General features: G+C 58.4%; 34 protein-coding genes and 2 pseudogenes. 11 read left to right on the forward strand and 25 right to left on the reverse strand.

The window, feature by feature from the left end:
- From ACRCYW_RS15580 to trhA, 3 genes are all read right to left on the reverse strand, one after another.
- Positions 1–1,904: retention module-containing protein (locus ACRCYW_RS15580; protein ID WP_438550964.1), on the reverse strand; the 1,904-nt coding region annotated here is incomplete at its 3' end.
- Positions 1,905–2,125: 221 nt separating this feature from the next.
- Positions 2,126–3,787 (reverse strand): putative transporter, encoded by a 1,662-nt coding sequence (locus tag ACRCYW_RS15585; protein WP_438550965.1) that lies wholly within the window; start codon positions 3,785–3,787, stop codon positions 2,126–2,128.
- A gap of 114 nt (positions 3,788–3,901) precedes the next feature.
- Positions 3,902–4,537, reverse strand: a complete 636-nt coding sequence (gene trhA, locus ACRCYW_RS15590; RefSeq protein ID WP_438550966.1) for a PAQR family membrane homeostasis protein TrhA — start codon at positions 4,535–4,537, stop codon at positions 3,902–3,904.
- A 208-nt stretch (positions 4,538–4,745) separates the two neighbouring features.
- On the opposite strand from trhA, the gene ACRCYW_RS15595 reads away from it, so the two are divergent.
- The 3 genes from ACRCYW_RS15595 to ACRCYW_RS15605 all read left to right on the forward strand — a co-directional run bounded on the left by ACRCYW_RS15595 (position 4,746) and on the right by ACRCYW_RS15605 (position 7,280).
- Positions 4,746–6,269: an aminotransferase class V-fold PLP-dependent enzyme gene (locus ACRCYW_RS15595; RefSeq protein WP_438550967.1), complete on the forward strand. Its 1,524-nt coding sequence runs from the start codon at positions 4,746–4,748 to the stop codon at positions 6,267–6,269.
- 138 nt (positions 6,270–6,407) lie between these two features.
- Positions 6,408–6,959 (forward strand): septation protein A, encoded by a 552-nt coding sequence (locus ACRCYW_RS15600; RefSeq protein WP_438550968.1) that lies wholly within the window; start codon positions 6,408–6,410, stop codon positions 6,957–6,959.
- A gap of 24 nt (positions 6,960–6,983) precedes the next feature.
- On the forward strand, positions 6,984–7,280 hold the full coding sequence (locus tag ACRCYW_RS15605) for a YciI family protein (RefSeq protein WP_438550969.1): 297 nt from the start codon (positions 6,984–6,986) through the stop codon (positions 7,278–7,280).
- Between the two features lie 138 nt (positions 7,281–7,418).
- Here the strand turns inward: ACRCYW_RS15605 and cysQ are convergent, their stop codons facing one another.
- Positions 7,419–8,189 (reverse strand): 3'(2'),5'-bisphosphate nucleotidase CysQ, encoded by a 771-nt coding sequence (gene cysQ, locus ACRCYW_RS15610; RefSeq protein ID WP_438550970.1) that lies wholly within the window; start codon positions 8,187–8,189, stop codon positions 7,419–7,421.
- Between the two features lie 166 nt (positions 8,190–8,355).
- Between cysQ and ACRCYW_RS15615 the strand changes: the two genes are divergently transcribed.
- The 3 genes from ACRCYW_RS15615 to ACRCYW_RS15625 all read left to right on the forward strand — a co-directional run bounded on the left by ACRCYW_RS15615 (position 8,356) and on the right by ACRCYW_RS15625 (position 11,294).
- Positions 8,356–8,676 carry a ComEA family DNA-binding protein gene (locus tag ACRCYW_RS15615; protein WP_438550971.1) on the forward strand — a complete coding sequence of 107 codons (321 nt, stop codon included), beginning with the start codon at positions 8,356–8,358 and terminating at the stop codon, positions 8,674–8,676.
- Between the two features lie 95 nt (positions 8,677–8,771).
- Positions 8,772–9,683 (forward strand): UTP--glucose-1-phosphate uridylyltransferase GalU, encoded by a 912-nt coding sequence (galU, locus tag ACRCYW_RS15620; RefSeq protein WP_438550972.1) that lies wholly within the window; start codon positions 8,772–8,774, stop codon positions 9,681–9,683.
- 213 nt (positions 9,684–9,896) lie between these two features.
- Complete coding sequence (locus ACRCYW_RS15625; RefSeq protein ID WP_438550973.1) at positions 9,897–11,294, forward strand: peptide MFS transporter; 1,398 nt, start codon at positions 9,897–9,899, stop codon at positions 11,292–11,294.
- A gap of 71 nt (positions 11,295–11,365) precedes the next feature.
- Here the strand turns inward: ACRCYW_RS15625 and ACRCYW_RS15630 are convergent, their stop codons facing one another.
- The gene (locus tag ACRCYW_RS15630; RefSeq protein WP_438550974.1) at positions 11,366–12,337 is read right to left on the reverse strand and encodes a response regulator; all 972 of its coding nucleotides are present in this window, start codon (positions 12,335–12,337) and stop codon (positions 11,366–11,368) included.
- Positions 12,338–12,589: 252 nt separating this feature from the next.
- Here ACRCYW_RS15630 and ACRCYW_RS15635 point away from each other — a divergent pair, with 252 nt between their 5' ends.
- The 3 genes from ACRCYW_RS15635 to ACRCYW_RS15645 all read left to right on the forward strand — a co-directional run bounded on the left by ACRCYW_RS15635 (position 12,590) and on the right by ACRCYW_RS15645 (position 14,969).
- Positions 12,590–13,258 (forward strand): DnaT-like ssDNA-binding domain-containing protein, encoded by a 669-nt coding sequence (locus tag ACRCYW_RS15635; RefSeq protein WP_438550994.1) that lies wholly within the window; start codon positions 12,590–12,592, stop codon positions 13,256–13,258.
- Between the two features lie 90 nt (positions 13,259–13,348).
- Positions 13,349–14,203, forward strand: a complete 855-nt coding sequence (locus ACRCYW_RS15640) for a DnaA ATPase domain-containing protein (RefSeq protein WP_438550975.1) — start codon at positions 13,349–13,351, stop codon at positions 14,201–14,203.
- Between the two features lie 130 nt (positions 14,204–14,333).
- Positions 14,334–14,969 carry an SDR family oxidoreductase gene (locus ACRCYW_RS15645; RefSeq protein ID WP_438550976.1) on the forward strand — a complete coding sequence of 212 codons (636 nt, stop codon included), beginning with the start codon at positions 14,334–14,336 and terminating at the stop codon, positions 14,967–14,969.
- A 28-nt stretch (positions 14,970–14,997) separates the two neighbouring features.
- On the opposite strand, the gene ACRCYW_RS15650 is transcribed toward ACRCYW_RS15645, so the two are convergent.
- From ACRCYW_RS15650 to ACRCYW_RS15665, 4 genes are all read right to left on the reverse strand, one after another.
- The gene (locus ACRCYW_RS15650; protein WP_438550977.1) at positions 14,998–16,182 is read right to left on the reverse strand and encodes an ABC transporter permease; all 1,185 of its coding nucleotides are present in this window, start codon (positions 16,180–16,182) and stop codon (positions 14,998–15,000) included.
- 103 nt (positions 16,183–16,285) lie between these two features.
- On the reverse strand, positions 16,286–17,422 hold the full coding sequence (locus ACRCYW_RS15655; RefSeq protein ID WP_438550978.1) for an ABC transporter permease: 1,137 nt from the start codon (positions 17,420–17,422) through the stop codon (positions 16,286–16,288).
- Complete coding sequence (locus ACRCYW_RS15660) at positions 17,422–18,426, reverse strand: HlyD family secretion protein (RefSeq protein WP_438550979.1); 1,005 nt, start codon at positions 18,424–18,426, stop codon at positions 17,422–17,424. The genes ACRCYW_RS15655 and ACRCYW_RS15660 overlap by 1 nt, the downstream gene beginning before the upstream one ends.
- A 73-nt stretch (positions 18,427–18,499) precedes the next feature.
- A complete protein-coding gene (locus ACRCYW_RS15665) occupies positions 18,500–19,906 on the reverse strand; it encodes a TolC family protein (protein ID WP_438550980.1) in 1,407 nt (468 codons plus the stop codon).
- A 292-nt stretch (positions 19,907–20,198) separates the two neighbouring features.
- On the opposite strand from ACRCYW_RS15665, the gene dusB reads away from it, so the two are divergent.
- Together dusB and fis are read left to right on the forward strand one after the other, a co-directional pair.
- On the forward strand, positions 20,199–21,164 hold the full coding sequence (gene dusB / locus ACRCYW_RS15670; protein WP_438550981.1) for a tRNA dihydrouridine synthase DusB: 966 nt from the start codon (positions 20,199–20,201) through the stop codon (positions 21,162–21,164).
- Between the two features lie 25 nt (positions 21,165–21,189).
- On the forward strand, positions 21,190–21,486 hold the full coding sequence (fis, locus tag ACRCYW_RS15675; protein ID WP_005309538.1) for a DNA-binding transcriptional regulator Fis: 297 nt from the start codon (positions 21,190–21,192) through the stop codon (positions 21,484–21,486).
- Positions 21,487–22,016: 530 nt separating this feature from the next.
- On the opposite strand, the gene ACRCYW_RS15680 is transcribed toward fis, so the two are convergent.
- The 16 genes and pseudogenes from ACRCYW_RS15680 to ACRCYW_RS15755 form a co-directional block, all read right to left on the reverse strand.
- Positions 22,017–24,794 (reverse strand): DEAD/DEAH box helicase, encoded by a 2,778-nt coding sequence (locus ACRCYW_RS15680; protein WP_438550982.1) that lies wholly within the window; start codon positions 24,792–24,794, stop codon positions 22,017–22,019.
- 9 nt (positions 24,795–24,803) lie between these two features.
- Entirely contained in the window at positions 24,804–25,304 is a 501-nt protein-coding gene (locus tag ACRCYW_RS15685; RefSeq protein ID WP_215783456.1) for a hypothetical protein, read from the reverse strand.
- Positions 25,304–28,519, reverse strand: a complete 3,216-nt coding sequence (locus ACRCYW_RS15690; protein WP_438550983.1) for a hypothetical protein — start codon at positions 28,517–28,519, stop codon at positions 25,304–25,306. The genes ACRCYW_RS15685 and ACRCYW_RS15690 overlap by 1 nt, the downstream gene beginning before the upstream one ends.
- Positions 28,520–28,578: 59 nt before the next feature.
- Entirely contained in the window at positions 28,579–31,383 is a 2,805-nt protein-coding gene (locus ACRCYW_RS15695) for a TrlF family AAA-like ATPase (protein ID WP_438550984.1), read from the reverse strand.
- Positions 31,380–32,411 carry a hypothetical protein gene (locus tag ACRCYW_RS15700; protein WP_438550985.1) on the reverse strand — a complete coding sequence of 344 codons (1,032 nt, stop codon included), beginning with the start codon at positions 32,409–32,411 and terminating at the stop codon, positions 31,380–31,382. The genes ACRCYW_RS15695 and ACRCYW_RS15700 overlap by 4 nt, the downstream gene beginning before the upstream one ends.
- Entirely contained in the window at positions 32,411–35,170 is a 2,760-nt protein-coding gene (locus ACRCYW_RS15705; RefSeq protein WP_438550986.1) for a DUF499 domain-containing protein, read from the reverse strand. Before ACRCYW_RS15705 ends, ACRCYW_RS15700 begins: the two co-directional genes overlap by 1 nt.
- A gap of 398 nt (positions 35,171–35,568) precedes the next feature.
- Positions 35,569–36,144, reverse strand: coding sequence for a hypothetical protein (locus tag ACRCYW_RS15710; protein WP_438550995.1), 576 nt, complete (start codon positions 36,142–36,144; stop codon positions 35,569–35,571).
- A gap of 84 nt (positions 36,145–36,228) precedes the next feature.
- Entirely contained in the window at positions 36,229–36,591 is a 363-nt protein-coding gene (locus tag ACRCYW_RS15715) for a hypothetical protein (protein ID WP_438550987.1), read from the reverse strand.
- Entirely contained in the window at positions 36,588–36,803 is a 216-nt protein-coding gene (locus ACRCYW_RS15720) for a hypothetical protein (RefSeq protein WP_438550988.1), read from the reverse strand. The genes ACRCYW_RS15715 and ACRCYW_RS15720 overlap by 4 nt, the downstream gene beginning before the upstream one ends.
- The gene (locus ACRCYW_RS15725; protein ID WP_438550989.1) at positions 36,803–37,297 is read right to left on the reverse strand and encodes a hypothetical protein; all 495 of its coding nucleotides are present in this window, start codon (positions 37,295–37,297) and stop codon (positions 36,803–36,805) included. Before ACRCYW_RS15725 ends, ACRCYW_RS15720 begins: the two co-directional genes overlap by 1 nt.
- A gap of 116 nt (positions 37,298–37,413) precedes the next feature.
- Positions 37,414–37,752: a hypothetical protein gene (locus ACRCYW_RS15730; protein ID WP_438550990.1), complete on the reverse strand. Its 339-nt coding sequence runs from the start codon at positions 37,750–37,752 to the stop codon at positions 37,414–37,416.
- Positions 37,753–37,776: 24 nt separating this feature from the next.
- On the reverse strand, positions 37,777–37,968 hold the full coding sequence (locus ACRCYW_RS15735; protein ID WP_438550991.1) for a hypothetical protein: 192 nt from the start codon (positions 37,966–37,968) through the stop codon (positions 37,777–37,779).
- Positions 37,965–38,213, reverse strand: a pseudogene (locus ACRCYW_RS15740) (JAB domain-containing protein); the annotation flags it as partial. The pseudogene ACRCYW_RS15740 and the gene ACRCYW_RS15735, both read right to left, overlap by 4 nt.
- Positions 38,214–38,222: 9 nt before the next feature.
- Positions 38,223–39,343 (reverse strand): annotated as a pseudogene (locus tag ACRCYW_RS15745) (IS3 family transposase).
- Between the two features lie 13 nt (positions 39,344–39,356).
- Entirely contained in the window at positions 39,357–39,830 is a 474-nt protein-coding gene (locus ACRCYW_RS15750; protein ID WP_438550992.1) for an Arm DNA-binding domain-containing protein, read from the reverse strand.
- A gap of 239 nt (positions 39,831–40,069) precedes the next feature.
- Positions 40,070–40,702 carry a LysE family translocator gene (locus tag ACRCYW_RS15755; protein WP_438550993.1) on the reverse strand — a complete coding sequence of 211 codons (633 nt, stop codon included), beginning with the start codon at positions 40,700–40,702 and terminating at the stop codon, positions 40,070–40,072.
- Positions 40,703–41,080 lie beyond the last annotated feature (378 nt).

Raw genomic sequence — 41,080 nt, forward strand, 5'->3', positions numbered from 1 at the left:
TTGACCGCGGTCGCCGTCCCCGTGGTGCCGTTCAGGATCCCGGTCACCTTCAGGGCATTGCCATCGACATCGCTGTCGTTGGCCAGCACGCCGCTCGCCGCGTTGACGGTCAGGATGGCGTCTTCGTTGACGGCGCCCACATCGGCCTGCAGCACAGGGGCATCGTTGGTACCGGTGATGGTGATGGTGACGGTGTGCTCGGTGCCATCCAGGCTCTTGACCACGAAGGTCTCGACCTTGGTCTCACCCTGGCCCAGGTACTGCACGTCGCCGTTCGCCACGTTATAGGTCCACTCACCGCCTTCGGTGATGGTCAGGGAGCCCAGCGCACCGGCACTCGGGGTGCCGTTGCCGGCCACAAACTTGGCTTCATCCACCCCGTCCACGTCGGTCACGGTCAGGGTGCCGGTCTCGGTCAGGGTCGGGGAGCTCTCGTCTTCAGTCACGCCGCCCGTATCGGTCCCGGCGATGACAGCCGCGTCATTCACGCCGGTGACGACCCCCGTGACACCTGCGGTGGCGATATGCAAGCCATCGCTGATGCTGTATTCGAAGGCGACATTGCCATTGAAATCAGGAGCCGGCGTGAAGACAAGCTGGCCGTTGGTCAGGGTGACGGTGCCATTGTTGATGGCAACGGAACCACCTTCCGCGATGGCCTGGCCATTGATGGCCGTGATAGTCAGCCTATCCCCATCCACATCCCCGTCGTTGCCGAGCACGTTGAGCGTGACGGTGCCATCTTCCGCCATGGTGAACTGGTCATTCCCGGCCAAAGGCGGCGCGTTGACGACGCTGTTGTCTGTGCCTTTGGGGGATGTATTGCCTGCCGGATCAGTCAGGGTCGCATCGACGGTGACGGGGCCATTGGTCGGCAGATCCGTTGTCGGAATGGTGAGATTGACCTGCGCCTTGTTGATGTCATCCGCCGTCAGTACGGACGAACTATCGGGCACACCATCGCCATTCCAGTCCACATCTAGACGATCCCCGACTTTGGCATCGGCCGGCAGACGAATAATGACATCCACGCCATTCGCCCGCTCGTTGGCGGAGATGACGTTGTCTGCCCCATCCTGGATCTCGACCAGAGGCGCCGACGGCGCCGTGCTGTCCACGCTGCCGTTGTCGGTGGCGGTACCGGTATTACCGGAGGGATCAGTCACTGAGGCCGTCACGTCATAGGGGCCGTCGGCCAATGGGGTGGTGACATCCACACTGAAGCTGCCATCCGGATTGACCGTGGTGATCAGGGTCTGTTGGTTGCCGTTGGCATCGGTCACCAGCAGGGTCACTGTGCTGCCCGGCAGTGCATCTGTGGTCCCGGTCAGGGTCGGGGTATTGTCATTGGTGTTGTCAGGTGCCGAGACGGTAATGACGGGAGCCGTCAGATCGACACTCTCGTCCTCGCCATCCCGAGCCTCGACAACGGTACCTGGCTCGTCCGGGTTGGCCGTATCGAAGCCGGCGGCGGCTATGGTGGCATCCCCGGTTCTGTCGATGGAGACGAAGCCGCCGTTGCCACTGGCACCGGCGACGCCGCCCACGTTGCCGGCGGCAGGCGCACCGCCCGCGGCAGAGGCTTCAAAGGTCTTGGTCGGGTCAGCCCCTTCCAGGATGGCTTGTTGCAGGGCGGCGATATCGTCTGGCGTCTGCGGGGCATTGTTCTGCGCCAACAGGATATCTTCGGCCACCGGCTCTGGTTCCTTGGTCGGGCTCAGGGTGAAGGTGGTCTCCCCCCCCTGGAAGCTGGCACCGTCCGGAGCAAGCACAACAGCGTCCTTGGGCAAGACATCGCCTTCGGCCAGCGGGATTTGGCTTCCATCGGCTGCAACCAGATAGACTTTGCCTTTCAACTGGGTAATGACGACATCCTGATCCAAAACGATATTGTGGCTGCTCATCGGTCTCTCCTGAATATCTATGGGCATAGTTTTCCAGACTCTACTCTGCCCGTACACGGGTCCAGAAACCAGTGAGAAAATTCGAACGAAGAGACTAATTCGGGGCTGAATTGAACGACGGGGCAGAACGGTATGAATGAAGGATAATACTAACTAAATCAATAGCATTTGATATGCAAAATACAGACAGGAGGCCATGGGTGGACTCCTGTCCAGGGGACTCAGGCTCCGGCCCAGAGCAGGATGGCCAGCAGCTGGGGCGAGATGATCCGAAGGAACATCACCAGCGGGTAGACGGTCGCATAGGAGAGGGCGCTGGCCCCGCTCGTGGGGTGCATGCCGTTGGCAAACGCCAGGGCGGGGGGATCCGTCATGGAGCCCGCCAGCAGGCCGCACAGAGTGAGATAGTTGAGCTTGCCGTAGTGGCGTGCCAACACCCCGACCACCAGCAGCGGGATCAGGGTGATCGCCACGCCATACATCATCCAGGCAGGACCGTCCCCATTGATCAGGGTATCGATGAAGCCGGCGCCCGATTTGAACCCCACCACTGCCAGGAACAGCACTATGCCGAGCTCCCGCAGGGCCAGGTTCGCGCTTGGCGGCATGAACCAGTAGAGCTTGCCGATGCTGCCGATGCGCGACAGGATGAGCGCCACCACCAGAGGCCCGCCCGCCAGCCCGAGCTTGAGGGCCGCGGGGAAACCCGGCAGGTAGAAGGGGATGGAACCGAGCAGGACACCCAGACCGACCCCGATGAAGACCGGCAGCATCTGCACCTGCTGCAACTTTTGCTGGACGTTGCCCACCACGCTGGTCACCGCCTCAATGGCCTCGAGTCGTCCCACCAGGTTGAGGATGTCACCAAACTGCAGGCTGGTCTGGCTGGTCGGCACCAGCTCGATGCCCGCCCGGTTGAGGCGGGAGATGACCACGTCGTATTTCTGCTTGATGTCGAGATCGCGGATCCGCTTGCCGAGCACCTGCTCGTTGGTGACCACCACCCGCTCCACCCGCAGATCCGTGCCCCGGGTGGAGAGGGAGGTATCCACCTCCTCCCCCAGCACCAGCAGCACCTTATGCAGGGCGTGTTGTTCACCGACCAGGTGCAGCAGATCGCCGAGCTCGATGCGAGACTCCGGCCGAGGCACCATCAGCGCATCACCGCGCTTGAGGCGGGAGCAGATGACGTCCGCCTCATCCAGGCTCGGGATATCCCGCAGCATCAGGCCGTGCATGTTGGGATTGCGCACGGCGATGTTGATGGTCTGCAGGCTCTCCTTGCCCTTGCTCGTCTGTTGCTCGAACGCGGCCGCTTCGTCCTCGATCTTGATGCGAAAGAACACGCGAATGAGCCACATGGTGAGCAGGATCCCGCAGATCCCAAACGGATAGGCCACCGCGTAGCCCATCCCCATCAGCCCCGTCATGCCGGGGTCCGCCCCCAGCTCGGCCAGGATCTGCTGACCCGCCCCGAGGGAGGGGGTATTGGTCACGGCGCCGGAGAAGACCCCGAGGATCGCCGGCAGCGGGACATCGAAGATCTGATGCAGACCGACCGCTACCAGGCCGCCGAGCAGCACCAGCAGGGCGGCAAAGCCGTTGAGCTTGAGTCCGGAACTACGCAGGGAGGAGAAGAAGCCGGGGCCGACCTGGATGCCTATGGTGTAGACGAACAGGATCAGGCCGAACTCCTGAATAAAATGAAGGGTTTGCTCATTCAACTGCAAGCCGGAGAGGCCGGCGAAGTGGCCCACTATGATGCCGCCAAACAGCACCCCTCCGATCCCCAAGCCAACGCCATAGACCCGCCAGTTTCCCAGCCAGAGCCCCAGCACCGCCACCAGCGACAATATGCTGATGGAAAGCGCGATCTCACTCATTGCGTGCATCCTTTCCAAGTCAAACTGTCGTTAGCTTGTCAGCAAACGCAGTAGGCAACTGTGGGATGCCGCACGAATTCAGGCTTTCATTGGCACTTAGATACCAACTAAGGGTTAGTCAACATAGCCGTAGATGGCCGCGAAATGGCAGGCACTCCCCCCCAGCACGAACAGGTGCCAGATGGCATGGTTATAGGGGATCCGCTTCGCCACATAGAAGATCACCCCCAGGCTGTAGATGAGGCCCCCTATCCCGAGCAGCAGCAGCCCCTCCCCCGCCAGATGGAGGTAGAGCTGGTAGACTACCAGCAGCGACAACCAGCCAAGCAGCAGATAGGTGAACAGGGACAATCGCTTGAATCTGTTGATGAAGACCAGCTTGAACCCCACCCCGGCCAGCGCCAGGGCCCAGATCACCACCATCAGCCCCTGGGCCAGGGGCGTGTCGAGGGCCACCAGCAAGAAGGGGGTATAGGTCCCCGCGATCAGCAGGTAGATGGCGCAGTGATCAAACAACTTGCACCAGCGCCGCGCCGCCGCCGACTCCACGCTATGGTAGAGGGTCGAGGCGAGATAGAGCAGCACCAGGCTGGTGCCGTAGAGTCCATAGCTCGCCAGCACCTGGGGCCCTTCATACCAGCCCTTGTGCAGCAGCAGGGCCAGCCCCAGGATCCCGAGCAGCAACCCCAACCCGTGGCTGAGGCGATTGGCCCACTCCTCCCGCGGGGAATAACCGTTCATCTCGCTCATCACTGCCTCCAACCAAAACTCGACTCACTCTAGCGATCCGGATTTCAGGCTACAAGTGTTAGCTCAAAATAAAATGCCGTCACCGGCGAGGGGACGATGCGCAGGAGATGGCTGTTCCCCCCGCCCCTTTGGTGTATGCTCTGCGGCCGGCGCCCCGGGCAAGGGCCAGGCTGACGCCGTCTGCCCCCATGCAGGTCTGGAGGACCCGATGAAACTGACTGAACTCTTTACCCAACCGGATCCGGCCTTCGGCCAGGCCATGACGGCCCTGCTGGAGACCTTCCATCGTTCGGACGACAGTCAGGCCCCCTACCAGCGAGGCGAGTTCACCCACCGGCTCGACCAGTCCCGCATGCCCACCGCCGGCATGAATATCCAGGACTATCTGGCGCGGCTGGCGACCCTGGTGCCCGGCGCCTCTCACCTCACCTCTCCCCGCTACATGGGGCACATGACGGCGCCGCTGCCGACCTTCACCGCCGAGCTCTCCCGCCTACTGGTAATGCTGAACCAGAACCCGATGAAGATGGAGTCCTCCCGCCTGCTCAGCTTCCTAGAGCGGGAGGTGCTGGCCAAGCTGCATCGCCTGATTTACCGCCAGAGCGACGAGTTCTATGCCAACCAGATGCACGCCAAGGATGCGGCGCTCGGCGTCATGACCAGCGGCGGCACCATAGCCAACGTCACCGCCCTCTGGCTGGCCCGCAACCAGGCCTGCGGCGACAACCTGTTCGCCCTCTTCGAGCAGGGCTATCGCGGCGCCGTGATCCTGGGGTCGCGGCTGATGCACTACTCCTTCGATAAGGGCATGGATCTGCTGGGGCTGGGCGCAACCAGCGTGTGGCGGCTCGATACCGACGCCGACAACCGGCTCAGCATACCGGCGCTGGAGGCCGCACTGGCCCGCTGCAAGGAACAGAGACTCAAGGTGCTGGCCCTGGTCGGCGTCGCCGGCAGCACGGATTTTGGCTCCATCGACCCCCTGCCCGAGCTCGCCGCCATCGCCAGACGGGAGCGAGTTCACTTCCACGTGGATGCCGCCTGGGGGGGGCCTACCCTCTATTCCCCCCGCTATCAGGATTTGCTGGCCGGGATCGAGCTGGCCGATACAGTCACCCTGGATGGCCACAAGCAGTTGCTGGTACCGCTGGGTACCGGCATGCTGCTCTGCCGCCAGCCGGATCTGATGATGGCGGTGAAGCGGGAGGCTCCCTATGCCATTCGGGCGACCTCCTTCGATCAGGGACGTTTCACCCTGGAGGGGACCCGCCCCGCCAATGCACTCTATCTGGACGCCGCCTTCCAGCTGCTGGGCCAGCAGGGCTATGCCGAGCTGATCGAGGCGAATTACGGCAGGGCGCGGCTGATGGCCAGCCTCATCGAAGAAAATCCCGCCTTCGAGCTGATGTCGGCCCCTGTGATGAATCTGCTCTCTTATCGCTGCATTCCACCCCATCTGCAGAACAAGGCGCTAGATGAAGCGGCCAACAGACAGATCAATGATTTCAACGTGGCGCTGCAGAAGGCACAGCGGGCCGAGGGCCACAGCTTCGTCTCCCGTACCCAGCGGGCGGTGGGGCGCTATGGCGAGCAACCCCTCACCCTGCTGCGGGCCGTGCTGCTCAACCCGCTGATCGAGGAGCACCACATCCGTGATCTGCTCGCGGATCAGGAACGGCTCGGCAAGGGCATAGCCCACGAGCTTTTTGGGACGAACTCCCCGCAAGAGTGATGCCGACATGCCACCAGCCGGAACGCACAACAAGAAGCCGGCAAGGCGGAACTGGTGATGAGACGAGCGGTCTTATTCATTTGCCGTTGTCTGGCGGGCAGGTACACTGAGTGAAATTTTGAGGTTAACGGACCCAGCATGAAGCAGTTTATTGAATTCATTCCCCTGATCGTCTTCTTCGCGGTCTACAAGTTTTACGACATCTATATGGCCACCGGCGCCCTGGTGGTGGTGACCGGCCTGCAGCTCGCCTACAGCTGGATCCGCTATCGCAAGGTGGAGAAGATGCAGCTGTTCACCTTCCTGCTGGTCGGCTTCTTTGGCGGCCTCACCGTCTTCTTCCACGACGACACCTTCATCAAGTGGAAGGTGACCGTGATCAACGTGCTGTTCGCCCTCGCCCTGCTCATCAGCCGCTACGGCTTTGGCAAGAACCTCATCAAGCAGATGCTGGCCAAGGAGCTGCAGGCGCCGGATCGCATCTGGGATCACGTCAACCTCGGCTGGGTCGGCTTCTTCGCCCTCTGCGGCCTGCTGAACCTCTACGTGGCCTTCAACCTGTCCCAAGAGGTGTGGGTCAACTTCAAGGTGTTCGGCCTGCTCGGCCTGACCCTGATCTTCACTCTGCTGAGCGGCGTCTACCTCTATCGCCACCTGCCGGCGGAGCAGAAGGCCGAACAGGACAAATAACCGCAACCAGAAAGGGATTGTTCCATGTGGTATCTGATCTACTCCGAAGACGTCGCGAACAGCCTGCCCCAGCGCAAGCTGGCTCGCCCCGCCCACCTCGCCCGTCTGCAGGCGCTGCAGGATGAGGGACGGCTGCTGACCGCCGGTCCCAACCCGGCCATCGACGCCGAGGATCCCGCCGATGCGGGCTTCACCGGCAGCACCGTCATCGCCGAGTTCGGCAGCCAGGCAGAGGCCAAGGCCTGGGCCGATGCCGACCCTTATGTGGCGGCGGGCGTCTACGCTCACGTCACCATCAAACCCTTCAAGAAGGTGTTCTGAACCAGTCGTAGACAGGGAAAACTCCCAGAATGCAGAAGGCCGGACAATGTCCGGCCTTCTCGTTTATGCACCGTTTCGTACCGACGCTTTCATATCAACACTCTCATCTCGATACTGCGGGGGCGCGGTGATGCCTTGTCAGGCCCGCGCCACAAACCAGGGATTGAGGATATCCGGCTTGTTGTAGGCAAGGGGCGAGCTGTCCAGCTGGGTCACGCTGCCCCCCGCCCCTTCCAGTACGGCCTGAGCCGCCGCCGTATCCCATTCACAGGTAGGAGCCAGACGCGGATAGAGCTCGGCGCCCCCCTCGGCGATGATGCAGAACTTCAGCGAGCTGCCCATGGAGACCAGTTCGATCTCCCCCTTCTCCATGTCGCCGAAGCGGGCCAGATAGTCCAGGGTGGCCTGGGAGAGGTGATTGCGACTGCCCACCACCTTCCAAGCTTGTCCTTCTACGTGGGGACGCGTCTGGATGGGGGCCGTCCCACTCACATCGGTCCGCCAGGCTCCCAGCCCCTTGCCCCCGTACCAGAGCCTGTCCAGCACGGGAGCATAGACCAGCCCCCAGACCGGCTTGTCCTCCTCGATGAGGGCGATATTCACCGTGAACTCCCCGTTGCGGGAGACGAACTCCTTGGTACCGTCCAGGGGGTCCACCAGCCAGTAGCGGGGCCAGCCGAGCCGCTCCTCCATGACGTCCGCATCCGACTCTTCCGATAGCACGGGGATATCCGGGGTCAAGGTGGCCAGGGCCCGTATGATGACCTCGTGGGCCCCCTTGTCGGCCGCAGTGAGCGGGCTCTCGTCCTGCTTGTACTCCACCGCAAAGGCTTGGTGGTAGATGGCGAGGATGGCACGACCCGCGGCGCGGGCGATGGGCTCCAGATCGGAAATGGCGGGTAGGGACATGGAAAAGGCATCTTGCTCAAAGGGTTAGTCAGTGTAACCGAGGAGGGGCCGTCCGGCTTATAGCCGATTCACCTGAGTTATTACCCTGTCACTTTTCACAGACGAAAAGTGGCGCAGCTCGACTAGCTTTCTATAGCCGTATGGCACTATACAAGGACGTAAAACCATGAACAGAAAGACCCTGATCGCCAGCCTGCTGCTGGGCGCACTGCCGCTTTTTAGCCAACCTCTGCTCGCCGCCGACAAGTCGGCCACCAAGCCTGCGGCCGCCGTCAGCCAGGCCAGGGAGAGCGGCAAGATCAACCTCAACACCGCCAGTGCCGATGAACTCGCGGCCCTGAAGGGCATTGGCGAGAAGAAGGCCCAGGCCATCGTCGACTATCGCGAGAAGCAGGGCAAGTTCACCTCGGTGGAGCAGCTGGAAGAGGTGAGCGGCATAGGCCCAGCCACTCTGGATGCAAACCGGGACCTGATTATCGTCAAGTAAGGGTTTCATGCCATAACCATGATGAGGGCAGCCTGTGGCTGCCCTATTTTTCTTCGGGTATCATGAGCCCACTTCGTATCTTCGGACTCACTTACATGAAAAAGACACCCCTCGTTGTTCGCAAGGCCGTTCTCCCCGTCGCCGGCCTGGGTACCCGCATGCTGCCCGCCACCAAGGCCATCCCGAAGGAGATGCTGCCCGTGGTCGACAAGCCGCTGATCCAGTATGTGGTGCGCGAGGCCATCGCCGCCGGCATCAAGGAGATCATCCTGGTGACCCACTCCAGCAAGAACTCCATCGAGAACCACTTCGACAAGAGCTTCGAACTGGAAGCGACCCTGGAGAAGCGGGTCAAGCGCCAACTGCTGGAAGAGGTGCAGCACATCTGCCCGAAAGACGTGACCATCATGCACGTACGCCAGGGTGAGGCGAAGGGCCTGGGCCATGCGGTGCTCTGCGCCCGCCCTCTCATTGGGGACCAACCCTTCGCCGTGCTGCTGCCGGACGTACTGATCGACGAGGTGGCGAGCGATCTCAAACAGGACAACCTGGCGGAGATGGTACACCTGTTCGAAGACGAGCAGATCAGCCAGATCATGGTGGAAGCCGTGCCCGAGCAGGACGTGGACAAGTACGGCATCGCCGACATCAAGGGCGAGGCGCTGACCGCCGGCATGTCGCTGCCGATGCAGGCCATCGTCGAGAAGCCTTCTCGCGATGAGGCCCCCTCCAACCTCGCCGTGGTCGGCCGCTATGTGCTGTCCGCCAACATCTGGCCCCTGCTGGAGAAGACCCCGGCCGGCGCCGGGGACGAGATCCAGCTGACCGATGCCATCGCCATGCTGATGGAGAAGGAGCAGGTCAACGCCTACTTCATGAAGGGGCGCAGCCACGATTGCGGCAGCAAGTTCGGTTACATGAAGGCCAATGTGGAATATGCGAGCCGCCACAAGGAGCTCGGCAAGGAATTCACCAGCTGGCTGAAGCAATTTGCCAAAGAGCTGTAATCGCTGAATATTCGCACAATAAACAGGATAAAAAACTGGGCATCATTCGATGCCCTTTTTCATTTTTTAAACAATGAATCAACCATTGATAGATAAAGTAACGTCAAAAACGCTCGTTGTAATTCGATTCCGCATGTTTTATAAGGAAGATGGCTTGTTCCTAGCCCTTGCATAAAATTTCTAAAAAAATATAAGACACAGGTGGAAGTTCCAATGAATAACCCGTCCAAAGGGACCTTTTTAGGTCACCCTAAAGGGCTTTTTTTGCTCTTTAGTACCGAACTGTGGGAGAGATTCTCCTATTACGGCATGCGTGCCGTACTCGTCCTCTATCTGACCGACATGACCGCCAACGGCGGCATGGGCTGGACACAAGCCGATGCCCTCAAGCTGTACGGCATCTACACCGGCCTGGTCTACATCACCCCGATCATCGGTGGCTGGTTGGCAGATACCTTCCTCGGTCAGCGTCGCGCCATCCTGTTTGGTGCCGTGCTGATGGCCGCCGGCCAATTCACCCTGGCCCTGCCCCACGCCATGTTCCCGGACATGGTCAACAGCGTCTTCTACGCGGGTCTCGCCCTGCTGATCCTGGGTAACGGTCTGTTCAAGCCGAACATCTCCACCATGGTGGGGGACCTCTATCAGGAAGGGGATCACCGTCGTGACGGTGCCTTCACCATCTTCTACATGGGCATCAATCTGGGCTCCCTGCTGGCAGGCGTGATCTGTGGCGCTGCCGCCACCGCCTACGGCTGGCAGGCCGCCTTCGTCAGCGCCGGTATCGGCATGCTGCTCTCCCTGGTGGTACAGGCCACCATGGCCCAACGTTTCCTGGGTGACATCGGCCGCGTACCGGCCGCCCAGCGCGCCGCCGAGCAGCGCTCCAAGGAGCAGAAGGCCCCGCTGACCAAGCAGGAAGTGGATCGCATCAAGGTCATCCTGGTGCTGGGTCTGTTCACCATCATCTTCTGGGCCGGCTTCGAGCAGGCCGGTGGTCTGATGAACCTGTACGCGCAGGAATACACCGACCGCATGATCGGCAGCTTCGAAGTGCCGACCGCCTGGTTCCAGTCCCTGAACCCCTTCTTCATCATCACGCTGGCCCCGATCGTGGCCGCCATCTGGATCAAGCTCGGCAGCAAGGAGCCGAACTCCCCGGTGAAATTCGCCATGGGTCTGCTGTTCCTGGCCATCGGCTTCCTGTTCATGATCGGTGCCGTGCTTGAGCAAGGCGGTGATCAGGCCGTCAAGACCTCCATGTTCTGGCTGGTCGGCGCCTACCTGTTCCACACCCTGGGCGAGCTCTGCCTCTCCCCCATCGGTCTCTCCATGGTGACCAAGCTGGCTCCGCTGCGCCTGGCCTCCCTGATGATGGGTGCCTGGTTCGGCTTCGTGGCCCTGGCCAACTACGCCGCCGGCTTCATCGGCTCCTTCGTGGGCGAGTCCGGTGCCATGGCCATCTTCGGTGGCATCGCCCTGGCCGCCGTGATCAGCGCCCTGATCCTGCTGACCATGGCCAACCGACTGGTGTACTGGATGCACGGTGCCGAAGGTCCGGCAAAAGCCTCCGACGACAGCGACAAGAAGCTGCAATCCGCCGCCGTCTAACCGGCCTGGATGGTGAAAGAGAACGGGGCGCCCACTGGGCGCCCCGTTTTTATTGGCGAGCAGAAATCGCCTCAGTGGTGGCGCACCTGCATCTTCAACGCGCTGCCGCTGTCGCTGCGAAACTGCAGCTCGAACGGCTCGTGCCAGCTGCGCTTGTGCAGGCTATAACGGCTGCTGCGCATCAGGCCGAGGGGCAGGCCCCCCGAGCGCATCAACCAGCGCGGCGAGGTGAGACCCGCATTGGCAAACACCAGGCCATCCTCCTGATCAAACAGCAGGGCCGCCATGGAAAACGAGTGGCGCAGCCCCGACTCCAGCAACTGCAGGTTGAGGTAGTCGAGCAGGCGATGGGGCTGGGTCAGCAGTCGGCTCTCCTGCTGCTGGTACTGGCGGTAGGGCCCATTCATCAAAGAGCGTACCAGGGCGCTGCAGAAGGCCGCATCCATGCCGAGGACGGGCAGCTCCATTACCAGCACCAGCAGCTTGTCATCCAGCTTGAAGGTATCCGGGATGAAGAGGTTGCCCATGCCGGCGAAGGTGACCTGCCAGGGACCCCACTCCTGCAGACCCGGGGGCGTCAGCCAGGCCAGCAGACGGCTGGAGGCTCTGTCGTGGGCACGGAAGAAGTCCATGTGCTCCATCAGTTCCAGCTGCTGGCTCTGGTGCGCGGCCCCCGCCAGGCACTGATCGATGCTGCGCCTGATCTGACCATAGTCGGCGACCGGCTTGATGAAGAAGTCCCGCGCTCCGGCCCGCAGCGCTCGCTCGATCGCGGCCATCTTGTCCTGACCCGAGATGACGATGACGGGCACCTCGGGATAGCGGGCAGCAAGGCAGGCTATAACTTCGTGTCCATCCATGTTGGGCATGTTGAGATCACAGAGCACTATATCGGGGTGGTAGAGCGCGGCGGCGGAGAGCCCTTCAATACCATCTTCGGCCTGAAAGACACAGGCCCCGTCATGTTCGAGATAAGTGACCAGCGAGTGGCGAAAAACGGCTTCATCTTCCACCACCAAGATCCGTAGTCCGGCTTTTGACATCTTGACAAAGCTCTTATTAGTCAGCGTGTTAGTTGGGTATTAAGCCTAGATCATGTGGGGTCTATATCGCCACCCAAGGATGCAATACGTTCCCTCGAAAATGCCTCAACCCGGTACAACTGTTTGAAATAGGCTGACTATTTCATCAATATTTTTTGGTGCCCCTTCCCGCTTCTCAGGGCAGGGCACCACGAATTGTATGCAGCCCCACCATGAGGGATAATGGCCCCACTCCCGATTGTGAAGCAGACCATGACCCCAGCCGAATACAGCGCCCTCGCCCATCCCAGGCTATCCCATCCGGCCCGCAGCCTATACACCCTGCAGCTGCGCCGACTGGTACTGGAAAACCGGCAAACCCGGCTCAACTATCCCGAGCTCGGGCGCGCACTGGCGGTGGTCGACCCGGGTGATCCCAGCGGCTTCTGCTATCAGGTCAATGCCCGCCAGCTCACCGAGTTGCTGGACGAGCTGATGGAAGCGGAACTGCTGCAAGTCGAGGCCCATGGCGACAGCGATCACTATCATCAGTGCCCGTTTCAGCTGCCCCTGCTGAGCCAGCGGGTGCGTAGCCCGCTGCCGGAGCGGCCGTTCCAGATGCACCTGCAGTGGCGCCCGGATGAGGAGCTGCCCACCCTCGCCCGGCTGTGCGGCGTGATCGACGCCAGCTACAGCGAGGAAGACCTCGGAGAGTTCATCGCCTACTGGCTCGGCCGTCCCGAGGTGTTCGACTCCCAGCATCAGTGGATGCTCAAATTTATCCGCACCCTGAAGAGCCGCCGCTACGCTCGCCGCCAGCCGATGGAGGTCAAGGGCTACCAGCAGGTCAGCCTCGCGCCGGTGGAGTCCGGTCCGAGCAGGCGGGCCCAGGAGATGATAGAGACGGCCAAGCGTCTGGCCCAGGAGCCGGATAATGATTGATCCCGAACGCGGGCAACAGGCACTATTAGCCGCGCAGTCGGCCATGCCCTTGTCCACCCTTTACCATTTCCCTCGCAGAAGGAGCCATTCATGACAGACCCGCAAGACCCCCTGCGTCAGGAGCTGGAAGAGATCGAGGCCAGGCGCAAGAAGATAGCCAGAGCCAAACAGGATCAGCGGGTGCACGACCCCGAGCTGAGCAAGCATGTGGGCGGCCTGCTGGAGCGCATCCGCCGCCTGCAGGCCCAGACAGGTGGCAGCCAGTACGACTACGAGACCCTGCGCAAGGAGTACGACGCCAAGGCGAACGAGGAGGTGCGCGAGCTGCAGAAGGCGGCACGCCAGGAGCGGATCCAGAAGCTGATCGCCCAGGCCGACCTCAACCCTGACTGGGTGTTCGACAAGATGGATGCCACGGATCCGGCGCTGCAATACCCCATAGAAACGGCCCGCTACTTCATCAGTGGCTTCGAGCATTGGGAGAAGAGCGGCGGCGGCTGCATGCTCATCTACGGTGACTACGGCACCGGCAAGTCGACGCTGGCGGGAGCCGTGGCCCACGAGCTGATCGAGCGCCACCAGAAATCGGTGATCTTCCAGCAGTGGGCCTCCATCGTCGATCGGCTGTTCTTCAACGTCATTCAGGATCAGGAGGAGCGCAACCAGTACCGCCGCGCCCTGGAAGAGGTGGACCTGTTGATCATCGACGAGGTGGCGGCCAATCGCGCCAAGATGGCGGAGAGCCAGTCCAGCTTCCTCGGCCACCTGCTGCGCCGTCGTCGCAACCTCTCAAAGAGCGTCATCATCATCACCAACCACAGCCCCCAGAGCCTGCATCAGGCCATCGGCGACTTCAGCTTCGAGGCGATCAAGGCCTTCAACCCGGTGGACATCCACCTGAGCGGCCCGAGCCGCCGCCCCAGCATAGGCCACTACAACGGCTGACCCTTGCGGGCCGATGTCATCGACGTCGGCCCCTTGCTTTTCTGCTCTCCCTTCACAGATAAAAACAACTCTCATTTACATCGAGTCATCCAGGCCCTAGGCTAACCCTTTTCTTCAAGGGGACTCTCTCATGCCGACCACTCTCATCTTCGGAGCCAGCCGCGGGCTGGGCCGCGCCTTCACCGTTAAGGCCCTGCGCCAGGGCTACAGGGTTGTCGCCCTAGTCCGCAATGCCGACATGGCCGCCGAGCTGCAAGCACTCGGGGCCGAGGTCGTCCAGGGGGATGCCCTGGACCCGACTGCGGTAGCAGAGGCCTGCCTGCTGGCGGGCAGTGACGCCCGGGTGGTCTCCACCCTAGGCAGCTTTCGCCAGACCCAGCCGGTGGATTATCAGGGCAACCGTCTGGTGATCGACGAGATGGAGCGGGCCGGCCTCAAACGCCTGCTGCTGGTCACCTCCCTCGGCTGTGGCGACAGCTGGCAATACCTGCCCGAGCGGGCACGGGAGGCCTTCGGCCACGAGGTGCGACTGAAGAGTCTGGCGGAGAGCTGGCTGCAGACAAGTCGGCTGAGTTGGACCATATTGCGGCCGGCCGGTCTGCAGGATGGGGAGGCGACCGGCAAGGCGGTGCTGAGTCAGGGACAGGAGGTGCACGGCCTGGTGCGCCGCCAGGACGTGGCACTGCAGGGTTTGCAACTGCTCACCAGCGAGCAGGCCCTCGGCCAGATCTACGCCATCGGCGAGCCAGGACTGCAGCGCAGCTAAGCCAGCCTCGCCTTGCACAAAAAAACGGTCAGCTTTCGCTGACCGTTTCCATATCGGGCGCCCTGCCCTGTCGTTGGCGCCATGCCAGCAGGAGGATGGCGAGCAAGCCGTTGAACAGCGCCAGCCCCCACAGCTGCCACCAGTAGGGGGAGATCTGGTTGAACGCGGCCCCCATCTGGTTCAGGCGCAGGAAACCCTTGATGGCCGGGGTGCTCGGCACCCATTGAGCCAGCCAGTTGAGAGGCATAGGGATGAGCTCAAGGGGCCAGATAAAGCCGGCGAGGAACACCAGCGGCAGAGATGACACCAGCACCACCTGAGTTGGCAGGTCGCGGCGGGTAAACAGGGCCCCCAGCACCACCCCGAGCCAGGTGGTGGCCAGCAGGAACGGCAGGGTGAACAGCCAGAGTGCCCCCGGCGCCGCGGTGCGGGCAATGCCGTAGTGATCGAAGCAGAAGCCGAAGAAGTAGGTCACGGGCAGCACGAACAGCCCCCCCAGCACCAGGGTGCGCGCCAGCAGCAGCGCCAGCACGGGGGCCTGCTGCCAATAACCGCGCTCACCCCGCAGACTGCGCTGGTTCTGGGTCGCTCCCAGGATGCCGCCCCCCATCAGCAACACCTGGTGCAGGATCAGCACGAACACCGCCGGCACCACGTAGTTCACATAGCCCATGGTGGGATTGAACACCGGCAGCACGTTGAGCCCCACCGCATTCCAGCCCATGGCCGCCTGAGGCAAGGCCTCCCCGTGGCTGAGCAGGCGCGCCACCTTCACCTGAGCGGCCAGGGTGCCCCCCGCCTGGGCCAGCCCCTCGGCGATGGTGCCGTAGACCAGGAAGTAGGAGGCGTCCCCCGCATAGCTCAGGGTGACGCTCCTGCCCAGCATCAGATCCCGATAGAAGTGGCGGGGAATGTGCAAGATGCCGCTCGCCTTGCCGGCCAGCATCCACTCCCGCGCCTCGCCCAGGCTGGCGACCCGGGCGACCAGTTTCACCTGGGGCGTGGCGTCGGCCATGAACTCCAGCTGGCGGGAGAGCTGACTGCCATCGTCGTTGACCACCACCACGGGCTCTTCCCGCGGCAGCTGGTGCAGGTAGGGCTGGGGGTAGAGAAAGGAGTAGAAAAATACGCCGCCAAACAGGGTCAGCATGATGGCCCTGTCCGCCAGCAGGGTGCGCAGCTCTAGGCGCACCAGATCCCAGAAACCTAGCATGCCATTGACTCCTTCCACCGCCAGGCGGCAGCGATTTGTGGCGCCAATAAGAGGCATAAATCAATCGGCCGCCACTCGAGGCGTGGCAAACCCCAGTATCCCATCATGGCGTTGGCTCCTCGGCCTTGTGAGCCGGTTTGGTTTGTGGCTGATAACGGCGTGCCACCACGAGCAAGGGCAACAGGAACAGCAGCAGGGTGCCGAACTGGGGCAGAGCCGCCCCGAGCGGCAGGCCGTAGTTGGTCTGCCCTATCTGCAGCTCGACGTAGTGGGAGACGGGCAGCAGGCTGCGCCAGAATTGGGCGACATCCCCCATGGCGCTGACCGGGAAGGTCACCCCCATGAAGGCGAAGCCCGGCGCGGTGTAAGCCCCCGCTATGGACAGGGCCCGCGCCGGATCCCGCAGTACGGCGTAGAAGAAGGCCCCCATGCTGACGCAGGCGGCCGACGCCAGCCCCAACCCCAGGGTCAGGATCAGCCAACTCCCCTGCATGGGATAGCCGAGCGCCTTGAACAGCAGCAGGCTCCACCCCAGTCCCCAGGCCCAGCCGATGAACACATGAGGGAGCAAAATGCGCCACAGGCCCTTCCAGACCCCTTCACGGGCCCAATCCAGACCGAGCCTGTCCATCCGCGCCAGCGCGTTCAGGCCATAGAGCACCACCAGGATCTGCCACACCGCGGGCAGCAGGGCACTCAGCAGGAACTGGGCATAGCTCGAATTGAGGTTGTAGAGCGCCGTGATCTGGCTCGCGATGGGCAGGGCTTGCCCCAGGGCGCCGGGCAGCGCCTTGCCATCCGCCATGGCCTCCAATACACCGACCTGACCGTTGAGGGTACCGACCACCTGGGCCAGGGCCGAGCTCACCAGCTTGGCGATCAGGATGAACTGACCGTTGTTGAACACGGTCACCTGGGGCTGGGTCCCCTCGCGCGCATCCCGCTCCAGATGGGCGGGGATCACTACCAGGGCATAGATGTCGCCACCGCGCAGGGCGCTGGCCCCCTCGTCGATGGAATCGAACTGAGCGCTCACCCTGAGTCCGCTCGAGCCATCCAGGGAGAACGCCAGCTGGCGGGAGAGGGCGCTGCGGTCCAGATCCACCAGGCCGACCTTGAGGTCACGCGCGAGCCCTGCCGAGAAAATCCAGCACAGGATCCCTATCAACAGCAGGGGTACCCAGCTCGCCAGTGCCCGGCCGAAGGGGTCCTGCCACAGTCGCCGCCATTCGTGTCCCATCAGAGATCGACCAGCACGCTCATGCCGACCCGCAGCCCGTCAACCGGTTGCAGGGGGCGCGCCTCCACCTGGAAGCTCTTCATGTCGAAGCCCTGGCGGGTATCGGTGGCGCGCCAGGTGGCGAAATCCCCCATAGCCGCCACGTGGGTCACCTTGAAGCGCACCAGCTGATCCCCAAGACCGGGAATGCGGGCATCGAACTCGGTGCCAACCGGGAAGCGGGGCAGCAAGTCCTCACGGACGTGGAACTGGGCCCAGGCATCCTCCATGTCGAGCAGGGTCACCACGGGGAAGCCCTGGGGCGCCAGCTCGCCGCTGCGCAGCAGCACCTGGGCTACCTCGCCGGCATGGGGGGTGACAATGCGGGTATCCGCCAGATAGGCCTCCACCTCGGCTACGCCCCCTGCCGCCATCTTGGCCTGCTCCCGGGCCGCGACCTTGGTCTCCTCCCGCGCCCCTTCCAACGTCATCTGATATTGCTGCCAGGCCATGCCTTCGCTGTACTTGGCCGCCTGCCAGGCGGTCCAGGCCTCATCCCGTTTCTGCAGGGGCATGACGCCCTCACGGTGCAGGTTGGCGATGCGGGCATAGGTCTTGCCATGAAGCAGAGCCGCCGCCTTGGCCTGCTGCCACTGATCCTTCGCCGCCGCGATCTGCTGGGCCCGCGCCCCCTTCTCGGCCTCTTCGGCCAGGGCGCCAGCCGCCGCCTCCCCCGCCTTGGCCTGGCTCAACTTGGCCTCGATCTCCGGGCTCGCCAGGGTGAACGCCAGTTGCCCCTTGGTCAGCACATCGCCCTTCTTCACCAGCACCTCGTCGATGCGACCCGCCACCTTCGAGGAGACGGAATACTGCTGCGCCTCTATCTGGCCTTGCAACCGCACCGGCTCAGGTTGATAGGCGAGCCAGAAGCACCAGCCCAGCCAGATCACCAGCAACACCAACAGCAGGGTCAGCAACAGCGGCTTGCCCTGGCTCATCTTCTTCTTGATGGGGGGATGACTCATACATTCACCTCGGCAGACAGGCGACCCTTGGCGGTCGAAACAAACGGGGAAAATGGAACAGACAGGACCGCGATCATGAATTCACCTCGATGGCCCGGCCATGCTGATATTGATTGAAACTGTTCATCTGGCCGGAGAGCGCCAGCAAGCGGGCCAGGGAGACCACGTATTGATAGGCCGCCGCGGCGCGCTGGGTCTTGACCCCCGCCAGCTGGTTCTGGGCATCCACTACGTCGAGGGACGTAGAGAGTCCCTGGCCAAACGCCTTGTCCCGCAGCCGTACGTTCTCCTGTGCCAGCTCCTGGGTGGAAGAGAGAGACTGATACTCCTCCAGCCCCTGGGCCGCCTCGCGCCAGGTCTTCTCGACCAGGAGTTCCAGATCCTGGCGGGTCTTGGCCTGCAGCAGATTAACCTGCAGCTCGGCGCTCTTGGCCGCCTGCACCGTCTCGGAGCGGCCGTCACGGCTCACCAGCGGCATGCTGACCCCGACCCCGACCAGCCAGTCCGGCGTGGTCTTGGAGACGATGGAGTCATCCTCGTAGAGGTTGTAGTTGCCGAACAGGAACAGCTCGGGGGCGTACTTGCCCTTCTCCAGCTTGATCATGCCCTGGGCCTGCTCCTTCTTGGCCGCCAGCAGCTTGAGACCCGGGTGCACCGCCAGGGTCTCCTGCACGAAGGGATCCAGCTGTGGCATGCCGTCGTTGATGAACAGCCGGGTATTGGGCTCCGCCTGCTTGAGTTTCAGCATGTGACCCAGGGCCAGCTGGGCGATCTCCAGGCTGCGTCGCGCCTTCTGGGTATCGATGCGGGCCCTGTCATAGGCCGACTGGGCGGAGAGTCGCTCCACCTTGGCGATCTGACCCTGGGCCTCCAGTTTTTGGGCATGATCCAGGTGATGGGCCAGCCCCTGCTCTATCTCCTGCTTGGTCTGCACCATCTGGGCCGCCAGCACCACGCCGAAATAGGTCTGGGAGAGGCTCTCGAAGGTGGACTGTTGCTTGAGCACCAGCAGCTGCTGCGCCTCGCTCACCTGGGCCTGGCGAATGTCCTGGGCCGCATCGATGCGACCGCCGGTGAACAGCGGCCACAGCATCTTGACCGAACTGGTGACCACATTCTGTTTAGTAAGAGGGGTGACGAAGTCGCTCGGGCTCAGGTTCAGCGCCTGCATGACGGGGCCCAGCACCTTGCCAAACTCCGGGTGGTTGGCGATGGGGTTCAAGTCCAGCATGTCCAGCTCCATCGGCTGGTCGAGGTGGGTATAGCTGGCCCCCACATCCACCTTGGGCAGATACATGGCCTTGGCCGCTTCTCGCAGTTGCTCGGCCCGCTCCACACCCGCCTGCTCCGCCGCCAGGCCGTCATCCTGCTGGATGACCCGGCTCCAGGCCTCGGTGAAGCTGACGGTCTGCGCCTGGGCCGAGCCCAGCATGGCTCCCAACAGGCAGGGACCGAGCGATTTGATGAACCTTGACGTCATACATCCCCAAATTCTATTTGTAATGAAATTGTGTGGAGCCTTTGCTCGATTCAGGCTCGCTATCATAACGTAAACCCGCTGCAGAGGGAGACTCACAAATCGTCGATGCCCTCACTCATTTGGCCCCGTCCATGGTCCCAGACAATATGTCTGATTTTCAAGCACTCCTGAATTTGCAAGCCTTGGCGCGACGTTTTTTTCAGAAAAAAATGGCTGACGCTCAAATACTAACCTTTTCTCCTGACTAAAAAATGCGTAATATACGCCGCCCTAAGCCGATGGTAACCGTGGAATGCAGATAGGTCCCCACACGCTTGAAACTCCCCTGATCGTGGCCCCCATGGCCGGTGTAACAGACCGACCATTTCGTGAACTTTGTTTGCGGCTGGGTGCCGGTATGGCCGTTTCCGAGATGCTGCTGGCCAACCCGGATGTCTGGGATACCCAGAAAACCAGGATGAGAATGGACCACTCTGCTGAAGGCGGATTGCGATCGGTCCAGATTGCCGGTTCCGACCCCGAGATGATGGCGTTTGCCGCCCGCTACAACGTGGAGCAGGGCGCTCAGATCGTCGACATCAACATGGGATGTCCGGCAAAAAAAGTGAATAAGAAGTTGGCAGGTTCCGCCCTGCTGCGCCAACCCGATCTGGTCAGAACCATCTGCCGGGCCGTGGTGGATGCAGTGGAGGTGCCTGTCACCTTGAAGATCCGCACAGGATGGGATCCGGATAACCGCAATGGCGAGGAGATCGCCCGAATCGCCGAAGATTGCGGTATCGCGGCCCTTGCCGTGCATGGTCGTACCCGTACCGACCTCTATCGGGGCGAAGCGGAGTACGACACTATCAGGGCGATTAAGCAGGCCGTATCGATTCCTGTTGTCGCCAATGGCGACATAGACAGCCCGGAGAAGGCCCGGTATGTCCTCGACTATACCGGCGTCGACGCCGTGATGATCGGCCGTGCAGCGCAAGGACGACCCTGGATTTTCCGGGAAATCCGTCATTTTCTTGAGACGGGCACCAAGCTGCCACCTCCCGACAGGGAAGAGGTCCGCACCCTGATGAACGAGCATGTTACCAACCTGCACCAGTTTTACGGTGCATATCTGGGAGCGCGCATTGCCCGTAAACACGTGGGCTGGTATCTGGATGAAGAAGAGACGGGCCGAGAATTCCGTAAACATTTCAATGCCCTGGATTGTGCAGATGCACAGCTTGAGGCACTTGAAGTGTATTTCGATGGATTAGGTTAACGCATAACTAAAGAGCCGACCGAATATGTTCGAACAAACCCTGACTTCTGATGCATTGGTAACAACTACTCACAATCACGCCGCCGAGCCGACCCAGCGCCCCCTGCGTGACTCTGTGCAACAGGCCCTGCGTAACTACCTGGCCCAGTTGAACGGTCAGGAAGTGATTGATCTGTACGATATGGTTCTCTCCGAAGTCGAAGCCCCCATGCTGGACGTGATCATGCAGTACACCCGTGGTAACCAGACTCGCGCCGCCGTGATGATGGGTATCAACCGTGGCACCCTGCGCAAGAAACTCAAGCGCTACGGCATGAACTAAGCCATAACGACTAAGCTATTGAAAATAAAAGCACTCTCATTTTAATGAAAGTGCTTTTTTAGTTTTGAACCCGCATATGAACCCACATTTAATGGACTAGATTTTTCCACTGAGGGTAACTCGACAAAGAAGCTTCATCGTTAGTTTGTTATGTCGCGGGCAAAAAGCGAGAAAAAGCTAAATAGCTGTTCCGAATAGTAGATCACTGCACTCGTACCGCTTCTACAGGTGACATGGAGCACACATCGTCGCTGAGGCTTGTCACCTCAGACGTTACCGTCAGATCACACAAATTTCTTACGCCACGAGGCTTCCGACAAGATGTAGCACTATTAGGAGCAGTTAGTTAGAGGCTCTCTCTTACTTTGTATTATTTATTGGTAAACTGCTTATCTTGTTATCGTCGCAGGAGTAAGGCTTGTTGTATTACACCAGTTTGTGGACAACGAGCTATACACCATACAAGAAATAAGCTGCCATTTCTGAGAACAGCTAAGTACGTTGGCATAGCTCATCAGAAAACGAGTTAATTAGGTTTGTGAGGGGATAATTTCAACGTAGCCAACCAGTTCGGCTGAATAACTCTCCCCCCCATTTGCAGAGCCCTTATGCTTCAGTTCTCGTTGTAAAGTCGGCTCAACCACATGTGCAAACAGTTCTTGCCGCTGCTCTGGCACGAAGCACGATAACGTTACTGGGGCCTGCAGGTACTGCTCAGCCCGGCGCTCGACCGCCGGAACACGTGTACCATCGGGTTTGACGGCAATAGGTTGAACACCGATTCGACGCTCACCATTGCCTGCCGATGCCTCGACCATCCAGAGAGAAAGAACCACAAGAGCATCTACGTCTCCTGAAACGGCAATGCCAATATCCTCAGGCGGAACGCTACGCCAGCGTCCAAGCTCTTCCTGTATCAACGGATGATCCAGCCCCATCAATTCCACGTTATCGCTGCTCGTAGCCGTATCACGGCTCAAGGTAAATCGTACCCGACGTACGCCATCAACAGTCATAAGGTCGTAGGTAACTTCGTCGATCTTGGCCAAGCGCAGCTGGTGATCAACCACCGCAGCTGACAAAAACCGCACCAGTCTATCCAGACTAGATGACACATCAGAGAAGGGTTTGTAGTCATCGAGACTGAACCCTTCGAGGTCTTGGAACAGATCAAACACCACCTGCCGCGCTTCGCGTGAATTTGAGAGCGCAGCTTCCAATTCCACCTGTGTGCGTTTCAACTCAGGGTCGGACAACGCCTCCTGGTACAAGCGGTCGTAATTGAGTCGCTCGGATAGCTGTCCAAGAATCTGCGCCCGCAGATCTTCCGCAACATTGCCTTGGTCATCGACCTTGCCGACAGTCCGCGCGATCTCTGTCAGCTTCTCATCAAGCAGCAGGAAAATGCGACCCTCTATGGTGTCTGACAGCACGAGGTTGTAGACCTGCGCGGTGTGGTTCTGACCGTATCGATGGATTCGTCCGATGCGCTGCTCAACATCCATTGGATTCCAAGGCAAATCGAAATTAAAAAGGATGCGCGCGAACTGGAGGTTCAAGCCTTCGCGGCCAGCCGCTGTACACACCAGAATACGCGGCCCGTCTTTCAAGCGGAATTTCCGCTCTGCAGCCAGCTTGGCACCGTGATCACCGCCGCGCAGCACCACCACGCCTTGGCCGGGATAGGCCTGCTCAATCTCGCGAGCAATCAGATCGACTGTGCCGAGGTAGGTGGCAAAGATGACGATCTTTTCGCTGGCATTCTGTCGCCACAGATAACCCAAGCCATCCAGCAGCTTCTGTACCTTGGTTTCCCGCTGTTGCGGGAAGACCTTGAGTAAATCACCGATGCGCAGGCGCTCCTCGGGCAGGTGGAGTTCCACGACGGCCGACGCCGCCTCTTCAGCGTGCGTTGAAGAGTATTCGCTACCGTAAGGGTCGGAGGCCATTTCTAGAGCCTCCGCATCCAGCTTCTTGGCCAAGCGATACTTGAGGTCAGCCAGCACGCGATCTACTTCACTGCGCCCTATGCTGTCGTGGGGCAGGCCGAATTCTTCGTGAATTAGTGCCCGCGCTTCATCAGTTAGACGTTCACGGCCTTCGATATCAAGTTCCTTATCGCGCAGCAACGCCTCGTGCAGTGTCAGCATCAACAGACGACGCTTCAGCGTGCGACGTACAGCTGCAAAACTAGATGCAGCAATCTTCTGAAAGATGGCCATCAAGAAACCGAGCGCACGCCCCAGCCCCCCCTGGCGGCGGGCGAGGTCGAAACCATCCTCAAGATATTCACGCAGTTTCTCGTAAAACAGCCTTTCTTCCTGATTCATCAGGAAAGACTCAGTATGTACCCCACGCCGCGCAAACAGCGGTGAACCATCGGGCTGGCAGGCATCTGCCTTGGTACGGCGGAACATCACCGTATTGAGACGGTGGCGGTTCTCCAGCATCTCTTCAGGGCTTCCAAACAGTGTCGGATTCAGTAGCTGCGCCAGCATCCAAAACTGGAAGTGATTGCCTTGGTGTGGAGTGGCCGACAGCAGTATCAGGTCACGAGAATGATCCTTCAATGCCTCGGCCAGCTTGTAATTTTCTGTTTTCCTGACTTTGCCGCCGACGCGGTGAGCGGTCAGATGGTGCGCTTCGTCGAATACGACCAGATCCCAACGTGGTGCGTCAAGTAGGCGCTTGATACGTGTCGGGCGTTTGAGCGTATCGATGCTCGCAATGAGCCGATCGTGCTTGGCAAAAGCATTGGTCTTGCGGTCAGTGATGTCGCCCTCGGAACCAAAAACCTCGAAGTCGAGGTTGAACACTTCGTTCAGCTCGCGGTGCCAGTTATTCACCAGTCCTGCAGGCACCACCATCAATGCACGATTCAGCTCGCCTCTGCTGGCCAACTCACGCAAAATCAAAGCTGTTTCAATGGTTTTGCCCAACCCCACCTCATCGGCGATCAGATAACGACGAGGGGATGCTGTCGCAATCCGGTGCGTCAGCACCACCTGATGCGGTAACAGGTCAATCTTTGCGGAAGTGAGTGCCGATGCACTTTCCATGACGGGCAAAGCATGGGCCTCGTAGGACAACCACGCTTTGCGCGCCCGCTCTACGCCGCCATCAACGGCACGCAGGATGCGCTCGGTGCGTGAGAGCTGGCGCCGCACAGCGCCAACAGGTACGCGGCGTTCACCAAGCCCAAAGAAAGCGCGCAGGTAGCCATCTCGCACAGGATCAAGAACCACCCCCTGCCCGAACTCATGGTGAATAATCCGCTCACCTGGTTGAAACAATGCATCCGCTTCCACTCGTCGACCTCAGGTAATTCGTAAATGAAACAGTCCAGCTACTTTCGCGCCTTCACGCAGCAAAATTTCCTGTGGATACTCATTAGCCTCCCCCCATAGCAGGCGACCAAAATCAATCTGATTATCACGATAAGGCGCCTCGCATAACCATAAAACAGCATCATTGGTAACCTGTTGTTTAAGTCGGCTGTGACCTTGGGGTAACCAGAAGATCAATGCAGCCTCACCACCGTAATAATCCTGAAATGAGAGAATGGCGCTTTTAATCGTTTCTCCCAGCCAGATTTCTCCCTGTTCAGGAGCTAACAGATCGAGACAACCATCAAGCCCGGCGACAACTAATGTCTGGTTGTCATTGCTAGGGAGATCATCGGGCCAACGTCCTTGCGCTTGTAAAAACTGCCGCAAACTCCAGACATCACTTGCGACACAGACTTGATTGCGTGCCTCTTCGTCCCACAACCAACTGGTGCCTCGTCGTTGCCACACGGTATCTACAGTCTGTCGCATTATGCCCACTCCACATCATCGTCAAATAAGGAGCCCTGTACCGGTAATGGCGCCAAACTTGCCTGCCAATTTCGGTATATATGGACTGCGAGGGATGCTGCATTGCGGGTAGCTTGATCCGGACCATTACGGTGCAACCATTCCAGCAGTGAACGCAGCGCAACATGCGGCTTGAAATTATCGTTTTTCAACGTATCCGAGGCACTAATTCCACTGCCATCAAAGCACGCTCCGATCAATACCAGCGCTTGGTCGAGGTCGGCGGTTAGCTTACGTCGATGTTTTCCTTGCCAATCACGGGCAAAATCGAGTGGATTAGTCCGAGTGAAAACCTTCTTCGCCTCCGAACACCAGTTACGCTGGACAAAATCATCTGGGGTAGTAACAGTTCCACGCAAATACTTTTGCAATTGATCGCGCTTCATCTCATTAACCGAACCAAAAGTACGCAAAAATTGTCGAGTCATGGGCTCAGCATTCACAGGTGGTGCTTCGTTGCCTTTATCTGCATCCTCATCAATCAGTTGGTTAATACCAACCAAAGCTTCCCTAACTGAAATCGTACGCCCTTCATCAACGTACACTTTGCCGTAATGGCGAGAGAAGTATTCCAATGCTTTACCACGGCGGATAACTTGAATATCTGCTGCAGGCAAACCTGATTGAGCATGATTCTCCAACATTCCTTGCAGTTGGCGCACATCGGCCATCACTTCGCGGCGCATCCGGCCCCAGCTCACTGGCTTGGGTTCTTCCGTGCGCTTGCGGCAAACGTGGATGATGTCATATTCGATTTTTTGCGACCCGAACGATGCGTTTTCTCCTTTTGTTTCATCGGAACGTACAGGATAGGTTGCCTCAAGGTAATACCCAGCATCGAACAACGACTCCAGAACAGCGACCCAAGCTTCGTCATCGTCATGATGAAAAGTGAAGGCCAGAATGCCACCTGGTTTAAGTATGCGGTACGCTTCCCGCCAACAATTCGTGAGCAGACGCTGATAAAAACCATTCGGATCATCTGGTTCTCGGAAAGGATTCGCTACAGCCTCTAGCGACTTTGGAGTGTACTCCGCGCCGAAAATTTCTGGATACTTTCCCTTCAGCGCAAGACGCAGCCAGACGTAGAAGAAATCAGCCAGCTCCGCATATTGCAAGATGCCACCAAAAGGCGGGTCTGTGATGACGAGATCAATACCGCCATCAGATAGCTTTGACAAACTTGTAGACGAACCGCAGGATATTTCAGACTCACTCACATAATCTTTAGGAAATACCTTCTCGCTTTTCCCGCTGATCCCCGAAGCAAGTGTGGAGTCCACACTCCTCAGTCCTTCTGCGCTAACAAGCTCCCACGCGTTGGCCTTCCAAGTAAATGCATCGAACAATCCACCGACGGCTGATTTCCAGCTGCCATCTCCTACGGGATTGAATACACTTGGTTCTAAGTTGGTACTTCTCGGATGAAAGTTGTTATTACTTAATGCGGCCGAGATTTGATTATTTTTAACATGCCAAATACTGAAAGTATTGTTGCACCGCAAGTACTGCTGAAACGCACCCAGTACATATTCACGAACCTTCCAGTCATAACTCCCAAGTGTGGCTATAGCTTTTAGCAGCTGAGCGTGCACCAGCAACTGGCGCGGATTGAACATCGTCCAATAGTGGGTCAGTCCATGTTCAGGGATGGCCCAGCCGTGGGTTTTCCATCCAAGGGATAACTCGGAGCGGGGCCAGAAGTCTTTTAGATCACTATCCTTGCGCACTTCCCATTCAGCAAATGCAGCGTCTTGTTGCCGAGCATGCGTTGCACCGTAGGCTACAAAGAAACGACCGCGGTTAGGCTTGCCCGCAGCATCGCGTTTGGGCGCATAGCCTTGCACCGCATAGGCAGCCGTTGGACCTGTTTTGCCGGTGGCCTTAATGGTCGTCAACACATCCTGCACCGTGCCGCAGCTTGCGCAGGCGTAGTGAGATTTTTTCGGCACCGTACCGTTTTTTGGCGCAAAAGTGACCTTCGTTTCCGGGCACGTCACTTCCTCCGGTAGTGCACCACGTACTTCCAGCAGCCGAATCTTGGATGCGCGCTCACTGTCCCAGCGCATGGTCGCCGCCAAATCGTCCTGCGCAGAGCCACCGTAGGGCTGCTCATTCGCACCCTGCTTGGGAGAACCAGCCATCCATTGCGGATGCACGAGCAGGTTCAATTCGACTTTCTTGTTCTTACCCTTGCCGAGGTTGGCCATCGCCGTATGACCACAATGCGGGCAGATGACGCCCTTCTTGCGATCAAGCACGGAGAACAGATGCTCCGACGGCGCGACATAAAGCGGCGCATCGGGAGCCAACCGTGCAGCGTCCTCCTCAACGTGGAACTCACCGCCGCACTTGCTGCACGAATGTTCCCAGTACTTGACGCTGATGGTCTTCACCGCCATCACCGGGCTGCTCATAATTGGTGTGCGATGGCCGCAGCCCGTCACCTGACAAGGGCCATGCTTGGCCCAGAAGGTGTAGATGATCTCCGGGCCTTCATAACAGTAATCCTTACGCTCGTAACGCGGGATACTCAGCGGATCGAAATCGGCAGGCATTACCTTCTTGGTCGGCAGGTGTGTCCACGTTCCTTTTTCACCCTCCGGGCCGTCGCAGTAGTAGTACGGCATGATCTGCGGCTTGACCTCGGCCTCGATATCAGCGAGCAGCTTTTTCACTTGCTCCAGATCAACGTTGGCCAATTCCTGCTTTACCACAAACCATGCGACCGGGTTGAGGTCGTTGCCGACCATCTGCATGCCGAGACGTGACCCTTCGACCAGCGTGGTGCCACCCCCCATAAAGATGTCGGCTACCTTCAGATGCTTGAACGCGCCTTTCTTCTGGTGGTTGGCGTAGTAGTTGTCCCACACCAACTTGGCCGCGTGCGATTTATCTTCTGGAGCCTTGGCGGCTGATGCAATTAACATCGAGCGAAAGACGCTTGATTGCCGCCGGGCCCAGTATTTTGACATCTGATAGATTGGCTTTTTCGCAGCCCCAGATGCGGCTTCGATAGTGGCCACCTGATTGATGGATAAGATCGGGAAGTCCACCTCCAAGCAAGTTTTGGGGCGGTTCGGATCGTTGAAATCGACGGTTTCAAGCGAGACCGCCTTGCCTGCACCGACGGCCTTGGCGACTTCCTGGGCGAGTAGTTCTTTTTTGGTGGCCATTTACAGGCGACTCCTTATCTTTAGTGCAGCATCTTCGGCTCGGTGTGGAATTTCACAGGTCATGACAATCCTCGACCCAGTCGATGCCAGCGACGTGAGAAAGCCTCACGGCCGCCTTCCATAATTCGGCACACTTCGTCGCGCACGTTTTGTTGCTGCAATGCGCCTTCGGTTTTGACAAAGCATTGACCATTGAAATCAAGCGCAAAAAGCATCTCTGCGTCGCCATTGACCACAATGTTCGGGTTGTGGGTAACGACGATGAGCTGACGAAGCAGCTTGTTTTCTCGTATCTGGCGAACAACCAACTCGTAAATCAGGTGGTTGTCGAGATCGTCTTCTGGTTGGTCAAGTACCAGTGGTTCTGCACCTTGTGCCAGCAAGAATGCCAGCATCGCTGCCGCTCGCTGTCCTGCGGACGCTTGACCGATGGGCTGGAAGTCTTTGCCGTCACCTTTACGGCTGTAGTTGACGAGCAGGCTGTCCTCGGGAAACCAGCAGCGAATATGGTCGATGAATTCCGGGTGCGCTTCGCTTTTGCGTTGAAGGTAGTTCTTGAACTTTCCTCCCAACGCGCCGCCACCGCCACATGCCTCGACCAGCCGATCCTTGAGTGTCAAAAGCCCGACCTCGCTATCGGCAGCGACAAGCCAATCGGCAACAAGCCCACTACTTGCGGTATCGCCGTCCATATCAAGGATGTCCGACACGAAGCGTTCGTCCATGACATCCAACATTTCACGCAAGGAGCGTTCTACGGCACGCGCATCATTGCCAAACGGAACCATATCGATACGCACAAAATCATTCTGGGCGAGCACCTGGTCGAGAAAAGCCTGACGTGTCTCACTGATGTTTTTCCGTACCTTAGAAAGATTCAGCCAGAGCACCTCGCATTCCATGACGAGGCGATCACGCTCCTGCTGAAGGAGAGCCATTTTCTTGCTCTCACCTTCAAGCCGCTGCTTTTCCTGCACCAACCGGGCGTACTCGTTGGGGTCATTTACACCCTGGGTCAGCAAATCTGCTTTGAGCTTCTCGTAAGCCTGTTTAGCCGCTTCAATTCGCTGCCTCCAGGACAACAAGCAAGGATCTTGGCGCAGGGCATTAAGTGACGTTGAGAGCTGGCTTGCCGCAGTATCCACAGCCTTCTGCGCAACCAAAACACGTTCGTTCAGGACTCCAATTGCTGCAAGGACGTCAGCATCCGCTTGGGCATCGAAAGGTTCTTGGTGGAGCACATCGATAGCCATTTCCTGAGCAAGGTTCTGTGCTTTTTGTGCAATGTCATCAGCCGACTGGAACTGTTCTTGGACTGCTTGATTTTGCTGCCGTGCCCGCTGATATGCCTTCAGCACATCAGCATGATCCGCTTGCTCGAAGGTTTTTAGTTTGCGCTCCACGTCGTGAAACTGCCGCTGAACCTCAGCATTTGCTTTGAGTCGCCCGTCCAGCTCACGAAGCTTGGCACGCTGAGCAAGATAATTTCGCTTTGCTTCCTCAAAGGAATTTTTTGCAGATTGGGTTTCCGCGGCCTCATCAATCACACCGAGCAAGGCAAGCGTATTCTCGCCAGCCAGCGCCGCAATCTGGCCTTGGCTGAAAATCCGCAAAGGGAATCTTTGCGGAGACACCTCTTGGCTGATGGAGCGTTTCCATTCACCGTTCTCATGCTCTTCGACAATGACCGTCTGCACGGAACTTTGTTGCCACGTCAGACGGTGTGGAACCGCATCTCGAAGAAACTCCAGCACGATTGCCGTTTGATCAAGCAACCCGCCTCGGTCGTCACGGTTCTTTGAAACCTTCACGAATTGTTCAAAGGTTTGCCGAGGCTCGCTCTTTTCATCAAGGCGATTGATCTCTCCGGTTCGACCGGATGCCAAGCGTAGTGCGTGAATGAAGGTTGACTTGCCTGTGCCGCGCCCGCCGACCAAGGCATTGAAGTAGGGGCTGAAATTTAAGACTGACGCGTTACTGCGCCCCATCGCACGAGCATCTTTGACCGTGATCGACGTAATAAAGTGCTCTGGTGTCTTGAATGGGTCAAATGTATCCTCGTCACTACGACGAATAGAGACGTCATTGCCATCGAGCAGAGCAAGTCGCAGGCCCTCCAATGACGGTGTTGCCATTTTGACCCAGGTGTAGCTTGAGCCCGGAACGTTCGGATATGGAGGACGGAAATTATGGCGGTCCGAACCAAGTACCTCTGCCCATTTCAATTTTCGTTGGGTGTAGATGGCAGGCTTAGGGGTGCCTGCATTTACGAACTCCATCGCAAGAATATCATTCGACTCCAATACTTGAGCGACCGTATTGGGGTCAAGTTTCGGCTTCGCCCCTCCCTCTGCTTCAAGCTGTAATAGCCCTTTTGCACAATCAGCGTGAGCAGGAATTGGCAACCCCCCCGCCGCGACGATGGCCTGGATCACTTCGGAAGCTGCTTCTCGCGTCACTCCATCGCTATCTCCATTGGTGTCTTGGTACTTGACCGCACCGAGAAGCTTGTCGATGTCACTCGTTGTGGTTTGAGCGCCGAAGACAGCAAGCAAATGAAAGCCGCCGTTAACAGAAATCTCAACGCCTGGAAAAAGATGCAGCTCGCGAAATCCAGCAGTTGGATTTGCTTGCATTGCCGCGTATGCCGCTTTGATTTGATCAATCCACGCACCGCTGTTGTGATCGGTTACCGCAACACAATCAATCCCTGCGGCCATATATTTGAGCAGCCAGTCCTCGGGCGTCAGAGCCCCCTCGCTTCCAATCAGGTCATGCCAAGGAGTGTCCTTCGATGCAGGGGTATGCGTGTGGAAGTCGAATTTCCACCAGCGTGAACCCGGGTACGGCCAGATTGAACTCACGCGGATGTCCCCTTGGTAATCTCAACAAACGGCGACAGCACTTCCAGCAGCGAGAGGCCGCCGTGCGTCAAGGTTGGGTAACCCCCCTGACTACGCCACTTTCTGCGGCCGAGAGCTAGTAGGTGAGCGCCGTGCGAGCTATTGACTTGCAGAGCTACCGGCGGAACGAAGGGGCCCGCGTCCCCCGCTCCCGTCTTGCTGCGCCCACTGGAAAAAGTCTGCTTGAGGTGGGTGGCAACCTCACCATCGGCATCAGGGAAATAGCCGGTGGCTGCGTAGCCGTGATCCGAGGTGATAACCAAGCGCCGCCCAGTGGCAAGGCGCTCAACAAAGGCCCAAAAGTCATCGCTGGAAAGTTGCTGCGCGGCATCCTTGGTCAGTAATTCCAGCCCTTGGCCTGCGCCGTAGTCATGCAGCTTGGCGTCCGGCCAGTGATGCCAGAACACCCAATCCTTCGCGCCCGAGACGCCACCTAGCAGTTTTTCGCAGTCTTTCCACGGCAGATCGATGGTTTCGGTCTGCGCGGGTTGAAGTTTATGCGCCAATCCGCCGCCGTTGGCCTGCAACTGGCTTCGGCTGGACAAGCCTAGCGCTCGGGCAAACTCATTAGTTTCGCCGGGTAATTCGGAGGCGGTGGCTGCGACACCCTGCAGGGTGAATCCACGTTCTTTCGCTCCCTGCAGCAACCAAGGCAGTTCGCGCAGACTCAGGGCATCAAGAATCAGAACGGCGCGGGCAGCACTGTTTCCATAACCCGGCTCGGTCCACCAACGAGCAAGACGGTCCGATGTGCGTTCCACGCCGCTGATCTCGGATTGGCCGAAGCATCGCCACAGATCCCAACCACTGGACGCAAGGAACAGATCGAGCTCGCCGATCTCGCGGTCGCGCTTGACGACCTCGCCCGGGGCATTGCCCTCTGCCAATGGTCGTGAGGCGATATTGAGCGTGCGCTCGATAATGAAACTCCACGCATCCGCTGAGGTGCCTTGAGTCAGGCGTTGCAATATTCCTGCATCAAGCGCCATCAGTTGTCCTCCTTCTCAAGACTCAACTCGAAAGTCATGCCATCGGGCAGCTTCTTGAGCAGTTCCTTGAGCTGCGCGCCGGTGGCGGCAGACACCTTGATCGAGACTTCTGCCACAGGCGTGGCTGGGCCAATGCCCCAACCTTCAAGCTTGCCGATCAGGTTGAGCGGCGAGGTTGGGGGGGTAGAGAGCGGGACACGCGGTTTGGTGGCGCTACTTGTGCCGCCACCAAAAATGTCACCTACGTTCGGCGATGTACCGGTGCCAAAAGGGTTGTCGCCACCGGCAGGTGGGACGGGTGGCGTACTAGTACTTTCGCCGCCAAAGATATCACCGCCATTTCCGCCAGCAGGTGGCTGCGGCGCAGGTGGAGTAGTGCCGCCGGTCGCAGGTACAGCAGAAGGCTCCATAAGGAACACTTCATCAAGCTGACGCCCGGTGTAGGAGAGCTTGGGGCGCAAGCGCCGCCACGCAGATTCCTCGTCTTCACCTGCGTGGGTTTGCAGATGCTCCAGATTGCGCAGGTTAATGGCGATCTTGCCGCGTGCACACAGGCGTAGGATGCGCTCCTTCATCGCGGTTTCACCCAACCAAGGAATGCAGTCCTGACCTGCCGGGCGCGGCTCCTGCAGTTCGCGCAGCAACTTGCCGAGGGACGCGTTCTCAGAGGCCGCTTCGAGCACAAGATCTTCGAAGTCTTCTGGAACGAAGAGATCGTTGGTCAGCATTTCCTCGATGCCATCGGGAATTTGAGCACCTTGCTTTTTCAGGTGTTCGACACTGAACAGGGATTGCTGCGGGTTCTGGTGATCGTAGCGATGCAGGACGGCAAAACGGTCAAAGCGCTTCTTCAGGTTGTCACGCAGGGTGCCTTCGAATTCTTTGTGCAGCTTTTTGTATTCCGCCGGGTTTGTAGAATTGTGGCCGCTCCACTCCTGCGCCTTCATTTCAGCGCGTGCGAGGATTAGCAGGTCGCGATCCAGGAATGCATTGGTGGAACCAGATCGGGGCAGCAGGAAGCGAATGGTGTTGCGGCGCTTTTGCAGGTGATCCTTAAGCCAACGGCCCAGCGTCTGATCGACTTTTTCCGGCTCCTCCGGCAATACCAGTACAGGTAAACGGTCATCCCAACTCTCGGGCTGCTCGGCTTCGTCGAGTGATGTCCATGGGTCTGTCTGCCAGGATCTAGGCAGTGCAATCACGCGGAAGTTTTTTGCGACCTCGTCGCTGCCACCGATGACATAGCGAACCTGCTTAGCCAATTGAGCCTGATCGGAACCATCGGTAAACAGCTTGTCGTTACGGGCACAAGCCATCAATTTGGCTCGAGGATTTTCTTCCTCACGGAAGACCAAACGTGGGCCATCCTGATGGATGTTGAAGCTGTTCTCGACAATCGTTGCCAGCTCTACCTGGAAGGCATTGCCATCCACCGGTTTAGATCGGGTGATGTCCACCTGCAGCGTGACGGGATCGGCTCCCGCGAGGTTGCCGACAGCAATCGACCGCAGCCAAAGTGCGCCCACGATCTCTTGCAGGTGTGGGGCAAGGTTGGCGTGGTCGTACACCGCCTCGGTCACCGAGATGATGTTGTGCTGCGCCTTTTCGCGCAGGGTGCGATGATGCTCGTTGGACACCGAATCCAGCAGTGCGCCAATACCCGAGGTATCGTCGTCCAGCCGGAAGTCGGCAGCGGTGAGCACGGGTACGGCTTCACCACGGCTCTTGTAAAGATTGGCCAGGATGCGAATCATGTCGCGCGTTTCCTGCGCGTCAGTGGCGATCAGCACCTGCTCCTCAAGCAGACGCAACAGGTGCGGTGCATAAGGCCAAGACTCGGTGAACTCGCGGCGCTTGCGATCCTGCTCGGCAGGTGGCACACCAAGCAGGCGGAAGTATTCTGAGACGTGCTGGGCAATCAGTGAATCAATGGTGCCGTCGGCAATCTGCAGGCGGTTGTCGAACAAACGGTGCAACAACATCCGACGCCGATCCTGTTGGATACGCTCGGCATTGCCACCCGCCTTGAAGTCGATGGCCACCGGATTAACACGGTGAACCTGCTGGTAGGCATCGCTACCGCCATTGCGCACGGAGATCACTAGCACCAACAGATCAGGCCGCTCTTTGGCAATCTCCGAAAGGATCTGTATAAAGTTGAACGCCCAGTTCTTCCACGGGTACTGTTTGGTGTTGGTCAGGCCATCGTACCAGGTCTGGAATTCATCCAGCAGCAGCATCGTTGGCTTGTGCTCCAGGAGCTCGATGATGAGCTTGTCGGAGGGGATGTCGGTCTTGCCCGCCCCCATCCCTTCCCACTTGCCCTTGATAAACTCGCCACGCGGATGGCGTTCGAGAAGCAAATCCCACAGGAATTTGTAGCGCTGGCGGTGTAAGCTCTCACCAATGACAAGCATCTCATCGCGCAAAGCAATCTTGCCTATGTTGTCGTCACCGAGCATAGAGGCCCAAGATTTCAGCCATGAGCTTGTCGATTTAGCATCATTGACAGCATGATACAACGCAGCCATCAAGTGCGACTTACCCAATCCGCGTTCGCCGATCACGACTATCGGGCGACCCTGATTAGGGCCTACGGCCTCAATTCCCTTCAAAAGGTCATGGGTCGGATATGTGATCTCCAAAAAGTGCTGCGCACCAATCTGTGTTGCGCCGGTGTTGGAGTCGTTGGAGAGCTCAATCGCAGTACCTTTGAGGCGCTTGCCCCGAAATTCATCCCGTAGGTTCAATCCAAGCATTACTTGTTTTCTCTATAATTCTGAGGCGGCAGGACGCTCTATGAGCGGTTTCTTTCTGCTTACGCGAATACCCGTTTGCGAATCACATCATAAACTTTTATCAAAAATAAACTCTTTGAGCGAAAAACCTAACCACTCCCAAAAAGTGTCCAACTGAACGCCCAGATATTAACAAAAGAGTCACTCGTGGGGGGAAGTCCTGATGCTGCATCCCGATCACACTAACATCAATATGGATATAAATACTTTCATTAATGATTTCATATAGCTCCCACACTTTCTAGTTGTCTTTAAAGCACAACATCAGAGCCCTGAAAAGGAGACCCTAATGAGTCGACCGCTTGGGCTTTTATCCATAGAAGTCATTTTTATAGCTTGATAGCAGCACGCTACTACACTCACAACTCTGAAAATTCGAGAATGTACGCATTAATGGCATTTAGATTGGCTACAAAATGGCGGGTCACAACATCCGCTTCCGGGTCGATGCTGATAAACGCCGGGGCTTGCGGGTAGTACTGGTGGAGCCGTGCCAGTTCAGAGCGAAACGCCTCGACGTTCGGCGCAATCACATGGCTGGTATCCCCTTCGGCGTAAGTAAAGGTTTCGAGTTTCTCTGTGTGAATCCAGATGCCGAAATACCACGCATCCTCCTCGGTGTCGTACTGCTGCCAGCCTTGGGCCAGCAGTGTTCGGTCGTAGTAGTAACGGTCAGCCTGATGACTCCCCCGGTCGATGCGGCAACCCGTCACGGTGAGCTCGAACGGGATACGCCCTGCTTTGTGGGCTTTCTTGACCCGGCGCAGTAGCTTGAGGGCCTTGGCTCTACTGCGGCCATTACCGATCGGGTACGGCTGTCTGGCCCGCAATGCCAGGTGGGTCATTATCTTCGACGCGGTGTTGTGATTGAGCTGACCGATAGCAGCGGTGAGCAGCCGGGCGGTCAGGGTGCTGTAATCACGCAAGTCATGTATGGGAGGGTTCCTTCAAATGCAAACAGCCCCTCGGCGTGAGGGGCTGTAAGATGTCTTGTTTGTGTTTGTGTTGGTGGCCGTGGCTCAGGTGTGACTACTCCAATCCGGCTCGTCGTTACTGCCGTGGTTGACGTAGGCCCCGACAATCACCCGTTGCCACTCGCCGACCGGTTGGCCTGCTGCATTACAAGGGCAGCGGAAGCGGGCGAAGTTAATCTCACACGGCAGGCGTTCACGCATATCCCGTGGACTGACAAAGAGCATGGTCTTGTGCAGCACCGGATTGGGGGCGACCAGTGGACCGCCGATACGCCTACCTTCCACATCGTGGGCATAGGCAAAGCCCGGCAGCATCAACTGCTGACTGATAAGCTTGGCGAGCTCTGGATGGGCACACATTGCCTCCGCTACGGCGGCCTGACTAAAGCTATCGTTGAACTCGATCATGGGTGTTTCTCCATTTCCTCCGGTGAACGGTAGGCCGCTGCCAACAGCGCAAACTGTTCGACCAGATAACTGATGTTGATGCCCAGTTCATCGCTGACCGCATCTCCCAGAAGGTGATGCAGGTGTGCCATGTCATCGGCGACACGTTGGGCTAGGTGGGCCATTGAACTCGGTGGCGAGCTTGCCACTGTCAGGGTGATGGAGAGATCCATCACATCTCTCCCCAGGGTGCTTGCTCCCACAGTGATAACCGGGTCAGCACGTCTTGCGCCAGCGCTTGCTGCAACTGCTGTATTACCTTCACCAACCGGGGAGCCTGCTCAGGGCTCCCACTCCATTCGCTCGATTGGTACAGGGCGCAGCAGGTGAATTTATACAGAGCCACCAGCTCGCTATCGGTGTGTAGTGTCTGGTGGTAACAGTGAGCAGGTTTAAACGGACTCAGCTTGTTCGAGCGGTGCTGGCGTGGTTCCTGACGCCCCAGCTGATAGCGATGCCAGACTGCACGCCGGTTGGCGAGCATCATCAACCGTACCAGCCGGTCTACCCGCCATGTCCAGGTACTGGTCGTGTCTGCTGGCGGCAGCCACCAGAGGGAGCGCAGCAACTCAAGGGTGTAGTGTGGTGGCATGGGGGCATTGCAAAAGCGATGTAACTGCACTGCAAAGGCCAGGTAATCCTTGCGATCGATCATGAAGGCAGACATGGGCATAGCTCCTTGAAATGAACAAAGCCACCTTCGGTGAGGTGGCCTTGTGGGTGATGTCGGGATATCCGGATCATGGTGTTGGCGCTGATGATCCGGTTTTGGGGATGTTGGCGTTATTCGTGTACTTGCTCTGCGTCTGGGTGAGCAACATCAAACAGGATGGTGTAGAGCGCACAATCAATGCCGTTAACGGCATCGTGATGCGGGTAATAGGGCGGTGCGTCTCGGGATCGCCCGAAGTAGTCGCCAAAGCAACTGAGGCACTCGCGGACCTCGATGGAGGATCCCCGCAGCAAGGTCCCTTCAAACTGCATGGCATAACCCTCGTCGTGACGGGCTTTGGTGACGGCCTTTTCCAGCAACGTCAGTACATCCTCGTTGCAGGCAGTGGTCAGGCTATGGCGCAGCTTCTCGAGCGTTTCCTCACGCGAATAGGGATTGGGTAATTGCATGGTGCTTGTCCCTTCTTGGCGCGGCTAATAGCGCAGCTGATGCAGCAGCGTATCGATAGCCTCGATACAATCAGCCTGGGTGAGCAGGTAGCCATTAGGCAGGTGAGCCACGATGGCGGGCTCTGCCTGCATCTCGACGTTGTCTGCAAGCCAGCAGCGCAGCTCGATGAGGATATCGAGGGCGGTGAGGTGGGGTTTGCCTGGAGGAAGGTTCATAGCTGGCCTCTTTCGGCCAGCGAGACTACGCCCTCCGCACCGACAACCAGATGGTCGAGTAACCGCACATCCACCAGAGCTAACGCCTCTTTGAGGGCCAAGGTAAAGACCCGGTCAGATTGACTGGGTTCCGGGTCACCACTTGGGTGGTTATGGACCACGATGATGGCCCCACTGCAAAGCAGTAACGCCCGCTTAACCACTTCCCGTGGGTAGATGCTGGCGCTGTCGAGGGTGCCACGAAACTGTAGTGGTCAACTAAATCCGGACACTTGGTTAGGCCGATCCTCGGCTTTTGCTGGTGGTATTCCATCATTGTGTTGATGTGGACGCCGCCAGTTGTAGTAATCCATCAGGTAATAACTGATATCCCGTTTCGCTTCCTGCAAGCTCATATATCCCATAGCCGGGAGCCACTCTGACTTCAGGCTCCTGAACAACCGTTCCATCGGGGCGTTATCCCAACAATTACCACGCCGACTCATGCTCTGGGTCATGCGATAGCGCCACACTCGTTGCCGAAATGCCCGGCTGCCATATTGGCTGCCCTGGTCAGAGTGAAATAGCACACCGGATGGGCAACCCCGCTGCTGATAGGCCATCTCCAGTGCTTTGATTGCCAGCTCTGCATCAGGCTTATCAGACATCACCCAGCCCACGACCCGCCGGGTGTGCAGGTCAAGAACCGCTGCCAGGTAATGTCAACGACCACCTGCCCAGACGTAGGTGATATCGCCGCACCACACCTGATTGGGTTGCGGAACATCAAATTCTCGGGCCAGCAGATTGGGAATGTCCGGTCGTTCAGACCGTGCACCTTATAACGGTGTGCGCCCGGCTGTTTGGATGCCAGCGCGGCTTCTTTCATCAGGTTACGTACTTTGAATCGGCCAATCTGATACCCCAGCTCCCTCATCATCGACATCAAGGTGCGGCTGCCCGCTGAGTTCCGGCTTTCTTTGAACAAACGGCGCAACTCAGAACGCTGTTGCATACAAACAGGAAGTGGGTACATCGAAAGCGCAGCAGACCAGAGTAATGGGGGCTTGCTCCCTTAATCGGTCTATCAGCGCGTACGTGTGAACTCGTCCGCCATCAAGAGAGCAGTAGCCTTTTTTAGAATGTCCTTTTCACGTTCGAGCCGGTTGATACGGGCTTCCAGCTCCTGGATTTTCTGCTGCTCCGGAGTCAGCGCTTTGCCGATTGGAGTTGTGCCAGTTCGTTCGGATTGCAGTTGCTGAACCCAGCGGCGAAGTACGGTTTCACCGACATCCAGTGAACGGCTTGCTTCGGGGACAGAATATCCCTGGTCGAGCACTAGGGATGCGGCTTCGAGTTTGAATTGGGCAGTAAATGAGCGACGTAATCTTGTCATTGAACACCTCAGGTCATGGTGGACCACCTAAAAGGATGTCTGGGATGATTAGACCACTACAAAGATCTCCGATACGGGGATAGACCCACTTCGCAAATTGCTGGCGATGCTTCTCACTGTTAGACCTTTTCTTATCAGCGTGATGGCAGAGCCAATACTCGAGTGCATCTTTAACCGTGACAGGCTTCAGCCTTTCATCTTTCCCGATCCGCGTCATCAAGGCGGGATCATTGCCCTCTTCCAACCAAGCTCGACATTGCGCCGCCTTTTTCCTTGCTTCGGAAAGCGACAGTCCCCCCTCCTGACCGGTATAGGATCCCAGAGTCAGGTTTTTTGCCTTGCCAACAATTCGATAGCGGTACACGAAGCTGACTTTTCCGCGATTCCTCCACAGAACAGATAGCCCATCCCTGTCCGCAACCTTTCTGGGCGTATCATCATCGTGACCACGCAGCATTGCTTTGAGTTTTGAATCTGAGATTGCCATTTTGAACCCACATTTGAACCCACATTTGAACCCACACTTGTCTTATATCCCCTAAGATAACTTTAGACAACCATGGAAAGTTAGGTGATATAAATCAATAAGATAGGTACGACTTATAGACATCACCAAACAGCATTAGACAAGCAGTGTGATAATACTGCATGAACTGATTTCAGTTCCCTGCTGCAGTGCAGACGAAGGCGTATCTCAGCGATGGGATACGCCTTTTTCTATGGCTGTCATTCGGCGGCCAACTTGATCCCGAGCCCCACGAACAGGCCCCCCATCAGCCGATTGAGCCAGGTCCCGACCCGGGTGGGTAGACGCAGCTTGCGGCTCGCAAAGGCGGTGGAGAAGGCCAGCAGATGGCACCAGATCATCCCGTTGATATTGAAGATACAACCCAGCACGATGAAGGCCAGCGCCTTCTGCGGTGCCGCGGGATCGATGAACTGGGGCACGAAGGCCAGGAAGAAGAGCGCGACCTTGGGATTGAGTACATTGGTCAGCAACCCCTGCCGGTAGATACGCCCGTAGGAGAGCCTGGGCAGCGTCACGGGCGCTTCCCCGGTGACGGCAATATTCGGTCTCTGCCTCAGCAGTGAAATCCCCAGATAGACCAGATAGAGCGCCCCTGTCAGCTTGATGACGGCAAACAGCTCGGCCGAGGCACTGAGCAGGGCCGACAGTCCCAGGGCCGCCGCCAGCACGTGCACCATGGTCCCCGTCCCTATCCCCAGCGCCGCCACCGAGCCAGCCCGCCAGCCCTGGGCGCAGCTGCGCAGCATGATGAGCAGGGAATCCGGTCCCGGCATCATGTTCAACAGCAAACCGGATACGACAAACAACGCCAGATCGTGGATCCCCAACATAGACAGCTCCTTGTGTATGAAAGAGACAGTCTATGGATCCTGCTGGGCTTGTCACCCCAGTTTCCGGCGATAGTGGCTATTAACGCAGGGCATAGCCGTCCTAGGTGTGGAAAGAAGATGTGGGTAGACGTGGCAGTCCAGTAGTCCGGTAGTCCGGTAGTCCGGTAGTCCGGTAGTCCGGTAGTCCGGTAGTCCGGTAGTCCGGTAGTGTGGAGCGAAAACGAGGCTGGAGATAGGTTATCGGAGGCGCAGAAGGCGGTTTATTTGACTGAGTGAAAGTGGTTTTACGATGCAGTTGTCTGATAAACAGTCTATAGATGGACAAAATATCTGCCAAATGCCGAATCCCAACCAATAAAGAAGCCCGCTCAGATGAGC

The sequence above is a fragment of the Aeromonas sp. genome, from assembly GCF_051657805.1.
In the GTDB taxonomy this organism is placed as follows: Bacteria; Pseudomonadota; Gammaproteobacteria; order Enterobacterales; family Aeromonadaceae; genus Aeromonas.

What these genes read in the sequence shown, in the direction of transcription:
- ACRCYW_RS15585 (WP_438550965.1), bottom strand. Translation starts at nt 3,787, where the DNA reads ATGAGTGAGATCGCGCTTTCCATCAGCATATTGTCGCTGGTGGCGGTG.
- trhA (WP_438550966.1), bottom strand. Translation starts at nt 4,537, where the DNA reads ATGAGCGAGATGAACGGTTATTCCCCGCGGGAGGAGTGGGCCAATCGC.
- ACRCYW_RS15595 (WP_438550967.1), top strand. Translation starts at nt 4,746, where the DNA reads ATGAAACTGACTGAACTCTTTACCCAACCGGATCCGGCCTTCGGCCAG.
- ACRCYW_RS15600 (WP_438550968.1), top strand. Translation starts at nt 6,408, where the DNA reads ATGAAGCAGTTTATTGAATTCATTCCCCTGATCGTCTTCTTCGCGGTC.
- ACRCYW_RS15605 (WP_438550969.1), top strand. Translation starts at nt 6,984, where the DNA reads ATGTGGTATCTGATCTACTCCGAAGACGTCGCGAACAGCCTGCCCCAG.
- cysQ (WP_438550970.1), bottom strand. Translation starts at nt 8,189, where the DNA reads ATGTCCCTACCCGCCATTTCCGATCTGGAGCCCATCGCCCGCGCCGCG.
- ACRCYW_RS15615 (WP_438550971.1), top strand. Translation starts at nt 8,356, where the DNA reads ATGAACAGAAAGACCCTGATCGCCAGCCTGCTGCTGGGCGCACTGCCG.
- galU (WP_438550972.1), top strand. Translation starts at nt 8,772, where the DNA reads ATGAAAAAGACACCCCTCGTTGTTCGCAAGGCCGTTCTCCCCGTCGCC.
- ACRCYW_RS15625 (WP_438550973.1), top strand. Translation starts at nt 9,897, where the DNA reads ATGAATAACCCGTCCAAAGGGACCTTTTTAGGTCACCCTAAAGGGCTT.
- ACRCYW_RS15630 (WP_438550974.1), bottom strand. Translation starts at nt 12,337, where the DNA reads ATGTCAAAAGCCGGACTACGGATCTTGGTGGTGGAAGATGAAGCCGTT.
- ACRCYW_RS15635 (WP_438550994.1), top strand. Translation starts at nt 12,590, where the DNA reads ATGACCCCAGCCGAATACAGCGCCCTCGCCCATCCCAGGCTATCCCAT.
- ACRCYW_RS15640 (WP_438550975.1), top strand. Translation starts at nt 13,349, where the DNA reads ATGACAGACCCGCAAGACCCCCTGCGTCAGGAGCTGGAAGAGATCGAG.
- ACRCYW_RS15645 (WP_438550976.1), top strand. Translation starts at nt 14,334, where the DNA reads ATGCCGACCACTCTCATCTTCGGAGCCAGCCGCGGGCTGGGCCGCGCC.
- ACRCYW_RS15650 (WP_438550977.1), bottom strand. Translation starts at nt 16,182, where the DNA reads ATGCTAGGTTTCTGGGATCTGGTGCGCCTAGAGCTGCGCACCCTGCTG.
- ACRCYW_RS15655 (WP_438550978.1), bottom strand. Translation starts at nt 17,422, where the DNA reads ATGGGACACGAATGGCGGCGACTGTGGCAGGACCCCTTCGGCCGGGCA.
- ACRCYW_RS15660 (WP_438550979.1), bottom strand. Translation starts at nt 18,426, where the DNA reads ATGAGTCATCCCCCCATCAAGAAGAAGATGAGCCAGGGCAAGCCGCTG.
- ACRCYW_RS15665 (WP_438550980.1), bottom strand. Translation starts at nt 19,906, where the DNA reads ATGACGTCAAGGTTCATCAAATCGCTCGGTCCCTGCCTGTTGGGAGCC.
- dusB (WP_438550981.1), top strand. Translation starts at nt 20,199, where the DNA reads ATGCAGATAGGTCCCCACACGCTTGAAACTCCCCTGATCGTGGCCCCC.
- fis (WP_005309538.1), top strand. Translation starts at nt 21,190, where the DNA reads ATGTTCGAACAAACCCTGACTTCTGATGCATTGGTAACAACTACTCAC.
- ACRCYW_RS15685 (WP_215783456.1), bottom strand. Translation starts at nt 25,304, where the DNA reads ATGCGACAGACTGTAGATACCGTGTGGCAACGACGAGGCACCAGTTGG.
- ACRCYW_RS15690 (WP_438550983.1), bottom strand. Translation starts at nt 28,519, where the DNA reads ATGGCCACCAAAAAAGAACTACTCGCCCAGGAAGTCGCCAAGGCCGTC.
- ACRCYW_RS15700 (WP_438550985.1), bottom strand. Translation starts at nt 32,411, where the DNA reads ATGGCGCTTGATGCAGGAATATTGCAACGCCTGACTCAAGGCACCTCA.
- ACRCYW_RS15705 (WP_438550986.1), bottom strand. Translation starts at nt 35,170, where the DNA reads ATGCTTGGATTGAACCTACGGGATGAATTTCGGGGCAAGCGCCTCAAA.
- ACRCYW_RS15715 (WP_438550987.1), bottom strand. Translation starts at nt 36,591, where the DNA reads ATGATCGAGTTCAACGATAGCTTTAGTCAGGCCGCCGTAGCGGAGGCA.
- ACRCYW_RS15720 (WP_438550988.1), bottom strand. Translation starts at nt 36,803, where the DNA reads ATGGATCTCTCCATCACCCTGACAGTGGCAAGCTCGCCACCGAGTTCA.
- ACRCYW_RS15725 (WP_438550989.1), bottom strand. Translation starts at nt 37,297, where the DNA reads ATGTCTGCCTTCATGATCGATCGCAAGGATTACCTGGCCTTTGCAGTG.
- ACRCYW_RS15730 (WP_438550990.1), bottom strand. Translation starts at nt 37,752, where the DNA reads ATGCAATTACCCAATCCCTATTCGCGTGAGGAAACGCTCGAGAAGCTG.
- ACRCYW_RS15735 (WP_438550991.1), bottom strand. Translation starts at nt 37,968, where the DNA reads ATGAACCTTCCTCCAGGCAAACCCCACCTCACCGCCCTCGATATCCTC.
- ACRCYW_RS15750 (WP_438550992.1), bottom strand. Translation starts at nt 39,830, where the DNA reads ATGGCAATCTCAGATTCAAAACTCAAAGCAATGCTGCGTGGTCACGAT.
- ACRCYW_RS15755 (WP_438550993.1), bottom strand. Translation starts at nt 40,702, where the DNA reads ATGTTGGGGATCCACGATCTGGCGTTGTTTGTCGTATCCGGTTTGCTG.